This is a genomic window from Paenibacillus sp. NPDC101420, assembly GCF_050277435.1.
Classification (GTDB): Bacteria; Bacillota; Bacilli; order Paenibacillales; family Paenibacillaceae; genus Paenibacillus_AQ.
In genome coordinates, this window is sequence record NZ_JBNNSE010000001.1 from 230687 (window position 1) to 288357 (window position 57671).

The following is a 57671-nucleotide window of genomic DNA, read 5'->3' on the forward strand; positions in this document are numbered from 1 at the left end:
CCCTTCAATTATACCGATATTTTCTTACGCAATAGATACAAGCTGTACCAAAGCGAACCTCCAACAATGATCACTATTAATCCGAGACAAACGCCTATGATTTCACCTGGATAGAAGTAGCTATCGTAACTGTTATAACCCATAAGAAATGGTATTAAGGCTAGTCCAGCCAGAACCGCTAAATATAGTACGATAAAGCCAATCCCTTTCAGTCTGTAGCTCCGCTCGATTAGAATCACTGTGAACAAAACAATCAAGCCAATAATGCCCAGTCCATAGTATAGTACAAACTCAGAAAAGTAGGGCGGAACCAGAACTTTAAGCACAGTAGGATACTTCAAAAAATCAAATACCGAGATGTTCCGATATATTTCAGCAGGAAGAATCGACTGTGCTATCAAACGTTCCAGTGGAACAAGGATAATTTGCAGGGCGACAAATCCAAATGCGAATAACAAGATCGTAACCAGCTTGGCAAAATACAAATTCGCCCGATTGGATGGCAACGTGAGCAGGCGATATACTACCGTATTTTTACCTCTCCAGTCACGGTACCAGATGAAGCAGCTATATATTAGCAACACTGTGATGCTCAAAAATATGGGTCCGAAATATAGAAGTCCATTATAGCGAGCATACATCATACTGTTTAGCTGAATATATCCAGTCACATTGTGATATTGCTCAAGGGTCCATTGATTCACTCTCATTGCCTCATTCGCAGAATCCAGCCAATGATTAGCACCGAGGGTGACTGCTACAAGTTGCAAGGCGACTGTCAGCACCAGGAGTCCAAAATATATTTTGGCAAATCGGTTCATTTCAAAATTCAATAGCTTCACAAAGGCTCTCATTTCTTATACACCTCTCTCATTACGTCCGTAATGGACTTACCTTCCTGCTCACGTACTTCTTCACAGTAGAATTCACGTTCTACCTTCCCATGCTGTAGCAAGACCGCTTTATCAATTAAATGCTCAATATCGTTAATTTCATGAGTTGTAATAATCACACCACGATCCTCGATCAATTCACTCGTGAACACATCAGTAATTTGCTCGCGGCTGAACATATCAATCCCCGAGAACGGTTCGTCCATTAGGATGTAATCACAATCCAAGGCAAGTCCGAGCAACAAATTTAACTTTGCAGCCATCCCCTTCGACAATGAAGACACGCGATCTTTAGAGCTCAACTGGAAGAACTTAAGCAATTCCTCTGCACGTTCAGCGTTCCAATTCCGATAAAAGTCAGCCATAAAGCTGAAGCAATCAGCAATTCGCATATTGGAAGGCATCGTTAACGAATCTGGAATAAAAGTCATTTTCTCATACATCGCAGGTGTTAGTGATGCATTATCGATTAAGACTTCACCTTTGTATGGTGTCAGTCCCATGATGGACTTCAGCACCGTTGACTTTCCGGCACCATTGATTCCGATCAGGCAGGTGATCTCTCCTTTGGCAGCAGTAAAGCTAACGCCATTTAGTACCTTCTTGAATCCATAATTCTTCACCATCTGATTCACTTGGATCATCTTGTGTCACCACCCTCTGAAGATCGCTCTAATGTATATTTTGTCTTTATGATGTCTACCAGTTCTTCAACTGGAATTTGAATATTTCGAATGGAGCCGATGAATATATCCACTGCACTTTCGATTAATTCAGCACGAATCGAGCTTAGTATTTGCTGATCCTGTGTAATTCGACTTGGGGAATTTCCTTCTGTTACGATCAAACCCTGTTCCTCCATTTCCTTATATGCCTTCTGTGCCGTGTTCGCATTAATCTTCATTACTGATGCCAGCTCACGCCGTGAAGGAATCTTGTCTCCTGCTCCGATTTGCCCTGTAGCAATCTGTTCTTTAAAGTAACGGACAACTTGAATATATACCGGTTCTCGAATATTAAAGCTGACACCTGATTTTTGTTCTTCTGTCATACAACCAACTCCATATACTAAGTGTGTGTACTAAGTGGTTCATACATCTTATTTATGTACTATACGTGTAATACACTTTTGTGTCAATAGTTCGGATTTGAGCTTAGACTTGGCATACACATACAAGGGTTATGGGTTTATTTGCAGTAAATCTCATAAATATATTGACGTTATTAAGTAAAAAGCACGAGGATATACATAAAATAAAGGCGAATTCTTACTCGAAATGGAGTGAGAATTCGCCTTTATCTAATTGTTATTCAGCAACCTTTTTATCGAGCTCATGCTTCTAATTTTAAAAAACGATAGTTATTTCTTATGTAGTTAAATCCTGAATAGATAGTTATGACTAGTGAAATATAGATTAGGATTTGATCGATAGGTATATTCGTAAAAAGGGTGAATGGATGGTTTGTAAACATAACTGCAGTAATTGCTACAACTTGCGATACCATTTTAATTTTTCCGTATCGATCAGCTTGCAACACTATTTTCTGAGTGACAGCAACAAGTCTAATCCCTGTAATGATCACTTCCCTCGCTACAATAACTAAAGCAACCCATGCGTATAACATCTGCTGACTTACCAGTAGAATCAACGCAGCAGAAATGAGCAACTTATCCGCTAATGGATCAAGTAACTTTCCAAGGTTCGTAACCTGATTATACTTCCTAGCAATATAACCATCTAGTTTGTCAGTGGCTGAAGCGAGTAAAAAAACAATAGCTGCATAATAAATCCCCTCTGGCCAATCAGGATATTTTGAGAAAAGCACTATAAAGATGGGGATTAATAATATTCTGGCGATTGTTACTTTATTTGCAAGATTCATAATTCCCTCCTGAATTCATTTTCAAGAATATAACCTTCATTGGAATTTTTTATAATGATATCAAAGTTTCGATGAAAAGGATGCATAAATAACTCATATTGAATTCTACGGTCTTCATGAGATTTCCTTAAATATTTGATGTCTGTTCCTCTTTCAGAGACATCACGTATACTCCTTCTCATCAATTCAGTGTCTCCATCCGTATATAAGTACACCTTCAGATCAAACAAATTCGGGTCTGCAAAAGCAACGCTCATGCCCTCTACAATATTCACTCTGTTTTGTGAAGCTATCATTGTACTCTTTAAATAATTAGTGTCTATTGTATAAAAATCTAAACCATCTCGCATCATTCGGATGTCTCTCTCTAGAGTAGATATATTATGAGCAGAAGGATGACAAGCTGTCATTTTATTACGATGACGTTCATTGTTATATTCATAATCGATTACAGTGTACTTTCTAAGATGAGAGCCGATTATATAGGGATCAGTATTCATATAATTCACCTTCTCATGACCCAGAATCTTTAAAAGATTATGGGCAAATCTTGTCTTTCCAGATGCACCATGACCCGAAATCCCAATAGTAACTCTTTTTTCCTCACTGCTTATCAAATTGGCTATTTCATTTAATATTTTATCCATAGTTTCCTCCATCTTGTCGTTATATGTATGCCCCTCCATTCTAGAGACTTGTTATACCAAAAATAATCTTAAACGCGTTATAACTTTTCTTACTTTTTTTAAAACCTTGCTTTAAGTCTAGGATTACTACAGTTTTACCAATCCAAATCCTGATATATAGAGAATGGAACCTTACCGGTTTCACAATTCCTTTTTCTTCAAATTCACTTCCATCCTCTAACTCCGTTTCGGTTCTAATAAACCATGTATTACCTAGACCAAATTCAATATATTTCATATATCTAGCACACTTTCCTCCCAAGAGATTAGATGAGCCCATTCATATAATCATACTAATTAGGATTAATCTGGTAAAGAACAATTATTGTTAAACTACCTTAACTGATAAAAGAACAGGCTGCCGAATATTTGCGGCAGCCTGTTGTGATTGTGTTATGATTTTATTTCCCTTAGATAAAACTCATATAATTGATCAATCGATGAACTTGAAAAGATAGGCGTAGCTTGTTCAATTTTCTCACGTTTCCAATCAAACCAACGCATTTCCTTTAACTTTTCAATTTCACGATCTGTAAATCGTTTTCTAATCTCTTTAGCAGGATTGCCACCTACTATTGTATATGGTGGAACGTCTTTTACAACAACTGAGCCTGCCGCAACAATAGCACCTTCCCCTATTTTCACACCTGGCATAATCATTGCATTCATCCCAATCCAAGCATCACTTTCTATGATCGTATCACCTTTAGGTTCGTAAGAGGTTTCAATCTGGTCCACAAAAGGATACACGGTAATCCATTCAGGATGATGATTGTGATTTCCACCCATTAAAATAATTACACCACTTGCAATACAAACATAATTTCCTATAATCAATTTATCTAAATGCCACCCAAAATCTTCGATCGGGTTAAATAACTTTCTTGACGGTTCGTCTCCCCAAAGATATCTGACGCACCCGTCTTCAAAATGATGACTATCGTAATAACCAGAGTAGTACGAGTAATCCCCTACCTCAATCATTGGATTGGTGACAATATCCTTTAAATACTTCGTTTCTGACCAGTGGTTAAACAGCTGTTGTTTCATTATTTTCCCTCGCTTCTAAGTAATTTATAGCATTTATACTTAGAAGCTTGATACAGTAGCGACATTCTTAAACCGTTTCAAACGACGAACCATCGTCCTCATCCTTTTCCTAATTGATGGGGTCATTGTAACAAATGAATGATTTATTCGTCAAATCAACCTTACGGTTTCCTTCTACCATACTGATAATCTTGTTCTGAAGTCATTCTCACTCGTAATGTACTGAACATCTTCATATCCATTTGAAATCGCGTTATGGCACAGCGCTTCAAGCTTTCCTTGGTCTTTACAATAAACTGTAGCATATTCACTATCGACGACTAAAAGTACAAGCTGGCAATCACTATTTAAGAACTCCTCATAGGTCTGAACATCAATTACATCCTTCTCTCGTAGAAAAGCCTTGAAGTTCGCAAAGATGATATAGTATTCGTTATTCTCCAACAGTTCTTTCAGGACTAAACAAAAAACCTATGAATGAAATCCATAGGCTTTCTTGAAGAAAATCTCTGTCAATTATCATACTTTCGAGCGATTGATCATTGCTTAACTATGCACTCGCTCTTTTCCACCTAGACCCAATGTAGTTGCCGTTAATGTGTGCACTTCATGCAAAAGCTCTGGATTTTCCAGTAGTGACAGGCCATAAGAAGGAATCATTTCTTTAATTTTCGGTTCCCACTCTTTTATATGCTGAGGGAAACATTTATTAAGTACTTCAAGCATCACATGAACAGCCGTAGAAGCACCTGGGGAAGCCCCAAGCAATGCTGCAATCGAACCATCTGCGGCGCTAATTACCTCTGTACCGAATTGAAGGATTCCTTTGCCATCCTCTGTATCTTTGATTACCTGTACGCGTTGGCCTGCTACAACTAGATCCCAATCCTCTATTTTGGCATTCGGGATAAACTCTCGTAATTCCTCCATGCGTTTTTCTTTCGATAACAACACTTGCTCGATCAGGTATTTGGTCAAAGACATGTTCTTTGCACCTGCCGACAGCATCGTTAGGAGATTATCCGGTTTTACGGAAGTGATCAAATCAAACATTGAACCGGTTTTTAAAAATTTTGGTGAGAAGCCAGCAAACGGTCCAAATAACAACGATTTTTTGTTGTTAATAAATCTAGTATCCAGATGCGGAACAGACATTGGAGGCGCTCCAACCTTAGCTTTACCGTATACTTTTGCATGATGCTGGGCTATAACTTCTGGTTTATTACACACCATAAATATTCCACTTACCGGGAATCCTCCAATATGTTTCCCTTCAGGAATACCGGATTTTTGCAGGATATGCAAGCTTCCTCCCCCGCCACCAACAAAGACAAATTTTGCAGTATGGTGTTCAATAGTACCGCTGTCGTTCTTCACTCTCAAGTCCCACGACCCATCGCTAGTACGTTTGATTCCATCTACACTATGTTTATAATGGAGATCTACATTCTTACTCTTTAAGTGATCAAATAACATACGCGTTAAAGCGCCAAAGTTAACATCTGTGCCTGAGTCGATTTTTGTTGCTGCTATAGGTTCATTCGATGGACGATTTTGTATAATAAGCGGTATCCATTCCATTAATTTGCTAGAGTCATCGGAAAATTCCATTCCTTGGAACAAAGGATTTTTTGATAGCGCTTCAAATCTTCTCTTCAAAAAAGCTACATTCTTCTCCCCTAGTACCAAACTCATATGGGGCAAGGGCATGATAAAATCCTGAGGATTATGTATCAACTTACGATTTACCAAATAAGACCAAAATTGCATTGAAAGTTGAAACTGTTCATTAATTTGGATGGCTTTACTTATATCTACAGTTCCGTCGGATTTTTCGACAGTGTAGTTAAGCTCGCAGAGCGCCGCATGTCCAGTTCCTGCATTATTCCATTCATTAGAGCTTTCCTCACCTGCATTTTCGAGCTTTTCAAACACTTTAATCTTCCAATCCGGCACTAATTCTTTTAAAAGTGTTCCTAAAGTCGCACTCATGATTCCAGCACCAATTAAAATGACGTCTGTTTCAGTTGCACTTTTGCCCATTATTACCATCCTTATCCCCTGAATTTTGCAGAAAGGATGTGGGCGCTCCTTCTTAGGCGTCACACCTTTTCTGTCTCAATTATACCCTTATCCGAGTGTATTACAATTATTTATAAATTTAATATCTACTATTATATGAAAAAAATAAATTATTTAAAAGCTTGCAAAAAAGAGAGAAATAAGTCCTCCAGGTTAAGGAACTTATGCTACAGCCATAAACCCGCTTCTTGCAAGGATTAATAACAGTTAAGCATTATAAATAAAATAAATGAACATACCGCCCGCAGCAGCAAGATCAACAATTGCCCATAAGAAGCTTTTTCGAATTAGCATGAGTAAAGCAGCAATTACACTAACAAAACAAGCAATGAGCATAATAAAAAAGGTGGTGAATAATCCACCAGAAAGAAACATCAGTACGTATAATATGACAAAGATAAAAACAATGGTCTGCACAATGGAAATTAGCTTGGTGTTCGTTCTAATGTTCAGTAGTATTTTCTCCATATTGTATGCACCCTCCAGATATCTTGCTGTTAATAACCTATACTTACTTTAGATTATTCCACTAAGGAGAATTAATCAAATCCATCTTCCTCTGCAAGTCGTAGTCTTCTTAGTGTTTAACCAAATGCGGGAAGTCCCTAAACACGAAAAAGCTGCCGCATTCGTAGATAAATCTACATATGGAACAGCCTTCGCTATATTTATGACTTATTTGTTCCTCTGCGATGAGCTATAAATACGCTTCACCAGTTCCAGCGCCTTTATCCCCTCAGGACCATCCAGCCAAAACTTTGATCCACTGAAAATATGGTCATAGAAGTCCTCAATTAGTCTCTTATGCCCAGTCCCCCAATACGATTTGCCTTCCGCAGGACTGAAAATAGGCTCACAAACCAAGGTTTCCTTCCCATCTTTCCAAAGATATAAGTGCTCTCGACGGAGGTTAAGCGCCCCCTCTTCAAAAACTAGCTCCAACTCCACCGGAGAGTTCTCAAGATAGGTATTCGTGCCATAAAACAGCCCGCGAGCATTATTGACAAAATCGATACAAGCATGGGCAGTATCTTCTACTTCAATGACGCCATCAAGCACATCCGTGGTAATACTGCCTTTCACGGATTTAATCTCACCCCCATACCACTGTAGTAAATCCAAGGTATGAATGGTCTGATTAATTAGAACACCTCCGCCTTCCGTGGACCACCTTCCTCTCCAATTGCTATCTTTGTAGTAACTTTCGTTTCGATGCCAGGTTACGACACCTTTCATACAAAGCAGTTTCCCTAAATCACCAGAATCTATAGTCTTCTTAATATAAACGGAAGCATCATTATAACGATTCTGGAACACCACACCAAGCTGGCCGGAGCTCACTTGCGCTGCTTCCAGCATGCGCATGGCTGAAGGAAGGTCAACGGCGATTGGCTTTTCAGTTAACACATGCTTCCCCGCACGTAATAGCTCTTCAGCCATTTCTGCATGAAGATGATGAGGTGTACAGAGATGAACAACATCAATACGATTATCATTTAATATTTCTCTATAATCATCAGTGGCATCGCAGGCATATTCTATTCCCTCTCGTGTAGCTTTATCAGCATCAATATCTACAACTAGAAGTAGATTTACATCTTTTATTGCTGATATTGCTTTAGCATGGAGAGGAAATATCGCCCCGCAGCCAATAATCGCTACTCCAAGTTTGTTCATCTTTACCACCTCCATTCATTATTCCATTCGCTATTTTAGTTGATTAGGAGTTAGATTCATCGCTTGGGCTTGAGCCTTCAAACATAGTTCAGCAGCTTTGAAGACATGTGCTTGAGTCATGGACAGCTCCGTCCGGTTCAGACAATCGAGGATAAGTTCACCAAAGAACGGAAATCCAACCTTTCCAGCTACATGTTCGTAATGCTCCCCTTCCCCGTTCACCCAGTACACATGATCTGGTGTATTTGAACGCCCGATATCGCTGTATTTGCGCAGTTCAATGTACCCTTCAGTTCCCATGATCATTGTACGTCCATCTCCCCAGGTTCCGAGTCCGTCTGGCGTAAACCAATCTACACGGAAGTATTGGGTTGCCCCATTGTCCCCAACAAGCGTCGCATCACCGAAGTCCTCTAATTCAGGGTAAGACGAATGATTATAATTAGCTACCTTACTGTGAACAACTGAAGCATCCTGACAATCTGTATAATACAAAAATTGTTCAATTTGGTGGCTGCCAATATCGCATAGAATTCCGCCATATTTCTCCCGCTCAAAAAACCATTCTGGACGGCTAGATGCATTTAAACGATGCGGCCCTAATCCAATGACTTGAAGAACACGACCAATAGCCCCCTGACGGATCAACTGTCCCGCATAGATTGCGCTTTCAACATGAAGACGCTCACTATAGTAAACCATATACTTCTGATTGGTTGCTGCGACCATAGCTCTAGCATCATCCAGTTGTTCAAGTGTTGTAAAAGGGGTTTTATCCGTAAAATAATCCTTCCCGTGAGCCATAACCTTATTTCCTAAGGGGCCTCGTTCTGATGGAATAGCTGCCGCTGCAACTAAGCGAACTTCTGGATCTTCCAATATTTCATCCATAGACTCAGCAGCCCTAACTCCAGGATATTTGGCTATGAATGCTCTAACTTTCTCTTCATCCGGATCATATACCCATTTCAGTTCTGCACCAGCCTCAACTAGCCCATTACACATCCCGTAAATATGACCGTGATCGAGTGCAATAGCTGCGATGATGAATTCACCTGGCTTCACTACAGGTTTAGCTTCATATGTGGGTGCATAGGTCATCCCATCTATTCTATTCATCAGAATCCTCCTAATGGTTTCTTATCGATTCTATAATAAGCTAATGAGATAGCGCAGACTCATCTCTAAGCTCTCAAAAGGATCACGTCTACAAACATCCTGCTCCACTACGTACCATTCAACACCCGTCTCATGACAAGTAGCAATGATCTCCGCATAGTTCATGTTTCCTTCGCCTATTTCAGCAAAAACCTGTTTCCTATCAACTATCGCCATATCCTTTAAATGCACAACCTGCATTCTGCCTTCAACTTTACGTATCCATTCTTCCGGACTCGCGCCACCTGCCTGCACCCAATATAAATCAAGTATGAAACCAACTGATGGATCAGTCTCATTGAGCAGTACTTCCATTCCAGTAGTACCTTCAAAGCGTTCAAATTCAAAATCATGATTATGATAAACAAATTGCAGACCGTGTTGTTCTTTTAATATTATTGCAATTTCAGATATCAATTTCGCAAAGTTCCGGTAGCTTTCAAGTCCCGTACGAAATTCTTCTGGTAAACTTCCAAGTCCAATGTATTTGCAATTCCACAGCTTATGCTCTGCGGCAAGCGCATCCAGATCATTCACTAACCGATCCCAGGACACATGGGTCGCACATATAGCCAGCCCCGCTTCATCCGCATATTTTTTAACGAGAATCGGATTAATCGGTCCAATGGATGAAATCTGAATGCTCTCATAACCCATTGCCGATACCTTTTGAAAAGTTGATCTTAAATCCTCCGCAGTTTGAGTATAATCACGTAACGTGTACATTTGAGCCGCAATCATCGAACGTTTCATAGGATTCTACCTCTCTCTTTCGATTTAATGAGTTCCTTTAACATTCAATGTTTTAGATTCTGAGGTTTCCTTTTGGAAAGTCGAGTTTTTTACTTTTTCCATCAGCTTATCGTAGAATAAATCCGAATCTATCGGAAGCTCCACCCAATTGTCCGTCCAAGCCGATAAATACATGGCATTTGAAAGGGTTAGCCCCTTAATCCCTTCCTCCCCGGGAGCAAGTAATGCCTCATCATGCAAAATGGCATTCGTAAAGTTCCGTAGAATTCCTTTATGCTGCTCCCCTCCGCCATCTTGTACAGGTATCTCACATTTCCAACATTCCGGACTACCGAAACCTCCCGTAAACTCTGCGTTGAACTGCGGCTCTGGTGTACGTAAACGCCAAAAGGTTAGCTTCCCGTCTTCCACTACGATTTTTCCATTATCGCCATTGATTTCAAAACGATTAGTTCCCGGTGCCTCTCCAGTTGTAGTAATAAACAGACCTGTAGCGCCATTCTCGTATTCCACATAAGCGGTTACATCATCTTCAACCTCAATGTTGCGATATTTTCCAAAGTGGCAAAATGCTCTTATCCGCTTCGGCATCATGCCTGTCGTCCATTGCCATAAATCTAGCTGATGAGGATCTTGATTAAGCAATACCCCGCCACCTTCACCCGCCCATGTCGCCCGCCAGCCACCAGAATTATAGTAGTTCTGCGATCTATACCAGTCGGTGATAATCCAATTCGTCCGGCGGATCTCACCTAACTCACCAGACTGAATAAGATCTCTCAGCTTCTGATACAAAGGATTAGTACGCTGATTGTACATGATTCCAAATTTGCGGTCAGACTGTGCTGCAGCATCGTTCATCTGTTGAACAGCTTTCGTATAAACACCTGCAGGCTTCTCCACTAGTACATGATAACCATGCTGAAAAGCTTCGATTGCAAGTGTAGGATGATCATAATGCGGAGTACAGATTAATACCGCATCCATGATACGTGACTCGAATAATTCCTTCGGCGTAGAATACTTCCTAACATTCTCAGGTAACTGCTCTTCAGCCCATTTCAAACGTTCTTCTCTTATATCACATACGGCTGTAAGCTCAGCCCCCTTAATCTCACTCAGCAGACTTTGCGCATGTGCGGTTCCCATATTTCCAATACCAATAATCCCATAACGAACTGTATCCATCTCTGATCACTTCCTTATTAATGGTTATGGTTAGAGGATATACTTTATTTAAGGACATGAACATGATCGAAATTAAGAACTATTTGTATTTGAGTAAGATGTTTTAGTTAAATGAAACCGTTATAATGAGGATACAAAAGATTTAAAGGAGTTAAATGATGAACAATTCAGGGAACTTATCAGGACGTCTCCTGCAGAATCTCAAGGTTACTGTGACCCATGCCCAACTTAGTAATAGATATCCCGGATGGAACCGCACGCTGGAAACCCCCGCTTTTAATCGGCTTTATTTTATTGATGGGGGTGAGGGGAAAGTAATTATAAACGGGATTACCTACTACCCGAAGCCAGGTCAGATAATGATCATGCCTGCGGGGAGCACACAAACTACCGAAACTTCTATTGATGATCCCTATATCCGTTATTACTGCCACTTTGATGCTGACATTGGAGAATGGCCCTTATTCCATGCGGAGAAAAAATTATACATCTGTGATTCGCCTAATCCAGATTCAATAAGGGCAATTTTCGTGGAGATGATCGAACAATTTCAAAAAGACGATGTCTTATCTATCCTTCGCACACAGGCTTGTTTGCTTAATCTCATTGCCACTTGTCTTGAATCGAGCGACAGTAGTCATACAGATTTTATGACGCAATTCATACACACCGGAGACCATGGTAAGCTGGCTCATGTGCTCCATTACATCGATAATTGTCTAAATAAGCCCATAGAGATTGATGAACTAGCAGAGCTTGTCCACCTGCACCCGAACTATTTTATACCTTATTTCAAAAGATTCATGGGGGTGACTCCAATGGCCTATGTTCAATTGAAACGTATGGAGCACGCTAAAAGACAGCTTTCTTACACAGATTACAGCATTTCAGATATTGCGGAACAAGTCGGCATGGAATTGGCTCATTTCTCTAAATATTTCAAAAAGACGATGGGTCTATCCCCATCCACTTATCGAAATAGTACGAAGTAATTCACATAGAGATGTTCCTCTGAATGAGATGAACTATAATAAAAAACAGCATGAAACAACATTTTTTCAAGGTGGCGGATGATCATACATATTAGGACAGCTACATTTAGCGACACACAAGATATTGCAAAACTATCCAGTGAGCTCGGATATCCTTTAAATATCGAACAGCTAGCAGATAGACTTCAAGATATCAGAAATCGTAAAGATCATGCTATTTATGTAGCAGAGTCGGATAGCCAATTAATCGGATGGATTCACGCCAATGTGCGAATGTTAATTGAATCTCCGCCCTTTGTTGAAATTTGTGGTCTGGTGGTCGATGGGCAGTATCGCGGAGAAGGGATCGGCAGACAACTTGTTGAAACCTGTGAACGCTGGGCAGCACAAATTGGAGTGAACAAATTAAGAGTGCGCACCAACCAAACTAGAGAAGATGCGGTATGTTTCTATACACGTATTGGATTTTCGCAGAAGAAAGCTCAGTTCGTGCTTGATAAGGAACTTTAAATACATTCGAGACTTTTAGTGAGGGAATTCTATGATTGTGGATACATTACGGGTTTTCGTTACAGTTGCTGAGCAAAGTCATTTCTCTAAAGCAGGAGAATTACTGAATCTATCTCAACCCGGTGTCAGTCTACATATCCGGAATCTTGAGAATGAACTAGGCGCAAAACTTCTACACCGATCTCCGAAACAAGTAAAATTAACCGAAGCAGGTACAATACTTTATAATCACGCCAAACAAATATTGGCCCACTTCGAAGAAGCTCATCAGGAAATACAAATGCTACAGGATGAGGTTACTGGCAGTATACATATTGGTGCGAGCTTTACGATTGGAGAGTATATATTACCTTCAAGACTTGCGGAATTTGCAAATCAATACCCACAAGTCAAGCTTCAGGTGACGATCGGTAATACTGAAGAAATTATTGCTGGGGTAAGAGCCAATGAATTGGATATTGGGTTTATCGAAGGAGAAGCCCATGAGAATGATCTGATCGTTACACCTTACATGAAGGACGAGATGATTATGGTCTCCCCGGCCAACCACCCTTTGTCAAAAATAGTCTCTGTGGAGCAAGGGATGCTACAAAATCAGGTTTGGGTTCTGCGAGAGCTTGGCTCTGGAACGCGTGCTTTCAGTGATCATTTCATTCAAGAAGAAGAGATTTCTGTCAAAAGATCCTATGTCTTCAACAGTAGTCAAGGAGTTAAGGAAGCCGTTGCCGCAGGTCTGGGAATCGCGATGCTCTCCAGATGGATTGTGCGCAAAGAATTAGCAAGTGGTGAAATCTGTGAGCTTCCCATCCGACATCATCATCTTGAAAGACAATTCTCCATCATTCGCCATAAAGAAAGCTCCTCCTCCATGGCTACCCATGTCTTTATTCAAAAACTACTTGTCTCTAGAAAAGATAAGTAGTCAGGTAAATCCAATAACTATGCCGGTCAATCTCCTAAAGATTGTCCGGCATTTTGTTATTTATTCATCTCTATTATCATGTAATAAAATATAACATTAATATTATATTTCACTTTAATAATAATATAATAAAATTCATAGTATACACTAGAAATCAATAGATATCCTTTATTAATAGTGTATTTAAGCGTTTTATTAATATGTTAGCAAACTTGTCATTATAATATATTCATAGATATAATCCAATCATGAATCACGTTTGTGTAATATAAAATAACATAAACGTGAGAATACATAATCAAATGGGAGGTTACATCTATGAATGGATTACAATCAATGCTCGCCAAAACTACTGTTGCCGCAGGACTCTCTTTCACTCTACTCTTCTCTGCTACAACAATGCTTCCCGTTTCTACCACTTACGCCGCTGAGGTTACCCAAACGATTGAAGGAACGGTTAAGCTTCCAAAGGTCCAAGTCATAGCAACCGGTGGTACTATTGCCGGTAAATCTGTGGATGAGACCAGCTTCCAGAACTATAAAGCCGGGACTTTGTTAATGGAAGATATGGTTAAAGCACTGCCTAACCTTAAAAAGTTCGCCGATGTAACTAGCTATCAATTTGGGAATGCAGGCTCTGGCTCGTACACCATGCAACAACTATATGATCTCTCCTTAAAAGTAGATAAAGCACTAGAAACCCAAGATGGCATCGTTGTTACTACAGGTACCGATACGATGGAGGAAATTGCATATTTCCTTGATCTTACAGTGCGTAGCTCCAAACCTGTCGTAGTAACTGGCTCTATGCGTCCATGGACAGTTATCGGAAGTGACGCTCAGGCCAATCTATTTAACGCTATTAAACTAGCAGCTAGCGGAAAGACGAAGTATTACGGTACTGTGCTCATGCTAAATGACGAGATTCATACGGCTAGAGAGGTTACCAAGACGAATGCCTATCGTACAGACACTTTTGAATCTCCACAACTAGGAATCCTCGGATATATCGATGAGAATAATATCAGAATTTATCGAGCGAATTCCAGAGCACTATTGACCGCTGACAAATGGGCAACTCCGTTCGACCTAACGAAGATTAAGAGCAGTGATATGCCTAAGGTAGAAATTGCTTATGCTTATCAAGATGCCGGTTCTGGGGCAATTACAGGTTTTGTTCAAGATGGAGCAAAAGGTATTGTAACTTCAGGAACAGGGGCTGGCGGCGTATCTAAAGCTATGGGAGAAGCCCGTACGAAAGCTATTAAGGAAAACGGAGTTATCTTCGTGTCTACCACGCGTACGGGTTCCGGTTCCAACTATGCTTCAAGTGACGGCATAATTGCCGGAGATAATCTGAACGCAGCCCATGCCCGAATTCTATTAGAGCTGGCACTGTCATTCAGCAGTGATTTCAACACGATTAAAGGCTGGTTTGACACATATGGCTCAGGCCAAGTCACCATAGCTGACAAATAAGAACAAACTATTGTTCACACACAAAAAAACGATTCATGCCATAAATAGCATGAATCGTTTTTTTACTAAATTTTGCTTAACTCATGTTCAACCAAATGACCATCTTCCAGATGCAGCACTCGATCACACCATTCGAGCATCCGTTCATCATGAGTGACCATTACGGCAGCTTTACCCTCATTCTTTACTTCGTCAGCAATCATTTGCACAACTTCTCTACCTCGTTTGAAATCTAAGCTTGCTGTTGGTTCATCTGCAAACAAGATTGCAGGTTTATTCATCCAAGCTCTTGCGATAGCTACACGTTGCTTCTCCCCACCTGATAGTTGCTCAGGGTAATGGTTTCGACGTTTCCAGATATCCAGACGCTTCATCAAATCAGCTGCCCGTTCCTTAGCTTCTTTAGAACTCATCTTCCCCTGTTTAGCTACAAAGAGAAGCTGCTCTTCTACCTTCAAGTAGGGCAATAGCTGTGCGCTTTGGAACATAAAGCCTATCTTCTCTAATCGTAGCTCAGTCAGCTCACTTTTACTTTTATCTGTAAGAGATTCTCCGTCTATAAAAATTTCACCACTGGTTGGCGTAAGAAGCGCACCCGCTGCTGATAGGAATGTACTCTTCCCTGTTCCAGAAGGTCCAAGGACAGCAACGAATTCCCCTTCATTGACTATAAGATTCAAATTGTTCAGAACAGATACCGTTGTATCGCCGTCTCCGTAGGTCTTCGTTACTTGCTTCATCAATAATTTCGCACTCATGCTCCAGCCCTCCCAATTGCTTCTAATGCATCTACTTTTGCCACTTTAGCGACAGAAATAAGTGATCCTAAAAGAGACATCCCCACGAACAAGCCGCTGGTTAATAGAATCGTAGAAGGTTCCAGTTGGAACGGCATAGTGTCTGGTAGTACCTGATTCATTCCAAAGGTTAGCAGCAAGCTAATGCTTAGACTTGCAATAGCCAATATCATGACCTGCCCTACAACGCTCCAAGCCAAGTAAGACATTTTTGTACCCATGGCTTTCAGAATTCCAAACTGGCTTGTTTTCTGAATTGTAATGACATAGAAGAATACAGCCAGAACAAAACCAGCGATTACGAACAGGAAGGCAATCATCATAAGCAGTGAACCTTGTTCTGATGAATAACCTGGAATATTAGAGATCGCTTCTTTTTGCGTAATAACTTCCACATTTTTCGTACTAGCAGAGATCTTATCCACTTGCCCTGCGTTTGCATTAAGCGCAATTACATTAAAAGGCGCTCCAGATGTAGCCTCACTACCTTGATTAACACCTTGTCTCATTTCCTGCCAATCTTTATTGTTAATATAGACTACTGGGGTATGGCTGTATGAGCTATTCTCAACATATCCTGTAACTTTAAATTCCTTCCCAGTTGCCTGATCTTGGATCGTGCTACCAATCTTAATGCCCGACTGTTCCAAGTCACGATCAACGATGACACTTCCCTGCGTATCATTCGTAATCTTATCACCTTCAATCACTTTTGGAGCCAGTAAACCGTTCATATCAACTGCGAAAAAAGTTACGTCTGCTTTAGTATCCGCATCGTTTGTAGTCACTGTACTCATCTGTAGAGCGAGTGAAGAGGCATTATTATCTCCTACTACTGCTCGAACACTATCGAGCTCCGTATCCGTTAACTGAGAACGTCTAAACGTCTGATCCGCATCCTTCTGCACCACGTAATAGTTTGCCGGCATATTCTCTATTGCTGAGATATTAGCATACGCTAATCCTCTGGCCAGCCCCGTTACGAAAAGTACAAGAAAGGAAACCAATAACATGATTACCATTATTAACAGGTATCTGGCTTTAGAATGTCGCATTTCTCTTAAGGCTAGAAACATATTACCACTCCTTCTAATCTGTATAGTCACAGTTTAGAAGATGAAAATGAACGGAGTATGAATAACGAGTTACAAAAGCGGAAGAGTTACAGTAAAGGTCGTGCCTTTGCCAACTGTACTGGATACTTCTATGGTTCCGTTATGTGTCTCTACAATTTTTTGCGTAATCGCCAGCCCAAGACCGCTACTATGCGTTTCTCGTGTACGTGCCCGGTCGACTTTATAAAAACGGTCAAAGATGAGTGGTAATTCCTCAGCAGGAATACCATCCCCAGTATCCGAAAAGGTTACTACACAGTTCCCTTCGTCAAGCTTTGCGGAAATCATAATAGATCCCTCAGCGGGTGTATATTTGATAGCATTAGTAATGAGGTTCATCCACACCTGATACAATAGATTGGAATCGCCATGTACGCTAATATCCGCAAGACTTAAACGAACCGCTAATTGCTTCTCTGTTAATCTCCACTCCATGATTTGTACAACCTGTCGAAGCTGTGCACGCAAATCTATAGGTTTCTTCTGCAAGGAATTCGGATCATAATCGAGGGAAGATAACGTTAGCAGCTGTTTACTAAGCATCGATAGACGATGGCTTTCTTGATCAATAATATTGAGGTACTCTATCCGTTCATCCTCTGGTAATGTAGGATCTTTAAGGGTTTGGGCAAATCCTTGAATAGAAGTTAATGGCGATTCGATTTCATGAGACACATTCGCAACAAACTCTTGACGCGCACGATTGGTCCGTTCCAGCTCACGACTCATAATCATAAAGTGTGAGGCTAACTGGCCAATCTCATCCCGGCGCCAAGTATTTAATTTAATATCATATCTACCTTTTGAAATCCGTTTAGTTGCCGTTGTCAAACGTGTAATGGGTCTGACTACATGCAGTACGCTGATCATGACGAATCCTAGACTGAATAACACGGTAAAACCGATGATGACAGCAAAAAACACGCGCAGTTCACCGAACTGAACCTCTGCATCCGGCCGCATGAATAACGCAAAAGTCTCATTATTGACTTCAATAGGTACGCCTATCGTATTGCGTAATTGATTGTCAAAAAAACCTGTAATAAATGCGCTGTCAGGAAACTCAGCAACACCGTGATACACTTGTCCATTCAGGACCTTCTCTAATTGTTGCGGATCTAAGTCCTCTTTCCGAAATGGCTTGCCGTAAAATCGGGATTGGCCCTCTACATTGGTTAAATAGATCTTATATCCCAGTACAGCTACACTTCGCAGGTAATCCTCCATAGATTCCGGGTGAGATTCTGCAAACTGCTGGATATCAATGGCCATCCCCGTAAGCTTCGCATCGTTCTGCGATTTAATCTGAGCTTGATAATAAATATTAGATACCAAGAAGCCGAGAAGGCTGCTCACCACAATGGCCGAGCAAAAGAGAATGCACATTCTCACATACAAAGACTTCACGAGCTCACCATCTCCAATTTATATCCAATTCCCCGTACCGTCCGAATCACAAAATCATTCTGATAATCCAAAAACCGTTGACGCAATCGCTTGATATGTACATCCACCGTGCGTTCATCACCTTCATAATCCATTCCCCATACTAGTTCAATCAACTCACTGCGTGAATACAGTCTTCCTGGATATTGTGCCAGTTGCGCGAGCAGTTCAAATTCCTTTACCGGCAACAGTAGTACTTCATCACCATCAGTGATCTCATAATTTTTACGATCAATAACTAGTGAATTTAAACGAATCCGATCATCCGAAGCGATGGAATAACGCCGAAATAAAGCTTTGATCCGAAACAACAATTCTTCCGGCTCAAAAGGTTTCGTTACATAATCATCTGTCCCCCGCAAATAGCCTTGTTCTTTATCACTTAGCTGTTGCCGGGCTGTTAACAAAATGATCGGTATATCATACGTTTCTCTTATATGCTGGCATAGCTCTAACCCATCCACATGTGGCATCATCACATCCACAACGGCTAAGTCCGCAATGCTTTCTTTCAGTTTATGTATCGCGTCCCGGCCATCGCTTGCCTCCATTACTTGGTAACCTTCTCTGGTCAATACATGCTTTAATAATGTACGAATATTACTATCGTCATCTGCTACTAAAATCTTTTTCATCGTTTACACTCCCTGAATAACGGATGAACCCATAGTATCAACTTTAAAGGGTTAGAACAACTAAAGAACCGAAAGAGACCATTTTGGGCATTCGTACATATACTACTCTAATAATAACGAACGAATCAGGAGGTAATAAGAACTATGAATTGGACTCCTTTATCTCAGAATAGATCTGATTTCAAACCTATCTGGGCAACCTCTCTTCCTCAAGCATTAAATTTAATCAAAGAAGCTGTGCAAGGTGAACGAAATGATGAGCTTTTCTATGATGAACTTATCAAACTGGCCCCAAATTCCGAGCAAGCCTCCATCATCACCTCAATACGAGATGACGAACGGGGTCACAACTCCATGTTCCGCGGGATGTTCAAAGAAATTACGGGTCAAGATATCACTGGAATTAGTAGTGAACAATATCAACGGATCAGTTCCTATGAAGAAGGTTTAGAAAAAGCACTCCAAGGTGAACTGGCTGCAGTCGAAAAGTATCGCAAAATATGGTTTGGTCTGCCTGTTGGAGTATACCGCGATACTGTTTATGGGATTATATTAGATGAATTAAAACATGCCAGTAAATATAATTATTTACTTACTTTAGATCGAACCACTATATAGTTGAATTAGTCAGAGTCATTATTTAAACCTGAAGGAAAGTGATTATGCTTTCCTTCAAAGAGGTAACAGGCCGTCCCATTAGTCTCTCCATATCTTTTGAAGTAGAAGCTGTATCTATCTTCCCGAGGAATGAATAAATCCAGTGCTGAATGCTTGAATCCTGCCGATGAACGATTCTTTTTCCTGTCAGCTCGGATAATACCTCCGTTAGTTCGCTGAAGTCCCAAGAGCGCGGTGCGGTTAATTCATAAATCTGATTAATATGACCAGTAGTTGTAAGCACGACCGCCGTAGCTAAAGCGAGATCCTTTCGTGTCACCGAATTAAATAGCCAGTTTCCCGGATAGGTGATTAACTCACCGCTTTGGATCGCCTCTTTCAGACCTAGTACATCCACAAAATCCATATATAAAGCGTTGCGTAGAAACGTATAGTCAATACCTGATTTAAGAATCATCTGCTCTGTAAGTAAGTGAACATGATTAGCTGGAATTTGTCCTTTAGGTGGAAATGCGAAGCTTGTATACAGCAAATGCTTCACCCCTGCCTTTGATGCTGCATGAATAACCTCAGAATGTTGAGTTAATCTGACGTTATCATCGGGATGTGAACTAGAGATGAATAATAGCTCTGCTACACCTGTAAAAGCTTGAATTAGAGTATCAGGCTGATCATAATCGCCAAAGCGAATCTCAACCCCTTTTTCCAAAAGATCATTTGCTTTCTCCGGATCACGAACACATGTGATAATCTTACCTGCCGGCACAAACTGAAGAAGATTGTCTATAATCAAACTTCCTAATTGACCAGTAGCCCCAGTAACCATAATTGACATTACACCCCAACCTTTCTGTTCCATGTTTTCAAGACCACAACATTATTTATATTTAGCCATTGCTAAGCTTTTCTAATAAAACGATGAGTTGCCGAAGCTCTCGTTCATCTAGACCCTGCATACGTTCAGCGACCGCTTGACGATTTCCGGGAAGATGCTCCAAAAGTAATCGTTGTCCTTCAACCGTAATTGTAATAACGCTTTTTCTACCATCCTGAGTATGGTTCGAGCGGGTAATCCAACCATCTTTCTCTAGGGGTATCAGCAACAGACTAATATTAGCTTTGGTAACCCCAATATTGTGAGCCAATGTAGAAGGTAAAATCGTTCCGCCCTGTTTAGATATTTCTACTAGGATACGAATTCTTGCGCCATTTAATCCTTTCGACTGCCAATATTTATCAGAGACAGAAACTAAGCTTGCAGTAGTGTCAACTAAAGTGAAAAATGCCTGAGTATGTAGGGGCTGATTCAATACCAACGGTTGTAAATGATCCATCTTAGATTTTTCAACTCCAATTTAGTTAAGTGCTTAACTATTTTAAACCATACTACAAGCTCTACTAATTGTCAAAAAAAGAAGCTGCCTCAGCTCGCAGAAAAATTCTACGAATTCGGGCAGCCTCATATCATTAAAGATTTCTTTTAGATTAACACCGTCTTTGTAGACACGGCTTCTTCACTGTATTGTTTAGTCCCTTCTAACACCACTTCAAGCTTAATGATCTCCGAACGGCTGGCTAAACGGATTGGAGGTCCCCAGGTCCCATATCCAGAGGAAACAACGACATGCAATTTATCCTTGCGGAGGTAGCCCCAGTCCAGTTCGAACAACCGCTTGGTGATCCAGTGATTAGGAGCAATCTGTCCACGGTGCGTATGACCTGAGAGTAGAATATCTACGCCTTCTTGGGCAGCGACATCAAATCCGGTAGGCTGATGATCCATCATGATCACAGGACGCGTCAGATCGAGGCCATTCAATAAGGAGTTTACGCTTAATCTACCTCCGGCTTCCATCGTCTCGGCAGTCTTATCTTTTCGACCTACAATATAAGTTCCCGCAACTTCTTCAACCTCATCCTGTAGGACTTTAATGCCTATGCTACTCATTAAATCTGTATATTCCTTAATCGAACCACCGTAATATTCGTGATTGCCCAGTACCGCGTAGACCCCATGGCGTGCTTTTAGCTGCTTTAGCTGTTCACTCATACCATTGCGAATAAAAGGCTCAATACTATCGTCAAGTACATCCCCAGCCAGCAAAATCACATCAGGCTTCATAGCATTCATTTGAGCAACCATTTTTTTGAGATGCCGATTGCCGACGATATTTCCTAAATGCAGATCGGATGCAACCGCGATGGTAAGTGGCGTACTAGTTCCGATAGATTTATCAATGGGAATAGGATGGGTACGAACTACTGTACTCCAAGCGTTGATCGAACCCCAGACTAGAAAAACAACCAGTAATATTAGCAATGTACCACCCGCTTCTGAGACGTAGTGCGTTCGATCGACACCCATCCAGCCCAGCAGCACATATAACAGATCAGCTAATGGCAACATGATAATAGCGAATTCCATGCAAGCTAGATAATACGACCCAATCACCTTAAAGAATCTGGCTAACGGCTTCACTATTGTAGGCCACGGTATCATTCCAACGACATACGCAAAGGCAACAAGCAGGAATAATGTCCAGAACAGAACAGAGGAAGCACCTGAGAACCATTCATGGACAAGCAGCCAACCGTGATACCCAATGTAAAAATTAACAAGGCCCAGAATAAGCAGCATTGCAAACCCTGAAGCTAACATTCGTAATGTTTTCATCGTTCCACTCCCCTTTACCATACTAACTCTATACGTCTTATCTCAAATCATAACACAAACCGTTAACCCAGTATAAATTACGATGCTGTCTTCGGAAAATGGATCAAATAACGTACTATAATTCTTTATCACATTCCCCGTCAAAAAAAAGAAAATGCCCGTCGGCATCTTCGTTGGAGGTCTTCAATTATACTGCTCTATCCCGCGTGGCCATACATTCGCCAATTAGCTTATCGCATTTATTAATGTGATTCAGAAGCCAATCGGTTAACGTACGGTTAAGCTTAATCGTCGAGAGAACGGAGACTCCCTTGGTTTTAATCGTTTCTTCTAATTCAAGAACGGCTTTCACAAAATTAGCGTGCGTCTTACGATGTTCCGCCAATTCAGGAAAATCGATCTCTTCCATCAATTGCTCTTCATTGCTAAAATGCTCGATGGTATATTCCTTCAAGAATTTGAGCGTTTCTTCGATCTTCTCTTTCCCCTGCTGCTTACTGCAAGCATCAAAAAATTCATTCAATTTCGCCAGCAACTGTCTGTGCTGACAGTCTATTTTCTCAACACCGATATCATAAGAATCCTTCCATTCAATCACGAAATCACCATTCCATTTCCTGAAATTAACATATCGATAAATACAACTAATTCTCCACCTTTCCGCACAAAAGATCTATTAACAACATCACAGGAAAAATCCCATATCCATCCAAGGGAAAGTCACAATTCATTGTCCGTTTCTACTTCATTACAGGTTCTATGTGGACAAGCACATTTGAAACTTGGTGCCGATCTTTCAATTGTTCTTCGATTTCTTCCGTAATATCATGGCTCTGCACCACACTAAGCTCGGAATCTACTAATACAGTTGTATCTACTAGTACGTTATTTCCGTGGATGCGAGCTTTAATATCTTTAATGGATTGCACACCGTCAATTTCAGCAACGGTTTCTTTCATGAGTTCAAGCTCTTCCGCATCAAAACCATCCGTTAAATCATGTGTAGCTTTACTAAAGATATCCCATGCCGTCTTGCAGATAATCAGGCCGACAATAATCGCTGTAAGCGGATCAAGCCATGGAATTCCAAATCCAGAAGCCACAATTCCGACAAAAGCACCTATGCTAACTAAAGCATCTGATCGATTATCTAGTGCTACTGCTCGCATAGCGTTACTATTAATAGAGCGGGCCAGTCTAATGTTATACATATATACGCCCATCATTATCACAGCACAAAAAACTGCCGTCCAGGCTGCTATAAGATCTGGACTTTCCAGTTCGGGTTGAATAAATTTGTTCACGCCCTGGTACAGCACTTGAAGCCCTACAACGATCATAATAAATGAAGCAATTAAGGATGCCACGGTCTCTGCTCTGAAATGCCCGTAGCTATGATTGGAATCCGGCGGTCTCCTGGAGATCTTAAGACCGATTAGTATGGCGATAGAAGCGATAATATCAGTACTGTTGTTCAGGCCATCTGCAAGCAGCGCTTGAGATCCCGCGACCGTACCAATAAACAGTTTGATGGCGGACAGGAATATGTAGGCAACTATGCTTAGCCATGCTCCTTTTTCACCTTGTTTGATGTCGTTGTAATTTTCCAAAAAAAAGAACCCCCAAAGAATAGTATTGTTCTATACTACACTCCGAGATTCGGGTGGGTCTAGAGAAACAGTGTTGCTAAGAGGCGTAATAGTTCCCTCCGTCAAATAGAGTTGCTAGGTCATAACTGTTTTGCGGAGCGTAACATAGTTTGCCTTAGTTCAACTTTAAGTATTATATTTCTCGCTTAAACGCTTCCCGTCCTTAAAAAAAGCCGTAGGTGTTTATGCTTGTTCTACAGAAGTAGTAACTTTTTGCCATTTATAATGTCTAATTATAGTAATAACTATTTTTGAGGAGCGTGAAACGATGATTCAGTCTTTGCACAAGACAATGATTAAAGTTTTAGCTGTTACATGCATTGCATCCCCAATAGCTTACAACGGATCGTTATCCGACATTTCCGCGGAACAAGCAGTTATAAGTACAAGCAATCCCTATTACAATGAAGTCAAAGCACCTATTCTTGTACCTGTATGGTCATCACCGCTTGCCATCTTAAAAGAAGATAGAATCACTGGGCAGAACGTTACAGCGCTTGCCGAGAATGGGAAAGTCTTTGCCTTGCAGCGGAATGAAAAACTAGTCGCATTGAATGCTACAACAGGTAAAAAAATGTGGGAATTCGGAAGTGCATTAGCCCCGTTGTTCACGTACGGTAATGGATTTATCTATGGTTTGACTAAGAGTGGCTCTCTGTATGCCGGTAATGAAGCAGGTAAAAAAGCGTGGTCAGCTTCATTATCACTACCTAAAGCCACCAGTATACAACGGTTAGGCTCCACCATCTATGTAACACAAGATAGTCAACTGGCCGCTGTCGATGCGGTCAGCGGGAAGATCAAATGGAAGGCTACGGAGGAGAGCAATAACTTTACAGGCTTATCGGAACTTATGGAAACGAATGGGGTTGTTATTCGAAGTTATCTCTCACAGGGAGCATTAACAACTGGCGCACTTGCTGCTTATGACAGTCTGACAGGAAAAAAACTATGGGACCATACCCGTCAATGGTGGCCACTAGCAGTAAAGGACGGCCTCCTCTACTCCATTACCAATACGTTAATGATGGATGATGACGCTGTGAATCGTAATGTTAAAATTTCTGTATTCAACGTTAAAACGGGTGAACTTAAAGGAGAACGTTTATATAAATGGACAGATACCGAGAATAAAGATGGAGCATTCACATTTGGTGGTGTAAATGGGACCGCATTCTTGGACGGAAATGACTTCTATATTTTTCAGGGCAAAAAGCTTGTGAAATATGATTTCTGGAATTACTCAGCGGAAGGTAAGCCAGTTCAATCCTGGACTTCTATGGCAAAAGAGAAAGATTATCCTCTAAATCAAGTCCATCAGCAAAGAATGTTATATTCCAATTATGATACAGGTACGTTATCCGCACTCAAACTTGGAAATGGTCAGGCGGTAGTCCTCAATAATGGTGAGAATCCTGTAGTTCAGACGGATCTTTTTGGAAATGTGGTTTATAGCGGACAATCAGATGGCCTATTTCACGCTTATGACATGTTGACGTTGAAGCCTATTTTTACCGTGAAGACAGGATCTCGTAACTTTGCCCCTTCTCTTAAAACTGGAGGCATGCTGATCATCCGAACGGATAATAAGCTGCTGGCTATTAAACTGCCTTCATCAATTAAATAAAAAAAGCCTGATTTCTCAGGCTTCTGATCTTAAGTAACTTTACTTACTCAGCAGGAGCTGTAAAAGTACGTGCAGCAAATTCAGCATCCAGCATGTAGAAGGCGTTGCTATCTTTATCAATTCGTTTCAGTTTACTAATGATGTTGCTAAAGAGCGCTTCCTCTTCTACTTGCTCGTCAATAAACCATTTCAAGAAATAGATCGTTGCATGTTCACGCTCATCCAGCGCCAAGTCAGCTAAATGATAGAAGCGTTTCGTGTTTTGTTGCTCATGCGCGAATGCATGTTCAAAAGCATCCAGCATCGAAGAGTATTCGTTCTTTGGCTCTGGTAGAGCTTCAAGTGTCGCCCGATTATCGCGATCATTAAGGAACTTATAGATTTTCATGGCATGGAATCGTTCTTCTTCTGCTTGAATTAAGAAAAAGTTTGCGAATCCATCGAGACTTTCACCGGAACAATAGGCTGCCATAGCTAGATAAACATGAGCGGAATAAAACTCGAAATTCATCTGTTCATTAAGTGCGTTTACTAATCCATCTTTCATTTGACCGTCACCTCATAATTCAATTTTAATATGTAAAGATTTAAGTTCATCTTATCACCGTGTATCTAAGTCAGCAAGGATTCATCCTTCTGACATCTAAATAAGCAACGAAGGGACGACTATTCTAATGACCAGATTTACACGCAACATCCTTAAACCTACATCCTCTGCTAGCTTTTTAATGGCTTCTGCTATGGTATCTATGCTTCTGTTAACTAGCTGTTCCAATAGCAGTAACAGCTCCCAAGCTGCCGCTACAAATCCGCCGACTGCCGAATCCACATCTTCACCTGTTACGAGTTCCACAGCAGCTCCCTCCTCAGAGAGTGATCCAATTGCTGTTCAGGTTTCAAGTATGAGCCTTGAAGAGAAAATTGGACAAATGCTCCTTGTTGGCATCGACGGTACCGTTCTGGATGATCAAGCAAAAAGGATGATTGCCGAAGACAAAGTCGGTGGAATCATCCTTTATAAGAACAATATTCAAGATCTGAAGAGTATGGTCAGCCTTGTTAATTCCATGAAAGAGAGCAACAGCGGCAACCCTGCCCCTTTATTTATGAGTATCGATCAGGAGGGCGGAAAAGTCAGCCGGATGCCTAAGGAGTATGCTTCCTTCCCTTCTAATGGAAAGGTCGGTACCCGTAAGGATGCCAACGCTACCGAAATGATGGGCAAGCTGCTCGCTAGAGAAGTATTGTCAGCAGGATTTAATATGAACTTCGCTCCCGTCCTTGATATCAATAGCAATCCAGATAATCCTGTAATTGGAGATCGTTCCTTCGGTAGCTCCGCTGAACTAGTCAGTACGCTAGGGATTGCCGAAATGAAAGGTATAGAGAGCGAAGGTGTTGTTCCTGTTGTCAAACATTTCCCTGGTCACGGAGATACTTCCGTCGACTCTCACCTTGAGCTGCCGATTGTGAATAAGAGCACTGAAGAACTGGCTAAATTAGAATGGCTCCCTTTTCAAGCTGCAATAAAAGAAGGAACCGATGCCGTAATGGTCGCTCATATTTTGTTCCCGAAACTTGATCCTGATAAACCCGCATCTTTATCAAGTAAAATCATTGGTGAGCTACTTCGCGGTGACATGAAATATCAAGGACTCGTAATCACAGACGACCTAACTATGGGTGCTATCATGAAGAATTACGACCTTACCAATGCAGCGGTAGATACTATAAATGCAGGCAGTGATATCTTACTTATCGCTCACGGTTATGATAATGAGAAACGGGTATTAGAATCGCTTCTGGACCATGTAAAAAAAGGTAAGATACAGGAATCACGGATTGATGAGAGCGTCTATCGGATTTTAGCATTGAAAGCTAAATATAATCTATCCGACGAGCCAATTCCGGTTCCTGACCTTACCGAGCTAAATAAAGATATTAAATCTTGGCGACTCACGATTGAGAAATAAGCTTAGGTCTATTTCAATCTATTGAAGCACAACAACATCTCCAACCTTTAACCCTGAGACGGCCTCTGTTTTGTCTGCCGTCTCCATGCCCACTTTGATATCTCTTCGTTCATATTCCCCATTGCCTTTATCCACCATCACGTAGGAGAGATCTCCTTCATGCATTACTGCGATGCTGGATACAACGATGGCATTTTCCTTGCGAACCGTCTCGATTTCTCCGTTCAAGCTTAGTCCACCAATTAAGCGCTCGTTAGGTTGCAGTGAGATTACCACTTCAAATTGTGGAACCGAAGTAGCAGTAGTATTTTGACCCGAAGCAGTCTTAGCAAATTTAGATACCTTAGTCACTTCTCCAGACAGCTTTAAATCTTTTAAAGCTGTCATTTTAACATCTACCTTCATTCCCGTCTTAATACGGAAGACATCTTGTTCACCTACAAGAGCAATGAATTCAAGCTTGTTCATATCTACAATTTTGCCGATGTATTGATTATCTGTTACCGTTTGCGGAATTTCACTCGCACTGTCAAATAGAAAAACACCTGTTGCAGGAGCATGGTAGAGGGCTGTATTTAGCTTAGCCTTCTTTTCTTTTAATTCACGAGCCTGTATTTCAGCATTTACTTGGTTAAGCTCATCCCCTATTCTTGCTGATTCTTGGGCTGTAAGTGCTTTTATACGTTCGGCTTCTGTTGCACCAAGGGCTGCATTCTCCTGGTCCTGCTGACTAACAAATTCATTTAATTCCGCTTCTAGCTGTGCCTTTCGAATGGTTGCCTCTTGTGTAGCAATTTCATTCTTTAAGGCTTCCTGATCGAGGGTAAACAGCAAATCCCCCTTCTTAACTTGCCCACCATTCTCAACCTTCCACTTGGTTACCTTTGAAGCATATGGTGCATATACAAGCGTTTCCTGCTCATAATGTGAATTCCCTTTGACCTGAACAGAGTTGGTGATGGTTTCCTGTGTCACTTCAAAAGTTATCGCCTGTGGTGGTTCAACAGGTTCTAGCTGTGCCTCAGGTTTATACATCTTGTTGTATACAAAATAACCCGCTGCAATAATAATCAATACCAATACAATCCACTTGATTCTCCTCTTCATCACTTCTGCTTCCTTTCAACTTAAAAATAGCTAATCCCGTTTTATCGCCGTGAGCGCATTCGTTCTGGACGCGCTTATCGCTGGATAAATTCCCGATAGTACGCCTGTCATTACCGCAAATGCGATCCCTATTGGAAGGGTCATCAGAGGAATAGTGATTACTAAGGGCTCACCCATCCCCATTCCTCCTGTGGAACCAATCAGCTTATTTATGCCAAACACAATCAAGTATGAAAAGCCTATACCGAGCAACCCACCAAGCATCCCGAGCAATGCCGCCTCTATAATGAACATATTTCGGATTTGCCCCATATTGGCGCCTAGCACCTTCATAATACCGATCTGGCGACGACGCTGATGGGTGGACATGGTCATCGCAACGATGATCGAGATCGAAGCGATAATTAGAATAAATATACCAATACCAAGCGCTGCTTTCTTGAACATACTGAATGTAGAAGCCATCGCCTCTTTTTGATACAAATTCGTACTAGTATTTAGTGTAAGTTTCTGGATAAGCTTCTCCACTTGTACGATGTTGTCCGTACTGTCAACTTTTACAATGGCTGAGTTGTAAACATCCTTTTGCCCAGCAGTTCCATTCATTAGTTTCAGTTGTTCCACCAGACGCTCACCAGTCTCTAGCGAAACATAAATCTTCTTGTCGTACATCGCCATATCAGGGTTCCCAGTACTATCCAATATCCCAACAATTTGAATGGGTGAGCTGATTAGAGACTGTCCAGTTTGAGAAGCAGGGTCATATGATTGTAATTGAACCTGTTGTTTGAACATATCCGACGGAAGCATGCTTAAACTGTTGTACTGTTCCATTATTTTATTATTGTAAGGATCAGTACTCAGTTGTTCAAAAAGACGTTGCCGAGTCTCGACATCAATCAATCCTACAGTTGCTCCATAGTTTAGTACTGCCATACCAACCGAATCAGAAGGACCACCCTGCTTAAATTTATGGTCATATTTCGTTAATAGTCGAAGATCCGTTCCGATTAACTGTACGTCCGTAATTTTATTATCGATAGTAGTCATTTGTATGTAGCCAAGCTCTTGAAAAGGTGCTGCTGCGGTAACATGCCGCAGGCCTTGAACAATTTTCAGCTTCTGGCCCGTTAGCCTGCCGGGGTCGAGCTTTGCATCAGAGGCAGAGGCTTCTTTTCCTTCTCCGCCCCCTTGTGAAGGGATGCCGCTGTTCGGAGTCACCGTAATTTCATCCATTTTGAAATTCCGGTTAATTTCCCGCTCCGTATAGCTTTGCGCGGAATCTCCTATACTTAAAGCAACAATAATAGCAGCACAGCCAATCGATATACCTGCCATACAAAGACCTGTGACAACTTTCCGTCGTTTGACTTGCTCCCAAGCCAAACGTGAAATATCACTAATCCTCAATGAGTTTACCCCCTTCGAGTTCTGTATCCGAAGAAGTTTGTTTCTCAGTAATCATATATCCGTCCTGAAGCGTGAAAATCCGTTGCATTTGTTCTGCTACTTTGAGCTCATGTGTTACAACGATGAAGGTGGTCTTCATCTTCTTGTTCAGGTTAAGCAGGATATTGATAATTTCCTCTTCTGTCTTCGAGTCCAGATTTCCGGTCGGTTCATCTGCGAAAATAACGGACGGTTCTGTGATCAAGGAACGTGCAATACTGACCCGCTGCTGCTGTCCGCCAGACAACTGTGAAGGGAACAGGTCGGCTTTATCCGGAATGCCGACCCCTTCCAGCAAGGCCAGAGCTTTTTGCTTACGTATTGATGGTGAAACGGATTGGAACACAAGCGGCAACTCAACATTTTCACGGACAGTCAAGCTAGTAATCAGTTCATAAGCTTGAAAGATAAACCCGATATGCTTCCTACGAAATTCAGATAGCTTGTTTTCGCTCATCTTCACAATATCTTGGTCAGCAATGTAAATGTGGCCTTCCGTAGGCTTCATCAGACCTGCCATCAGGTTGAGCATGGTTGACTTACCGGAACCCGAGCTCCCCAGTAATGCAACCATCTCCCCCTTTTTCACAGAAAAATCTATTTGATGAAGGACTGCCGTCGTTTCATTACCATTCTTAAAAGAATGCGTTACATTTTCCACTCGCAACATTGGAGCTGCTCCTTCTCGTACATTAATAGATATGAATTCCTACTTCTCAGTTACTGTTCTATCAATCTTTATGCTATATGCCTGGCTGGCCAGCTCGATCCGTTCTCCTTGGAACTCATCATACAGTGTGATTCTGTAGGCGCCACCTGACAAGTTTTTATACATATTATTGGTAAATGTTGCAGTATAGGAGTTGTAATTCCCTTCAAGAAGTTCAGTACCGATGTTCAAGCTTCGTTCCTGTGATAGACCATATGGATCTGTCATTTTGAGCACCAGCTTATGAGTGAAGGTTCCCATGTCATAGGTACTGTCACGAAGTAAGTTGTAATTCATTACGATATCTATAGTGGTACTACCTTGCATCGATCGCCCTTCCGAACTCAGAACAGACATCGTGTACGGATATAGCGCAACCTTCGTCAAGTTATTCTCCGGTGGAGTAGAAACTGGATTTAGACTCAATGAAGCAATGTTAATGAATCCTGTTGGTTCCTGACCAGGCTCAGACAGCTTATTCCCAGTAATTCCTGGACCTAGATACATACTTACGTCTGATGGAATAACGGATTTAGGCAATTTTGCCCAGTACGTTATTAATTGCTTACCACCAGGTGTAGCTGAAGTATCTGGCTGATTCACTGTAGCTTCGAATAGCTGGCCATCTCCTGTTTTAAAGTAACCCTGAAGGCGAGCCATTTTGCTTTGTCTTTTTTCCTCACTGCTAAGCAGTAGCTCTGTGTATACGATATTAGAATTGAGACCTTCATAAATAATTGTTTTGTTCTCTTGGACACTAGCGTTCTTGCCTTTACCGGTGATTGCATAACTTCCCCCACGTTCAATAGTCGCTACAGCATTCATCGTACTGTTCGTGCTAAGCGACAGGAACGAGCTCTTCTCTTCTTTTACCGTTGTAAAGAGGTTCACTTTTAATTTATCGAACTCTTGTGTGTAAGGGATTTTGGAAAATACATAGATTTCCGCATTTTTTCCTGGTGCAATCGTCGAGGTTTCCTTGTCCATAAACAGTTCTGTAGAGGAAGACACATCATCATTGTCTACTTGCACAGATCCTTTTAATTCTGGAAGTGTTAATGCCACCGATTGCGAATTCTTAATATTTATTCTAGCAACAACGATGTCATCATCTTTCCAAGGAAAGCGCTGTAAAGACAGCAAGTTATAAGTGAAAGAACCATATTCATTGGATGCACTATACTCCACACCTTTTTGAATCTCAGGACGTAATGTATAGGAAATTGTGTAGTAAGCAACAGGTACTGTCAGCTTGGCTGTATTGCCCGTACTTACATTATTCCCTTCAGATCCTGTTCCCTCGCCTGTACTGCTCGTATCTGGATTAGCTGGAGCTGAAACAGCCTCTATCATTTGCAATTGCAGCGAACTCTGCTCAACCTCAAGCGGAATTTGTGCGGTAAGTGGAATGATTTTTTCTTCCAAAGGTTTTATGGTTAAGCCGCTCAATCCCTTCGCATTGATCGGAAAGGTTGTCCCTGTTGAAGATTTGACGGCAAGCTCATACGTTGGCAACGTAACGGCCGTCTTCCCAACATTTTTCACTCGAAGCTGGAAGGTCCAAATCCCTTTATTATTCTCAGCGTATACGTTTGCGTTGTTTAACTGAGTTTCTATCGGATTATTATTAATGGTGATTTTCTTGGTCACACCTTTACCTACCACCAAATTAGGTGTTGTAGCTGCCGGTAGCTTGTACGAGGATTTAGCGATCTCAAGCTTCAGTGCTTCATCTTTTTGCGTAAATTGCAGCTTCATATTATCCGTCTTCATATAAGGAGGAATCTCGGTAAGATAATAGATAGTCTTCTTCTCCTGCGGCTGAATCTTGTAACTAATCTGAGAACGATCAAGTGCTAATTCATACGAACTGCCACCTGCAGAAAGTAAATAAGCCGCATAACCAGGATCACTGAGTACCTTACTGCCCTTATTGGTCAGGCTTATACCCACCTTGGCATAAACTTTCCCATTATATTTATAGAGCTCTAAGGACTCACTTTTGGCGATGACAGGAATGTCATTCATTGTGGTGCTAACATTTTTTCCATTTACAGCAGTTGGGGAATAATTAGCTGGTACAGTAAAACTTCCTGCATGCTTTAAATAACCTTTGGTTTTGGAATCCCATACATACATGGGAATCTTAATCCCTTTTAACGAATTGGTCTTGCCTATGTTGACGTAATATGTAACCCGCAAGCTTTCTTTAGCACCAATCTTCTTCTTAGTCGCGTCAGCGCTCAGTGGGTTACCCGGAATAACAGAACCCCCTGGCGTCGTCACTCTCGAAAAATAATACATTAGGTTTGCGTTTTTACTGCTCCCATTTGAATAATTCAGGGTATAAGTTAAAATATTTCCACCAGGTTGTGACCAAATATTGACATCTTCTAATGTAGCTTTGATATTTGCTCCTAATGAAATGGAACCCAGATTACTAGGGGGTGTTACTGTCGCCGCAGCTACAGCTGGATTGGTACGAACAGCATTAGCGGATGCCGCTGAAGCGGTATGACCAGTCAATTGACTGATGACAAAGGTACTTAATAGTAAAACAACATATGTACTGCTATGCTTTCTCATTTACTTCCCTCCACGAGTATTTTGCTAGAATTATTATAGTGGTAAGTACAAAACCAATTGTATCCATGTTGTAACACTTTTGAAGCGTTTGTAACCTATTTGTTCCTATTTGCATGAATTTGAAGAATATTCTATTCTATAATTTCAATTCATCTTTCAATGCAGCCACATCATTAGCAGAAGGATTTTCTTCTCCATATCTAACTTTTTCATATAATTCAATCAATGAATTCGACGTATTAACCGTATGTTCTTCGCCCTTATGTTTAACCTTGTTAAGAGCAGTCCATTTAATAATATCGTCTTCTGTTTCCTTCGGCGTAAGATAACTCTTAACTTCATAACCATGATCGTGCTTCAAATGAAGCCAACGCCGATATAACCAGCGAACACGCTCCGTTTCACTATTCATCTGCTCCCAGCGGTCTTTTCGATGTCTTGGCGTTAGGCGAGTACTCCAGAAATCCTTTAGACCTTGAAGCGTTTGCTCCCATGTAAATACACTTTTTTCCTCATCAAGATAAGTTGTATTGTCCTTTGGCGTATGTTCCCTGCGCAGCATGGATAGTAAGGCATCCATAGCTCTCTTCAATTTTCCTCCGGCATTTCTATACAACCACCGAAGTGCATAATAAGCTGCAACGCCCACTAACACAGCTCCAGCAACGTATAAGGCGACATCTAATATAGCAGCTAGTAGACCAGGCTTTTCATCTCCAACAAAAGGTAGTTCCGGACTCGCTTGAGGCTGTTCTACTGGCGGAGGTAGCGGCTCACTTGACCCAGAGAATAAATTACTAATCCATCCGAAGAACGAACGTATCATATTCCATAGCAGTGTCCCTATAGCTTTTCCGACTCCTGCCGCTAACACGGCCGCAACAATTGCTATACCAATGACATAAATACGATTATTCCTTTGTAAACCTTTTGGCAAAGCTTTGCCCTCTTGTGAAAGCGTACTATATTGTAAATAGCTACTATTAGAGATAAATAGTGTGAGCAATAGACACAAACTACCGCACCAGGTCAGTAGTGTAACACTTGCCTCCAAATCGGGAATTCTACCAAAGACAATGGTCGCAACAAAATAGATTACAATCCCTATCCAATACTTCCTACCGGACTGATCTCGAGCGTCAGCAGTCATTCCAAGAAAAGCGCATATAAAACCTGCGACACCTAAAGGCAGACTCTCGATCGACAGACTTCCTGATGACAATGCCCCAACCACCGTCCCAAGTATTAGAGCAGCCAGCAGCTGCTTCCATCTAACACTACACTGTTTTCGCAGCAGAATACCTACTAATGATATTAGTGGTATGACGGTCAGCCACATAGGTTCAACTTGCTTGGGTAGTACATAAACCTGAAATAAAATCCATACAGGTAAAACTAATAATAATTCTAGGATAGAGAAGATCCAGAGTTTGACCGTATTCCATACGTAACCAGATAACGGAAGTTTCATACGTTCTCTCCCCCCTGTTCCGGAATATCCAGCCATTCCACACCATTACCTTGCAAGTTTAGGAGATCCGCAGCCTCTTGTAATTCTGTTCCTCTATGACAGCTAATGATCAGAAAGTCTGTATCACTTATTCCGCTCTCGGCCTGCAGGTCTAGCAATCTACTCATAGGAAGCGTTCTGTCTAGCTCCAGCTTAGCTAACAGCTCTAGCAAATCTTCCAGCTCAGCCATAGGTTCTGCTTCAACAGGGTCTCTATCGCCCCCGTTGTCCAATCTACCGTTACAGATGAATCCCGTCTCAATTCCATGGCGCATGGCGTATTCGGCGATAGTGGCTGCATACCTTATCCCTTGCTCGATACGTTCCACATCCGTTACCGCTCTCCACATGGAATCACTGTCCTCTATATTCAAGCAAATGACGAGTCTGGAATCCGCAGTGTAGTCTTTCTTATGTACCTGCATAGTTCCTGTGCGCGCTGTAGCCTTCCAGTTTATAAGTCCCATAGAATCTCCTGAGCTATACTCGCGGATACCGGCAGTCAGGAAAGGATCTTCTACGATCCATCTTTTCACTGGAAGTTCACCCAGCCAGCTATGTATCGGTAGCGGAAGATCATCTAGGTTCAACAGATTAGGGTAAACCAATAGCTCTAATTGGAGGGGATAGGTCTTATTTTTCCGAATCAAACCAAAGGGATCACCAGTGGTCATTGTGACCGACTCCAAACGGTATATCCCACGCCGCTCGCAAGTGACTTGATGACGCCTTTTAATATGACGATAAGATTTAAGAAAGAACAAGCTGATATGATTCTGATAGATTTCACCCGTGCTGATGCCGAGATTATCCTGACTTCCAAATTCCAACCCCCTGGCAATACTAGATTCCAGCCGAAGCCATGGTAATGGCAGAAGTTTCGCATTAACGATCTCCTCGATCATCTCAAGGTTATCCCCTTCATAAGCGACCTTAGTCGAAAAGTACCGGGTATAGCTAAGCGCTTTCAGACCATTCCGTTCATAGATAACGGCAAGAAGGAACAGGAGAGCTACTGTAATGAAAATGAACCAAGGCAAAGCCATAGCTCACTCCACCTTTCCGCCTCTTAAGGACGTTACGAGTTCAGTCGGAACCTCTACCTCACGAAGCACTTGTAACACAATATCTGCAGCCTGCCCCTCTTTTGAACCCAAGCCACGATGAAGAAGTAGACGATGGGCAAGCACCGGAACGGCTACGGCTTTAATGTCATCTGGTGTTACGTAAGATCTACCTTGAATAAGAGCATATCCTTGAGAGGATTTAAGCAAAGCCCCACTTGCACGAGGACTCGCGCCTAGTTTTACTGCCGTGGATTTCCGTGTAGCTTCCGTAATTCGAACGATATAAGCTAGCAAATCATCACTAACACTTACAGAAGCAGTTAAACGCTGCGCTGCTTGTATATCATGAGCGGAAGCCACTGCAACAGTCTCTTCGAGTGGATTATTTTCGCGGAAGCGCTGTAAAATATGAATTCCTTCGTCAAAGGATGGGTAACCCGTAGTAATCCGCATTAAAAATCTATCTAACTGAGCTTCCGGCAGAGGAAAAGTACCCTGGTTGTCAATTGGATTCTGAGTAGCAATAACCAGAAATGGAGCTTCTAGACTATGAGTCACACCGTCGATCGTGATTTGTCGCTCTTCCATACATTCCAGTAGACTGGATTGTGTTCTGGGTGTTGCACGGTTAATTTCATCTGCCAACAAAATGTTCGCAAATACTGGACCTGGTCTAAATTGAAATTCTCCTGTCTTTTGATTGTAAAAATTAATCCCGCTTAAATCTGACGGCAGCAAATCCGGTGTAAATTGAATGCGCTTAAATGAACAATCCAGAGACTTAGCAAGGACTTTGGCTAACAAGGTTTTACCTGTACCCGGAACATCTTCCAGTAGAACATGGCCATTCGCAAGCAATGCGGTCAGTAGCAGGTCAACTCCATCCTCTTTTCCTACAATAACTTTAGCTAGATTGTTTCTAATAGATTTGATGAGTTCAGTCACTTCTTGAAGATTCATGTAAATACACCATCCAATCCGAGGAAATTAATGTAATAAGTTCTTTAATCATAACAGAAAGTGTATCCAATATATAATTCATAAGAAAAAGCCCTGCCTATTAAAAAGGCAGAACCTAAATTTCCCCTCCTGTTTTCATTTACTTCGCAGTTTTATACCGATATCGAAAGAAAGCCGTGATGGCATAATAGATCGGTATGCTTTCAACGATTAGCCAAATGACAACAATAGCATAACTATTATAGTGTTTATAATAACTGCCTATGTGTCGTGAATATAAAAAAGCTATCGTTATTGAAGCTATTGTTAAAAAGGGAATGTACATTTTTCTAGCTTTTGTATTAAACAAGCCGGATACACATCTAGAGGCTACATAGATAAGAAAAGAGCTGTGAATGAACATAGAAGACGACCATATTCCAATTAAGAGCGGATCCGAATTACCTAGCAGATTATCTTGTTTGGCGCTGCGCACCAATTCAAGGAAAGGATATTGCAGTTCCTGACCCAAATGTGGACCAAAACTCATCATCGTCAGTGACCAACCAATTAAGACAGTTACTAAGACAAATATCCCCGTAAGAACTAATCTTTTCAGCATCTTCGCTTCAAGCTTCAGATCGGGCACAACAAACAAGAGGACAATCCATTCCCCAAACCATGACATGACTACAATAGAGTCCTTCAGGGCAATCCCGGGATCATGATAATGAATGAAGGCTGGCAGCATATTGAAGTCCGCATTTGGGAGAAATAAATTAAATAAAATGATCATCGTGATGAAAAAAATAAGAAAAAGTCCATCCGCCATATACGCAATCGTTGTAAAGCCTAAACTTGCAGTATACATAATCACTAGCCCAATCACACATTGAATAAACAGAGGTGGAGTTCCCCTCAAATAATTAGAACCAAAGAATAGCACAAAGTTCTCAATATCAAAGGATGCATAATAAACACACCAGCATAAAAGCATAAGAAGCATGAACTTGTGTGGCCATTTACCTATGATATCTTTTCCAAAGCTAACCCACGCTTGATTTGGCCGCAGCATACCGACGTGAAAAGTAAACCACAATAATATTAACCCTAATAAAGATCCCACTATTAAACCAATCCAGCCTTGATAGGATGAAGTAGCAATTAGAGTCGGAATCAAAAAAATAGTGGTTTGGGAGCTGAAGAAAATAATAAAAAAACGGAACAGCTGCCATTTCGATGTTTGCATAACTTCTCCCTCTAAACGTCTTATTTTGCTGTTCCAAAATCCACAATGCTAAAATCTGTCTTCACTTTAATATCAGCCTCTTGAGCATAATAATTATCCCACCGCTCTCTAAGCTGCTTCCATTGCTTTGGATCGTTCCATTCCAGTAACAATCCGAGTTGCAGAACATCGGCACCTGCTTTTTGGGTATTACGAATAGCTTCGTTAAGATTATCAGAGACTTTCTCTTTAAGCTTCGCAATGATAATTTGGCCGAGTTCCTCTGCATCCCTATTCTTAGGATCCCTTAAATAAATTACACTAGCTTTCCCCTTTAAATTCACTGTGAACACAGGACCCTTATCCGTTTTATTTAACTTCTTTGATGATTTTGTGCTTACAAATACAACACTTGCGGCGCTTTTTCCCTCATCCCAATCGACGGAGTAAACTGCCAGCTTAAGACTGCCTGCCGCCCAAGCTAATGCCCTTCCCTCTTTAAGCTTAAGAACTCCTTTCATCTTATCTTTTTGAAACAGCATTGCCCCTTGGATTCCTGCCCAGAATTCCGGTTTTCCATCTTTAGATGTTTCTTCTTTTTTACCAAATGAAAGATTGTTTATAGCAAATCCAACACCGGATGCCTCTGCATACAGGCAATCCTTAATCGTAGTAGAAAACAAATATCTCTCTGATCCAAAGTTCCTTAGTACATCCGAGGGTATTTGCTCGTAAATAGGTGTTAAAGTATTCATCTCTTTTGCACTTCCCGGACTAGCCATAACAAAAGCACCCAGAGGAAGACTTGGTTCTCTTTCAATCCATAATAGTAGTTCGCTGATTCCTTGTTCAGCAAAGGTCTTCCCTAAGACAATTACTTTTAATTGAGCAAGACTAAGCTGACGTGTTAAGTCTTTTTGAATTAACAGCATGGCATCTGCAATCGTTTCTGCGGTCTTAGAGACGGTAGAATAAGTATTACCGTCTCCTCCACCGCCATTTGAAGGTTGTCCAGCTGCGTTAAGACGATTGGGCAAGGGTGAGTTAATCGTAATTTCAACAGTATTTGGTTCTTTGCCTTCATCGATAAACATTCCATATACAAATGTTAGTTCATCCAACTCAACCTTCGACGACCAACAACCTGTTATATTTAGGAGCAGGATTACAATAACTCCTATCTTCAGGATTCTCATTTCTCTTTCTGTCTCCTTTTATTCCTATCAGTATAGAGATTGCTGCGTTTCGTCATAAAGTTCGAGGGAAAACGAGTTAATGTATCCTTCCAGTCCCGTAACACAAGTGGGGCAACGGGTTGCAAATATGGAGCACCTAACGGTCTTAAATTAGCTAAATGACCGTAAATCAAAAAAGCTGTAATATATACCCCGAGCAGCCCCATTGTTCCACCCATAACGAGTAACGGGAAACGAAGTAGTCGGAAAGTCAGACCTAGCTCATAATGAGGAATGATGTAGGTGGCAATTCCAGTAATAGAAACAACAATAACCATTGGAGCAGATACAATTCCTGCTTGGACCGCAGCCTGACCAATAACGATACCCCCAATAATTGAAACCGTCTGTCCTACTGGTTTCGGAATTCTAGTCCCGGCTTCTCTAAGCGCTTCAAAGGTAAGCTCCATAATTAAAGCCTCGGTAAGCGCTGAGAAAGGAATGTTCTCTCTCGCAGAAGCAATTGTAATTAACAGGTTTGGTGGAATGATTTGAGGATGAAAGGTTGTAATCGCTACATAAAGTGATGGAAGAATCATGGATATGATTGAGAACAGAAATCTAACAACACGAATCCAGCTTGCTGCATAAAAGCTTTGGTAATAATCCTCAGAGGATTGCAGCATGGTGAAAAAAGATGTCGGAGCGAGCATTGCAGTAGGTGTGCCATCTTGTAAGATTCCGATTCGGCCTTCCATTAAAGAAGCAGCCACCGAATCAGGACGTTCTGTATATTGAAATAACGGAAATGGCGTGAGATTACCATCCCTTAAATATTCTGATATATAACTAATCCCTAGTATCCCGTCGATATCTATTTCATTTAGTTTCTGTTTTATCTCTTCAAGAACTTCTTTTTTGTAAAGTCCTTCAATGTAGACCACATACACATCAGTTTTTGTATATTTACCAATCGAATAATGAATGGTTTTTAGATCCGGATGTTTAATTTTATGTCGAATCAAAGAGAGATTCGTTTCAATATCTTCAATGAAAGCCTCTTGGGGACCAATCACAACAAGTTCGTTTTGTGATTCGGTCACTGATCTTTTTTGATATTGGGTAATTTCAAAATAATAAACATAAGGAAGATCCTCTATACAAAGCACTACTTTTCCAGCAACGATCATATCTACGATCTTCTGTAAGTCAAATGCCTTGAGATATTGGATAGGAAAAACAATTCCTTGATCTAACCGTTCTAAAAAATTCGCCCATTCGAGCTTTGCTTCTGCTTCTGTTTTTAGCGGTAAAGCAATACTTTCATGAAGTGTCTTAGAATCGATGATGGAAGGGATATAGATCAAAAGACATGTGTGCCCATGAACAGAAATGGACTGATACACCGCATCACTGCATCCCTCCAGTTGATCTTTAATAGTTTCTAGAATTCCTGACATAGGCTGTATACCTCCTTGGTTGTGACTTGCGAATCTGGCTTAGTTTGCCAATTGTTTACGAGGTTTATACTTCCTACTCCATTTAGCTGTATATGAAAAAAAGAACCGATGCGAAAAACCGGTTCTTTCTTCTTTTAGGGATGAGGTTTGTTAGCCCATCAACTTTGGATTAAAGGCTTTAGTACTTTCAAAGATGCTTGCAATTGCTCTGAGCATTGTTCGTACATTTTTTTAGCTTTTTCATTTTCTGTCGACAAACTGAACATTTCCAGATCCGCTTCACATTTTTTTAGCAAAGCATATAATTGTGGTTTATCTTGTGGCTGTGGAACTTTAAAGTTGTCGGCATACAAATCGACTGTCAGCTCTCCATAAGAATCAACTTGAGCGAGAAATACATTCTCGACGGTTAGTCCCATTTTCTCTAGCGCTCCATCAAGCCAGCTGCGAGTCAGATTTAAGGTATCTAACGGTTTATCTAATACTTTTCCATCCATAATGACGGCTTGTGACTCTTTCTGTGGGGCAACCTTCACACCCAGGTCTTTTGCCGATAGAGGGAGATACTCCTTCTTAAGCAGAACATTAATCGCTCCATCAGACTCCATAATCGCAAATTCCACTTCAGATATATTGAATACATCCTTTTTACGTAGCTCTTCCAATAATTCATCTGTTGTTAAACGTTCCTTTTTCATATGATCTTCAAGTATTTTCCCGTCTTTTATAAGAACGGTGGACTTAAAGTCAATGAAGTCTCTTGCTTTTTTACTCTTCATCTGAAGCCATTCAATTCCTAAAGAACAAGCGACCCATACAATCAGTGCAATGAGTCCTAAATGCCAATACTTATCCGTATCCAAAGAAATATAGGCGGCTAAGCTGCCGACGGTTATCCCCGTAATATACTCGAAGAACGAAAGCTGCGATACTTGTCTCTTCCCCAGTAATTTAGTTAAAAAGAAAAGCACAACCACAGCAAAGAGTGTTCGTACTACAACCTCCAACCACTCCGGCATCACAATTTTCCTCCTTTTTTAAATCAACACTTGTTTATTAACACTCATTATTTGTCAAAAAAGGTCCATTCAATCCTGAATTAGACTACTTATTTATGGAAATCGGTTAACATGTAAAGCTTCTATTTTTTTCCTGCATAACTAAAGTAACGGTTGAGGACAATAGAAAACGTCATGCTAGAAACTTAAAACAGAGGAGAGAAACCTAATGACAGTAGCCTCACAAGTTAAAACATGTTTATCTTCTTTAAAAGGCGCTCAAGCGAGCTTGGAGCAATTTGCACTTGAAACACAAAACGAAAGTGCAAAAACTTTATTCACAAATGCAGCTGAGCAAACGCAACAAATCGTTACACAGGTTGAAAATCGGGTAACCGAATTAGAGTCAGAAGAACCTCAATACAAAGGTTTCTAACGATCACTTGAACAATCAAAGGGGTCATTAAGCTAGCGATAACTAGCTTAATGACCCCTTCTCTACATCATCACTGCAATACCGCTTACTTTCTTTTTTTGGCAGGAATCAGGATCTGAACTGATGTTCCAATTCCCACACGACTAAAAATACTTACGCCATACTCAGGTCCATATTGCAGCTTAATCCGTTGATCCACATTACGGACGCCATAACCTGTATTTGTGTGTCCCTTCGAATCGAAAATTTGATCAATACGCTCTTGTCTGATGCCAATACCATCGTCAATAATACGGAAGAGAATATTATCGCCTTCCTTACGTCCTACAATCCGTAAATGAATGTGATCGCCGCACCAAGCATGCTTCAGGACGTTCTCGATAAAGGGTTGTAGAATCAGTTTAATGGTCTCATAAGGCCAGATCTCAGTATCAAAATCAAACAGAACCTCTAAGCGGTCACCGTATTTAATTTTCTGGATTTCTAAATAGGCGTTTGCTTGCTCAATTTCAGTTGGAACCGGGATCATCGTACGGCCCTCATTAAGCGTTAAGCGGTAAAACTTCGCTAATTCCATCACCATCTTCTGCAGCTTCTCATTTTGACCAAATTTGGCTAATTGAATAATAGACGACAAAGTATTGTACAGAAAATGTGGGTTGATTTGCGATTGTAGGATTTCAAGCTCCGCTTCCTTCTTCTGGAGCTGCGTCAGATATACCTCTTTAATCAACATATCAATATTCTCACCCATATCATTCAGTGCGGTTGCTATCTGAGAGAATTCATCCTTCCCTCGATATTTAATACGCTTGTGAAGATCACCTTCCCGATAGGCATTAAGCACATATACGAACTTATTAATACGAATCGAAAAATAACGGGATATAAATATACCTACAAAGCTAAAAACCACACAGCATATGAGACACATTAAAATAATAAACAAACGTACCTTCATTGCATCCTTTTCAAGGATTGTAATCGGAACAAGCGCGATTAATTGCCATGCTTGGTTAGCAACCATAATCGTTTCTTTAATCGTCAGGTAATCCTTATTTAGCTCGGCTTCATTAGTATAGTTCTCCGGTAGTTCACCCGATTGATACATCGTTCTTCCAAACTCATTCTTTATAATTAAATTACTTCCTTTTCCTATCTTCGTATAATTGACACTGTCAAATAGATCTGGAATCCTTACATTAATCCGCAGGAATCCTATCTCTTTAGGCTTAAGAGGCTCGTATGTATCAATTAGTCTACGGAGCAACGAGATGCGATTATTCTCTACATCACTCTCGATCTGCCACCATTTCATAGTTTCAGCGTATTTTTCAGTTGGAAAATCATAATACCAGGACTTACCTTCAATCCGTTTCATGTGGTAGAGATGATAAAAGCTACTATTATCCAAATAGCCCTCAAGTGAATTCGAATAGATCTCAGGGATCGATTCATTCTTTAAGAATAGCGACATCCCTATCTTCACACCAGTAGATTGAATAGCTACGTCAAGCTTTGGCAGCACCTTCTTAGACATCCGATCGTAATTTTCCCAGCCTTCCTCATAACTCCGAAGATTCCGATAAAAATCAAAATCACTGTATAATTGCGTTGATATTCGAGTAACTTCGTCCATTTTATAATCAATATTGTCACGAATCTGCAATAACGTTCCTTTAATATTCGTATTGATATGTTCGCGTAATGAATCATTATACATGGAATGAGAGACGAACCCTATCAAGGATATAGGAATAATAATAAAAAACATATACGTCAGCATTAACTTATACCCAATCGGCACATACTTATGTCTTCTTCGTAATTTCATAGAACATCATCCCCCATCACTTGTCGCGCTTACGATACTCCATAGGTGTCATACCATAAGCCTCTTTGAACTGTCTGCTGAAATAAGGGAGATACCGATAGCCTACCTTGCTAGCGATTTCATAGATTTTGCAGGTCGGATCTTTTAAAAGCTTGCCTGCTTGATCCATTCGAAGCTGTGTAAGCACTTCACTGAACGTTTTCCCTGTTTCCTCTTTGAATAGATAGCCCAAATAGTTAGGGGAGAAAGAGAACTGCTGCGCAATATCTTTAAGCGTAAAGTTATCGCTCATTCTATCCTGCATCGTTTGAATGATTTCTCTAATCAATTTATGGTTCACTGAATCTGATTTACTACGCAGGTACTCGGAGATCTCAAACGTTTTGAGTACGAGCCACGAGCGAATATCACTGATCGTATCGAATTGGTGTAAAACATCTAAACTATGTATTTCCATACCTAAAATTTCAAATAAATCCTCACTAACATCCTTTAACTGCTGATCCAGCTTCCAAATGATATACATTGCCAGATTATGAATAGTGAATTTGGATCTCAAACTACTTACAGAGCGGAATAACTTGTCAATCTCATCATAAATAAGAACTAGCTCATACTCTTTCACCGCTTTAAACAGCGTATCCATACGGGTATCTAACATACGAGCATCGATCATCCCTGGTTCACTGCTAACGGTCTCATACATTATTAGATTGCCTTTGCCAATAAACATTTTTCCGTCCACAGCTTCCATAGCTTGTCGATAGGAGATATGAATCTGTTCCATAGAAAATGTTGGTTTGCCTACACCTACAGTCATTGTGACTGGAAACTTTGCACGAATCGAGGCGTAAATATCCTCAGTGAACTTTTCCATTTCCTGCTCGTTAATCAATAATGCAATCCGATAGGACGATACCTTGTAGCAATGTGGCATTCCGTGCTTCTGACCTATTCTATTCACTTCATAAAGGAAGTCCTTAGCCATTTGATGTTTAGATAGATTATCCTGTCCTTGAAGCCAGTTGAAGTAGTCAAGCTCCAAGACAGCTACACGAACAGGCCAATTCAGCTTATCCAGACCGTATGACTTCACAAGCGACAACATTCCGGCCTGGCTACCCTCTTCCCCTTCCCATTCCCCTTCGAATAAGCGTATCAACAAATCATTTTTGGCCATTGGAATCATATGCTGATAGGCTTCTTCAACATCACGTCGTTTACGTTCATCGTCTAAATCCTGCCTTACTTTCTGAAGTGCAGCAATGAGTTCGCTATCATCCATTGGCTTAAGGACGTAGCTATACGCCTTTAGTGACAGTGCTTGCTTAACATAGCTAAAATCTTGGTAACCGCTTACAAATATCACGCGTATATCCTTTTTTTTCTCTATAGCAATTCGAGCCAGCTCAAGGCCCGACATATTCGGCATATTCACATCGCTTACGATAATATCAATAACATGCTGATCTAAAATATCGCACGCGGTAAACGCGTTATTTGCTGCCTCTACAACTTCCATACCAAGCTCATTCCAAGGAATAAATTGTCTCATACCTTCTAGATCCAGCATCTCATCGTCTACTAATAATACGTTGTACATCAACAAGTCCCCCTTTGAAATGCATAAATCTGTCCCTGTAAATTCTACCATTACTCTTTCCCAGTATACCATTCATAAATTTGTCTACCAGCCTATAAACAATGAGTCATCGGAATACAACGTAAAAACGAAGGCTTGCCTAGTAGCAAACCTTCGTATTACTAATTATTATTTTCCTAAAGCTTTCTTGTTTTCTGTCCATACTTTTGTAACATAATCAAGGAATTTCTCATAACCAACCTTCATGGAATCATCATGTGCTTTGTCAAGAATGGCTAATGCTTCTGCATCGGTCTTCGCATACATTGATTTCGCTCTAGCAGTTAGCCAGATATCTCTAACGCTTTGTCTGATAATACCTTCTTCACTGTCTGGAGCCGGATCCCAGTTTAGGAACTCCGTAAAGTCGCCTTGTGAAGCCCACGTTACTTCCATCTGCCAACGGTTACTAAAGTCGATCTTATCAGCTGGAAGGGTTTGCAGCATCATTTTCTTCGTATTATCCAAGAAAACCGTGTTTCCTACCCAAACCAAGTCACCAGCCTTACCGCTGATTTCAGACAATGCTTCTGGCTCATTTAGATATTTATCTTTATTAAATTTAGGAGTAAGTCCATCTGCTTCAAAGCCATCCCAGTAAGCGTCTGGTCCTGGAGGGCCCCAGTTCAGAACCATAGAACCTTCTGCACCTGTCATCCAATCAAGCATTGCGAATACAGCTTCTGGATTTTTAGCGTTTTTAGTGATTGTAGCCACGTTCCAGCCTAACTGATTGTACGTTCCCGGAGTGATTTTACTTTGATCCAAGCCCGGTTTGTAGATTGGTTTAATAAACATATAACCATCTTCAGGATTTTTCTTCTTCATCTCTTCATCAGCAGTAGCGAGCAACTTCATCGGATCGAATGTCGCAATCACAGCGAACTTGCCATTCATCGCTTTCTCTCTAATTTGGTCTTCTGTTTGGGTATTCGCATCCTGTGTCATAAGCTTCTCACGCATTAATTTAGCACCAAAGACAACGGACTCACGGAACCCTTCATCTTTGTAAATGGAAGCCATTTTGTCGCCATCAGGTACAGCATATATTCTAGTATACGAAAGGTTATTCTCTTTAAAAGAGGAGAACAACTGGTCAATACCGTTACCATCTTTCGCTAAGCCAGTCTCAAACGGAATAACATCTGGGAACTTCGCTTTAACAGCATTTAAGTAAGCATACAAATCATCCGTAGTCTCTAGCTTAGGAGAACCGAGTTCTTTGTAAATTTTCTTATTGATCGCATAACCGGCATTACCGTTTGGCTGTGTTGTATAATAATTCGGCAGCTGATAGATTTTACCATCAGGAGAACGAAGCAATTCCAAATGTCCAGCTGTTAAGTACTTTTTAAAGTTTGGATATTTATCAATGTATTCATCCAAAGGAACTAGCATATCCGCTTGACGAAGACGCTCTACGTCAGCACCTTTCTCAGTCCATACAATATCCGGTAGCTCATTACCAACGATCATCGTTTGCAGCTTCTGAGCATTATTACCACCAGAGCTAATTCCAGTGACATTGATTTTCAAATTATCTAAAATCCATTTAGAAGCAGCATCTTTGCCCCATTTCGGCATTTGATACCAGCCGTAGTTTCCGTAGAATGATACTTCAAGCGGTTCTTTCCCTAACTCATACAAATCAGCCGCTGGAGCTTCAGTTGCTGTGTTAACCGCTGTTCCTCCTTCTTTCACTGGTTCAGCAGTTGCAGCTGGAGCGCTTGAATTGTTGCCACCACAACCCGCCACCACAGTCGACAATAGCAAGGTAGACAACGTTCCGAGAAGCATCTTTCTCTTAGTCTTCAATGTATTTTCCCCTTTCAATTTGTAATCTATGTTCAAAGCAATACGCTCTAAACCCCATCTCATTCTATCATCCTACTCTTTCAATGATCCGACCAAGACACCTTTAACGAAGAATCTTTGTAGGAATGGGTATACACATACAATCGGAATGGTTGCAACCATGATCGTAGCCATCGTTAATGACTTCGACGTTATTTTCTTGGCTGAGTTAATATGAGCAATGGAACTTGCATCTACATTAGACAGCTGTTCTGAAGCAATATTAGAGAACAATATCTGTCTCAAGATGGTCTGAATCGGCATTAACTCCTCTTTCGTAATGTAAATACTCGCTACGAACCACTCATTCCAGTGATTGACTGCTGTGAACAATGATAATGTTGCGATGACTGGCCCTGACAAGGGAAGTACGATTCGGAGAAAAGTTCCCCAGTATCCGCAGCCATCAATCTTTGCTGACTCCTCTAAACCTTGCGGAAGACCTTGGAAGAAGGTCCGGAATATGATCATATTCCATACGCTGACAAGTGCAGGAATAATAAACACCCAAAATGAGTTGAAGAGGCCTAAACTTCTGATAAGCATGTATGACGGAATGAGTCCCCCGCCGAAATACATTGTAATGATACACATAATCATGTAGTATTTGCGACCCATTAGTTCGCGCTTCGACATCCCATAAGCAAATATCGAAGTGGCCAATATCGCTGTTACTGTACCAATTACCGTCCGCAATGTTGCAATGACGAATCCACCCATTAAACGAGAATCTTCAAATACGATCTTATAATTCTCAAGCGTGAACTCACGGACCCAGAAAGTAATTCCGCCTTTGGAAGTATCCATCCCCTCATTAAAAGAAATCACAAGTGAATTCCAAAATGGATAAAACGCGGAGAATGCCAGTAAGGTCAAGAATACATATATGAATCCAATAAACAATCGGTCTCCTATGTTAGTACGTTTCATAATTCAGTCCCCCTATATTGAGTAATTCATTACCACAAGCTGTTTCCCGCTCTTCTGGCAATGAAATTTGCAAAGGTAAGTAATGTCACACTGATAACGGCCTTGAACAATCCGATAGCAGTCGCATAGGAGTACCTGAAGTTATCTATACCGACACGTACAACATATACATCAACTGAATCTGATACCTCTCGTAGAGCCGGATTGGAAGCAAGGATCAAAATATCTTCAAATCCTGCATTCACCAGATTACCGATTGCCAGAATCATAAAGATGATCACAACTGGCATAATGGAAGGCAACGTAATCAAATATATCTGTTTAAAGCGACTCGCACCATCCATCGAAGCAGCTTCGTATAAGTGCGGATCAATACCAGCAATGGCAGCTAAGTAAACGATCGAGGCAAATCCAATTTCCTTCCACACATTGGTTGTAACTAAAATGCCCCAGAAATATTCGGTCATAGACAGGAAGTTAATCGGTTCATCGATAAATCTCAATTTCTCAAGCAGCATATTTATACTGCCATTATCTACGGATAGCATCGAGGTAACCATCGAGCCGATAACCACCCACGATAAGAAGTGAGGCAAGTATGTAACGGTCTGAATAACCCGTTTAAAGAACATCTTACGAACTTCGTTCAGCATTAACGCCAAAATAATCGGTGCAGGAAATCCAAAACAGAACTTCAGTAAGCTGATTATGATTGTATTTTTCATAACCACTTCAAATTCAGGAGCATTAAAGAAGTAAATAAAGTGCTTTAATCCAACCCAATCACTGCTAATAAAGCTATTACCTAACTTGTAATCTTGAAAAGCGATTAGAATACCGTACATGGGGATATAGGCAAAAATAAAAACTAAAACAAGTGCTGGCAATACCATAAGCTGCAGATCTATTTGCTTAAAAAAGCGTCTTATCCCGCTGGTCCGATGCTTGCCGAGATTCGGTCTTGATGTCTTGTCTGGTGCGACGCTTGCGTTCGCCATATGTAAGTCCTCCTAAACCTAGATTCTTATAAATAAAGCATCTTTCATGGCTTTCTCTCTTTTTGCAGCCTTGGTTCTCCTCTACTCTCCCTCCGTTGATTTGCTATCTTATGAATTAATCTTAATATCTAAGCGCTTTCAAAGGTATATGACAAAACAACTATTATTGATACTTTGACACTTTCTTGAAATAGCTCGTCCAATTTAATAAAAGCATAATTTAAAAAAGCCCTATGCAGAGATATCTGCATAGGGCTTTTTCATCAATTCGTTAGAGCATTCAATATGTTATCACTTATCTTGTCTGTAATTACTCTTTGGATCTTTCCATCATCTAGATAAACAATAGAAGGAACTGAATCTATTCCCAGCTTGGCAGCAAGTCCGGGTGACTTATATACATCTACCTTTGTGACCCTGATCTCAGTATGGGATTGTTCAAACGCCTCAAAGAGTGGTAATAGCTCCCTGCAAGAAGGATCAGTTGCATTCCATAAATAAACAACGGATGGTTTTCCTTGATTTAGAATTTGATGCTCATAGGTCTCACATTCAGAGATATACTTCTCTGCACCATACCCTGCAATGGCACCATCGCCAACAGCTGTAGCCACTTGCTTAAGGAACTTATCACATACATCGCCTGCTGCGAACACACCAGGTATATTTGTTTCCATTTTTTCATTGACTAGGACATATCCATTTCGATTCAACTCAACTACACCTGATAAAATTTCTGTGTTCGGGGTATATCCAATAAATAAGAAACATGAATCAACCTTTACGTTTTGCAGCTCATTAGATTTTAAATTTTTCAGGACGACGGATTTCAAACGTTCCTCACCTTCGAAAGAACTTACCACCGTATTCCACATGAATTCCATCTTAGGGTTTTCCAGTGCTTGCGTTTTAGCAATTTCATTACAATCCATTTTCCCATGATCATGCATAACAGAAACGATTACTTTATCTGCAAACTTGGTCAGAAACATTCCTTCTTCAATAGCTGCATCACCACTGCCAACAACCATAACCGTCTTTCCCGTATTTGCTGCAGCGTCACAGGTTGCACAGAAGGAAATTCCTTTATCATATAAGAACATATCTTCATTTGCTGCCCCGGTAATTCTTGGTTTTCCCCCACTGGCTATAATAATGACCTTGCACTTATAACGAACCCGAAAGGTCTCCACTACCTTAATATCTTCCGCTACCGAAACAGATTTTACATCTGTCATTTTAAAATCCACACCAAATTTCTTAGCTTGTTTATGAAATAGTCCCATAAGGTCTGTACCGGTCGATCCTTCAGGAAAACCAGGATAATTTTCTATTTCATTAGTATAAGTGGCAAGACCACCTACCAGTGATTTTTCCAAGAGGAGAGTCTTTAATTTTGCACGTCCACAATAGATTCCCGCTGTTAAACCAGCAGCCCCGCCACCGATAATGACGACATCATACTGTTCTGTCTTCTTTTCCATTCCGTTTGTCCCTCCTGTGAGTCTGTGCCTTAATAAAATAGGCTGACTCTCGTCAGCGCAACAAGCTCAGCCTATTTCACTTTTACATAAAGAATTTGGCTAATAATTTACTGCCTATAAATGCGCCAACCAGCAGGAACAATCCAAATATCCATCCTGAAAGCGATAAAGAAGCTATAGCCGTAAACAATGCACCAATATTACATCCATTAGCCAGTCTAGCTCCGTACCCCATGAGTAATCCACCAAGTACCGCTGCTACAACCTGCTTTTTGGACTTAATTTTCTTCAGCTTGAATTCGGAAGCAAACAAAGTCGCTGCTAAAGCACCTAAGATAATCCCTACATTTCGAATCGAACCACCATCATTCAAAAATCCGGAAGATAATGTTTTTTGTGCTTTTTCCGAACTAAAATATGCCCATTGATCTACATTTCCGCCTGCTAATCGATACAACCAAGCTCCCCAATCTGCAAAAGCGCTGGTTACTCCCCATCCTTTAGAGAAAACAGCCAGATGTGCTGTAGCGAATACAGCGAGAAGTACAGCTCCAGTTACATAAGTAAACGGTTCTTTGAGCAAGCGCTTGTAAAAGCGGTTAGACGATATCTTCAACCAGAATTCATTCACCGTTTCATTCACCGCCCTTTCCTACTTAGCGATCCTATTTTACCTTCTCAATAACAACTTCCCACTCACCATCATCGACCTCTTCGATTTCCACATTATGTCCCTGTTTTCTCGCCCATTCTGGTACGTTTTTCATTGCGCAGCTATGATCAATAGCAACAACTAGAACGTCTCCAACATTTAGTTCAGTCATCTTCTTTTCTGTTCTCATTAACGGAACCGGACAAGCTTCTCCCATGCAATCAAGTGTAAATTCAGCCATTTTAAAAACCACCTTTATATTTTTTTGGAATAACAATAGTGAAAATATTCACGTAATAATCTAAACTAATCTGCGCTTCCCATCTTTTTCTCTTGCCATTTAACAGCTGCAATGTATAACAGAAGAATAATCAGGAACTGAACAACCAGTGCTCCAAGCCAACCGAATACATCTGGTAAAAATACAGTTGGTGCATCCTTTATAACGTTAGCTCTCCACCAACCCATATCATGTGATCCCCAAAGTGAACCAATGACAAAAAACACAAGTGAAAGCATCTGCATCGTGAATCCTTCACCTACACGCATCAATGTACCCGAAGCGCATCCACCCGCGATAACCATGCCAATTCCGAATAATACAGCACCAATGATCAAAGCTAAGCTGATCTGACCCACATTGTCCATCCCAGGAATCGGTTTACCTTCCAGGAACGCTGGATACTTAATCGCTGTAAATCCGATGGTTGCAAGGGAAAAAGCAATCAGAACCGCTCTTGTAACTGATGTGCTGCCTGTAATACAAGGATCTCTAAGTGATGCAGTAAAGCAGAAACGTGATCTTTGTAAAATAACGCCAAACGAAATACCGAAAAGCAGGTAGACAACCATTTTATCGTGGGAATGGTCTAGGAAAAAACCAAACCCAATAATGAGAGCTGTGACCAGCAACGCGATGGGCAACTGACTCTTTTTAGGTTTTCTAGTAGCTCTGGTTCGGGTTGATCTCGTTTCGGGACTTACGGTTTGCCCCATAGTCTAACACCTCCATCGTTTTTATGTAATTGACTATGTGAAAATAGTAACATACTTATTTGAGCTGTGGTTATCTGCTTTCTTTATGCTGTATAAGTGTTACTAATGGCACAGATGGAGCGTAATCAAGTATGCTATAGTGTGCACTAACAGCGGGCAACAGGAGGAATAAGTATGAATATGGAAACGCTTAAATTGTTTTTAGATATCGCTTCGTTAAAAAGTATATCTAAAGCCGCTCAGAAATCTCATATCACCCAATCCGCACTTAGTCAGCAGTTGAAATCATGGGAGAATACCCTGGGTTCTGAACTTTTTGTGAGAAGTAATAAAGGCGCTAGCCTAACCGAAGCAGGGATTATTGCGGAGAAGTACGTGGAGCAAATCTGTAAATTGTATGATGATATGATCACAGAAATCAATCATTTACAGCCAACACAACACGAGCTGTCCATTTATGCGATTCCGGAGGTATGTAATTATGCTCTCCCTTGTACCTTGTATGAGGTGAAAAAACATTTTCCCAATTGCCATATCACTTTAAATGAAGGGGCATCCTCCTTAGTAGAAGAACGATTACTTCTTGAAGAAGGTGATATCGGGTTTATTTCCGGTCCCTCTCCAAAATCCGAATTAAGCTCACATATGGTATTTTCAGATCAAGTTATGTTGGTGGCAAGCAATACGACCGTTTGCCCTGATAAAATCACATTGACTGAGCTCCCCAATTATCCTTTAATCTGGTCCTCACAGCTTCATTGTGTGCAAAGAGCTTTGAATGCCGTGTCAGTGGGCGAGCTTAAATTAAATATACTCTTTAATCTAGACTCTCTTGAGGCGGTAAAGCTTGCTGCCATTAGAGGACATGGTCTCGCCTTTCTCCCTTATATGTCCATAAAAAAAGAGTTGTATAGTAAACAACTCAAGATCATTCCTATTGATCAGTTCCAGGTCAATAACGATGTCTACATGATAAAGAAACAAAATCAGCGCTGTGACAACGATACGAAACAATTAGTTCGATATATTGAAAAGACTTTAATAGATACTTTGTGTTGAGCCTAAACCTCAATCGTAATTTCCCATACTCCATTAATCACTTCTTGAATGGAACATTTTAGATTTGAACCACGACAGTAATCCGTGATAGAAACTTTTGCGCAGCTATGATCAGTAACTAGCATTACCTTTTCACCCTTCTGAATGGCTTTTTGATGTTTTTTTAACATCATTACTGGTACTGGGCAGATTTCACCCAAACAATCAATTTCAATCATGAAGCTGCCTCCATTCCTTAGATCATTAAAGTTCTAATAATGACCCAGCATTATTTTCTTCACAAAAGGGGTTAAAGCAAGGTTGTTTAGTTGTTTGATTTCTATCCACTGTGCCCCATCAGAGTCTTGTCCGTCTCCATCGGTCTTAAGCTCAAAGTTCACATCTAACAATGAAACATCTTGCTTTCTTAATTAGTAATACTTTATCGTTCTTCACTAAGACTTCATACACTCCAAGATGAGTATATTTTATCATCTCCATAAATCTACAGCCCCCACAAATACCGCAGTTCCAGAAATAAACACATCCATTCTATCAGAATCTAATCGATACACTTCTACATTTACTTTCCCATCTCTACCGATTTCTTGTCCTTGTTCTACATCAAATTGGATCGAGTCCAAATGCGGATCAATATATTTTAAATAATAAACCCCCATGACTCCCGATGCTGTACCTGTTACTGGATCTTCAACGGTTCCCGAAAAAGGCGATGAGAAATGTCTGGCATGCATTAAAGCGTGCGGATCAAGCGTTTGGAGTGAAAATGGGTGTACAGATGCTTTTGGAACCTGCGTTAAAATCTCCGGAAACAACGAGTTTGTCGGTTTCATTTTATTAAAGCTATCTATTCTCTTAATCGGGACTAATAGAGTCCATGCGCCAGTACAGCCATAAACAATAGGCAGATCCTCTTCTATCTCGTCAAGGGTTAAACCTATGGCGTGTGCAAGCTTCGCTCTATCGCCGTTAAATTCAATAAACTTCGGTTGATCTTGCTTCATTTTTATTAGTAAGTGATTATTGTTGTCCATACTGAATTGGATGGGTAGCACACCCACGTTTGTTTCGATCTTTATCGAGCTAGCCTCTCCAAGAATACCCTTTGTTTTTAAAGCAAATAAAGATGCCATTGTAGCATGTCCACAAAGATTGATCTCATGGCCTGGCGTAAAATACTTAAGCCTTAAATCAGCTACATCTGATGGGACTACAAAAACTGTTTCGTTAAATCCGACCTTATGAGCTATTGATTGCATATCACTTTCGCTTAAATGATCAGCTTCTAACACTACTCCCGCAGGATTCCCTTTGTTCGGATAAGAAGAAAAAGCATCATAATGAAGCACTTTGATGTTGTTCACTGATAAGTCTCCTTTAAATTTATTTCAGTAACGCCTGATAACTTCACGAAGTGAGAAACTCAGCTGTAAAGATTTCTATTTCTCTTAAAACTTCTTGGCGCTTTGATATCGAATTACATATATAAAAACGTTCTTTATTGTGCTCATGAAACTGTTTAATTACATTAGGCTGCTGATTGAAGAATTCTTTATAAAGAGCTTCACAATCAATTTCAGGATGAGTATCATGAAGTTCCTTGAGTTCAAATACAAGGACATCTTTTTTGCGCTGGATTATTTCACAGACCACATCTTTTGCGTATATACCGTGAGTTAATAAGATTCTTAATGCCGAAAGATCATTGGCTTTTTCCTGTGAAATCTTAATTAATTCTGCTTGTATCTGTAGGATTTGTACCGTATTCCAATGATCAATTAAATCATTAAAAATCCTGTACACCCATTCTTCATCATCACTGTGTTGATTTAGTACATCTTTTACATATGGAATCATCGGATCCCCTATTTCAAGTAAAAAAACAGCTATTTCCCCCGCACCTGGCCAATTTATATCTTGTATCCATTCAAGTAAACCCGACAATATGCTTTTCACACGTGGATATCCTAAACGTATGACTGTTTCAGCCGCTCCATCCCAATAGTCTTTTGATATAGGTTGTACTAATAAATGCAAATCTTCATCCTTTATGTATTGTAGCTTATTAATTGCATCTTTCTTTTCTTCTTCGGATAGATTCCATGATAACTTTTCGATTAAACTCGATATGTTTTCTATTACATCCACCTTCTCATCATCATTTCGTCATCATTGCAAGCTTCATGGATAACCTAATCGGTAGTGCAGCATTTCCCATCTGGTTCAAATCCCCCACCATAAATAAATCTTTAACCGGGTAATAAAAAGCAAAAGACCCTGTTGATCCAGAATGCCCCATTAACTCACCCTTGCCCATAAAAAGCGTAATCAACCCATCCAAAGGAATTCTCATATAGCCACTGCCACTGCCACTGCCACTGCCATAATAGATAGGTCCCATTGATGCTTGAAGTTTATTAGATACCAGTAGTTTTTCAAATATCTTTTTATTGAATAGCTTGCCTCCAAAGAAAGCCTTCATAAATATCATTAATTCACGAGCAGTACTGATACAGCCCTCACTCGCACGGCTACTTCTAATTACTTTGGGTCGATAAATAGATTTATCCTTATAATAGATATTCGGTATAAAATCATTTCCATGTTCAGGGAGATATGTACTCTCGAGTGCTAGTGGTTCAAATATGTATTTCTTATATGCTTCCGCTAATGTTGTATTTGTTGTCTTCTCAATAAGTTAACCAAGCATATTAAAGTTAATATCGGCATAGTATGCTTTTCTCTTTGTTCGAGGTGCAAAATGTGGCTTCAGCTTCTTTACCAGCGCCATAAAGATCTTTTCAATGGTTTGAATTCTTTTGGCTGTCATGGATTAGCCATTCCTCCTGTACACTATCTCAGTAGAATACAGTTATAGTTGTCTTTTCAAATGAACAGTTTAAAGGATATTACAGCAATGAACATGGATTTGAGATCAGAGTGAATGATTTACACATGAGTCAAACGTCATTTTCGAACAAGATTTCATTTAGAGGGATGGTTAATCCTACAAGTTCATTTTGGCTATCTAAATATCTGAAGGTTGCTTCAACGTCTTCTTTATTCATGGCCTTCATGATGATCAAATGCTTCATATATAATCCTGGGGGCTCCATACAATTATTACTAAAATATTGGACTAAATTTTCCGGCGTCGTAAGAGTACACCATCGTTCAGAACCATCATTAAAAGTTAGCGTCACTTCTACAAAAAGTTCGCTTTCAATATCTTGATCAAAGTTCCATTTCTGCAGGAGTAAGATATTTTCTTTTGTTGAACAAAAATAGTCTTTTGAAATCCAAACTTTTCTTCCGTGATCTCCAACAACCCTGAATTTATTTTCATCTGTATTTTCGACTACATATTCTTTTCCACGTGTTAAAGCATGTGCATAGGCACCGACATCTCTACACCTGATGTTTTTTCTATCCATAAATTCACATCCACTATTTAGTTGAAGACACCAGCTATCCTTTACGATTTACATAAATACTTAGCGCATTGAAAATCATTAATAAAAGCTCACAAGCTACTTTCCAAATGACAAGAAGAACAATAAAACACATAACTCCAGCAAAAAATCCAAGTATATAATTATTGGTTACAACTTGGTTATACCCCTGATCAAATACTATCGTCTTCATAACAGCATTGGATATGGCTATATACTTTCCAAACTGGAATGCAAAATATATGGTTCCGATGATTCCCGTATAAAATAGTATCGTAATCAAAGTAACAGATTTCAT

Annotated in this window: 61 protein-coding genes (1 of these 61 cut by a window edge); 9 read left to right on the top strand and 52 right to left on the bottom strand. The window is 40.6% G+C overall.

From position 1 onward, the window contains the following. Positions 1-8: 8 nt before the first annotated feature. The 14 genes from ACQKMP_RS00930 to ACQKMP_RS00995 form a co-directional block, all read right to left on the bottom strand. Positions 9-854 carry a hypothetical protein gene (locus ACQKMP_RS00930; protein ID WP_427468657.1) on the bottom strand — a complete coding sequence of 282 codons (846 nt, stop codon included), beginning with the start codon at positions 852-854 and terminating at the stop codon, positions 9-11. Further along, positions 851-1537: an ABC transporter ATP-binding protein gene (locus tag ACQKMP_RS00935; protein WP_042187925.1), complete on the bottom strand. Its 687-nt coding sequence runs from the start codon at positions 1535-1537 to the stop codon at positions 851-853. Before ACQKMP_RS00935 ends, ACQKMP_RS00930 begins: the two co-directional genes overlap by 4 nt. Continuing rightward, the gene (locus ACQKMP_RS00940) at positions 1534-1944 is read right to left on the bottom strand and encodes a GntR family transcriptional regulator (RefSeq protein ID WP_427468658.1); all 411 of its coding nucleotides are present in this window, start codon (positions 1942-1944) and stop codon (positions 1534-1536) included. Before ACQKMP_RS00940 ends, ACQKMP_RS00935 begins: the two co-directional genes overlap by 4 nt. Positions 1945-2225: 281 nt before the next feature. Next, complete coding sequence (pgsA, locus tag ACQKMP_RS00945; protein ID WP_341060683.1) at positions 2226-2777, bottom strand: CDP-diacylglycerol--glycerol-3-phosphate 3-phosphatidyltransferase; 552 nt, start codon at positions 2775-2777, stop codon at positions 2226-2228. Continuing rightward, positions 2774-3424: a uridine kinase family protein gene (locus tag ACQKMP_RS00950; protein ID WP_427468659.1), complete on the bottom strand. Its 651-nt coding sequence runs from the start codon at positions 3422-3424 to the stop codon at positions 2774-2776. Before ACQKMP_RS00950 ends, pgsA begins: the two co-directional genes overlap by 4 nt. A gap of 40 nt (positions 3425-3464) precedes the next feature. Further along, the gene (locus ACQKMP_RS00955) at positions 3465-3701 is read right to left on the bottom strand and encodes a DUF3977 family protein (protein ID WP_076285828.1); all 237 of its coding nucleotides are present in this window, start codon (positions 3699-3701) and stop codon (positions 3465-3467) included. Positions 3702-3856: 155 nt separating this feature from the next. Then, positions 3857-4513 (bottom strand): CatB-related O-acetyltransferase, encoded by a 657-nt coding sequence (locus ACQKMP_RS00960; protein ID WP_149644407.1) that lies wholly within the window; start codon positions 4511-4513, stop codon positions 3857-3859. A gap of 174 nt (positions 4514-4687) precedes the next feature. Further along, positions 4688-4969 (bottom strand): DUF2691 family protein, encoded by a 282-nt coding sequence (locus tag ACQKMP_RS00965; protein ID WP_427469195.1) that lies wholly within the window; start codon positions 4967-4969, stop codon positions 4688-4690. A 90-nt stretch (positions 4970-5059) separates the two neighbouring features. Beyond that, positions 5060-6556: a malate:quinone oxidoreductase gene (locus ACQKMP_RS00970; protein WP_427468660.1), complete on the bottom strand. Its 1497-nt coding sequence runs from the start codon at positions 6554-6556 to the stop codon at positions 5060-5062. A 246-nt stretch (positions 6557-6802) separates the two neighbouring features. Continuing rightward, positions 6803-7063 (bottom strand): hypothetical protein, encoded by a 261-nt coding sequence (locus ACQKMP_RS00975; RefSeq protein WP_076285831.1) that lies wholly within the window; start codon positions 7061-7063, stop codon positions 6803-6805. Positions 7064-7270: 207 nt separating this feature from the next. Beyond that, positions 7271-8272 (bottom strand): Gfo/Idh/MocA family oxidoreductase, encoded by a 1002-nt coding sequence (locus ACQKMP_RS00980; RefSeq protein ID WP_339247891.1) that lies wholly within the window; start codon positions 8270-8272, stop codon positions 7271-7273. Between the two features lie 30 nt (positions 8273-8302). Then, entirely contained in the window at positions 8303-9391 is a 1089-nt protein-coding gene (locus tag ACQKMP_RS00985) for a Gfo/Idh/MocA family protein (protein ID WP_379421703.1), read from the bottom strand. Between the two features lie 30 nt (positions 9392-9421). Then, entirely contained in the window at positions 9422-10183 is a 762-nt protein-coding gene (locus ACQKMP_RS00990; protein WP_427468661.1) for a sugar phosphate isomerase/epimerase family protein, read from the bottom strand. A 24-nt stretch (positions 10184-10207) separates the two neighbouring features. After that, on the bottom strand, positions 10208-11371 hold the full coding sequence (locus ACQKMP_RS00995; protein WP_427468662.1) for a Gfo/Idh/MocA family protein: 1164 nt from the start codon (positions 11369-11371) through the stop codon (positions 10208-10210). A gap of 158 nt (positions 11372-11529) precedes the next feature. Between ACQKMP_RS00995 and ACQKMP_RS01000 the strand changes: the two genes are divergently transcribed. From ACQKMP_RS01000 to ACQKMP_RS01015, 4 genes are all read left to right on the top strand, one after another. Then, complete coding sequence (locus tag ACQKMP_RS01000; protein WP_427468663.1) at positions 11530-12363, top strand: helix-turn-helix domain-containing protein; 834 nt, start codon at positions 11530-11532, stop codon at positions 12361-12363. Positions 12364-12441: 78 nt separating this feature from the next. After that, positions 12442-12873, top strand: a complete 432-nt coding sequence (locus tag ACQKMP_RS01005) for a GNAT family N-acetyltransferase (RefSeq protein ID WP_042187898.1) — start codon at positions 12442-12444, stop codon at positions 12871-12873. A gap of 31 nt (positions 12874-12904) precedes the next feature. Then, positions 12905-13795, top strand: coding sequence for a LysR substrate-binding domain-containing protein (locus ACQKMP_RS01010; RefSeq protein WP_427468664.1), 891 nt, complete (start codon positions 12905-12907; stop codon positions 13793-13795). 318 nt (positions 13796-14113) lie between these two features. Further along, positions 14114-15274: an asparaginase gene (locus tag ACQKMP_RS01015; RefSeq protein ID WP_076286350.1), complete on the top strand. Its 1161-nt coding sequence runs from the start codon at positions 14114-14116 to the stop codon at positions 15272-15274. Between the two features lie 65 nt (positions 15275-15339). Here the strand turns inward: ACQKMP_RS01015 and ACQKMP_RS01020 are convergent, their stop codons facing one another. The 4 genes from ACQKMP_RS01020 to ACQKMP_RS01035 all read right to left on the bottom strand — a co-directional run bounded on the left by ACQKMP_RS01020 (position 15340) and on the right by ACQKMP_RS01035 (position 19267). Further along, positions 15340-16032 carry an ABC transporter ATP-binding protein gene (locus ACQKMP_RS01020; protein ID WP_042187892.1) on the bottom strand — a complete coding sequence of 231 codons (693 nt, stop codon included), beginning with the start codon at positions 16030-16032 and terminating at the stop codon, positions 15340-15342. Then, entirely contained in the window at positions 16029-17147 is a 1119-nt protein-coding gene (locus ACQKMP_RS01025) for an ABC transporter permease (RefSeq protein WP_427468665.1), read from the bottom strand. The genes ACQKMP_RS01020 and ACQKMP_RS01025 overlap by 4 nt, the downstream gene beginning before the upstream one ends. Before the next feature lie 69 nt (positions 17148-17216). Beyond that, a complete protein-coding gene (locus ACQKMP_RS01030; protein ID WP_339247871.1) occupies positions 17217-18593 on the bottom strand; it encodes a HAMP domain-containing sensor histidine kinase in 1377 nt (458 codons plus the stop codon). Then, entirely contained in the window at positions 18590-19267 is a 678-nt protein-coding gene (locus tag ACQKMP_RS01035) for a response regulator transcription factor (RefSeq protein WP_042187886.1), read from the bottom strand. The genes ACQKMP_RS01030 and ACQKMP_RS01035 overlap by 4 nt, the downstream gene beginning before the upstream one ends. 144 nt (positions 19268-19411) lie before the next feature. On the opposite strand from ACQKMP_RS01035, the gene ACQKMP_RS01040 reads away from it, so the two are divergent. Then, positions 19412-19885 carry a ferritin family protein gene (locus ACQKMP_RS01040; protein WP_076286353.1) on the top strand — a complete coding sequence of 158 codons (474 nt, stop codon included), beginning with the start codon at positions 19412-19414 and terminating at the stop codon, positions 19883-19885. Between the two features lie 22 nt (positions 19886-19907). Here ACQKMP_RS01040 and ACQKMP_RS01045 read toward each other — a convergent pair whose 3' ends face one another. From ACQKMP_RS01045 to ACQKMP_RS01065, 5 genes are all read right to left on the bottom strand, one after another. Then, positions 19908-20720, bottom strand: a complete 813-nt coding sequence (locus tag ACQKMP_RS01045) for an SDR family oxidoreductase (protein WP_427468666.1) — start codon at positions 20718-20720, stop codon at positions 19908-19910. A gap of 52 nt (positions 20721-20772) precedes the next feature. Then, positions 20773-21219 carry a MarR family winged helix-turn-helix transcriptional regulator gene (locus ACQKMP_RS01050; protein ID WP_339803542.1) on the bottom strand — a complete coding sequence of 149 codons (447 nt, stop codon included), beginning with the start codon at positions 21217-21219 and terminating at the stop codon, positions 20773-20775. A gap of 146 nt (positions 21220-21365) precedes the next feature. Beyond that, positions 21366-22559 carry a metallophosphoesterase gene (locus ACQKMP_RS01055; protein ID WP_339247864.1) on the bottom strand — a complete coding sequence of 398 codons (1194 nt, stop codon included), beginning with the start codon at positions 22557-22559 and terminating at the stop codon, positions 21366-21368. 187 nt (positions 22560-22746) lie between these two features. After that, positions 22747-23157, bottom strand: a complete 411-nt coding sequence (locus ACQKMP_RS01060) for a bacteriohemerythrin (protein WP_081382799.1) — start codon at positions 23155-23157, stop codon at positions 22747-22749. Between the two features lie 142 nt (positions 23158-23299). Further along, positions 23300-24169 (bottom strand): cation diffusion facilitator family transporter, encoded by an 870-nt coding sequence (locus ACQKMP_RS01065; RefSeq protein WP_042187882.1) that lies wholly within the window; start codon positions 24167-24169, stop codon positions 23300-23302. 307 nt (positions 24170-24476) lie between these two features. Here ACQKMP_RS01065 and ACQKMP_RS01070 point away from each other — a divergent pair, with 307 nt between their 5' ends. Beyond that, entirely contained in the window at positions 24477-25835 is a 1359-nt protein-coding gene (locus ACQKMP_RS01070; protein ID WP_427468667.1) for a PQQ-binding-like beta-propeller repeat protein, read from the top strand. Positions 25836-25878: 43 nt separating this feature from the next. On the opposite strand, the gene ACQKMP_RS01075 is transcribed toward ACQKMP_RS01070, so the two are convergent. Beyond that, positions 25879-26382: a ferritin gene (locus tag ACQKMP_RS01075; RefSeq protein WP_042127399.1), complete on the bottom strand. Its 504-nt coding sequence runs from the start codon at positions 26380-26382 to the stop codon at positions 25879-25881. 96 nt (positions 26383-26478) lie between these two features. Then, positions 26479-26688 carry a hypothetical protein gene (locus ACQKMP_RS01080; protein ID WP_231573442.1) on the bottom strand — a complete coding sequence of 70 codons (210 nt, stop codon included), beginning with the start codon at positions 26686-26688 and terminating at the stop codon, positions 26479-26481. Positions 26689-26737: 49 nt separating this feature from the next. Here ACQKMP_RS01080 and nagZ point away from each other — a divergent pair, with 49 nt between their 5' ends. Then, positions 26738-27808: a beta-N-acetylhexosaminidase gene (gene nagZ / locus ACQKMP_RS01085; protein ID WP_379421711.1), complete on the top strand. Its 1071-nt coding sequence runs from the start codon at positions 26738-26740 to the stop codon at positions 27806-27808. Positions 27809-27826: 18 nt separating this feature from the next. Here nagZ and ACQKMP_RS01090 read toward each other — a convergent pair whose 3' ends face one another. The 11 genes from ACQKMP_RS01090 to ACQKMP_RS01140 all read right to left on the bottom strand — a co-directional run bounded on the left by ACQKMP_RS01090 (position 27827) and on the right by ACQKMP_RS01140 (position 42057). Further along, a complete protein-coding gene (locus ACQKMP_RS01090; RefSeq protein WP_427468668.1) occupies positions 27827-28915 on the bottom strand; it encodes an efflux RND transporter periplasmic adaptor subunit in 1089 nt (362 codons plus the stop codon). Positions 28916-28945: 30 nt separating this feature from the next. Next, the gene (locus tag ACQKMP_RS01095; protein ID WP_427468669.1) at positions 28946-30325 is read right to left on the bottom strand and encodes an ABC transporter permease; all 1380 of its coding nucleotides are present in this window, start codon (positions 30323-30325) and stop codon (positions 28946-28948) included. Continuing rightward, positions 30315-31034: an ABC transporter ATP-binding protein gene (locus tag ACQKMP_RS01100; RefSeq protein ID WP_042187870.1), complete on the bottom strand. Its 720-nt coding sequence runs from the start codon at positions 31032-31034 to the stop codon at positions 30315-30317. The genes ACQKMP_RS01095 and ACQKMP_RS01100 overlap by 11 nt, the downstream gene beginning before the upstream one ends. A gap of 39 nt (positions 31035-31073) precedes the next feature. Next, on the bottom strand, positions 31074-33659 hold the full coding sequence (locus ACQKMP_RS01105) for a hypothetical protein (RefSeq protein ID WP_427468670.1): 2586 nt from the start codon (positions 33657-33659) through the stop codon (positions 31074-31076). 136 nt (positions 33660-33795) lie between these two features. Beyond that, positions 33796-35130 (bottom strand): hypothetical protein, encoded by a 1335-nt coding sequence (locus tag ACQKMP_RS01110; protein WP_427468671.1) that lies wholly within the window; start codon positions 35128-35130, stop codon positions 33796-33798. Further along, positions 35127-36215, bottom strand: coding sequence for a DUF58 domain-containing protein (locus ACQKMP_RS01115; protein WP_427468672.1), 1089 nt, complete (start codon positions 36213-36215; stop codon positions 35127-35129). The genes ACQKMP_RS01110 and ACQKMP_RS01115 overlap by 4 nt, the downstream gene beginning before the upstream one ends. Positions 36216-36218: 3 nt before the next feature. Then, entirely contained in the window at positions 36219-37196 is a 978-nt protein-coding gene (locus ACQKMP_RS01120) for an AAA family ATPase (protein ID WP_427468673.1), read from the bottom strand. 139 nt (positions 37197-37335) lie between these two features. Further along, positions 37336-38424 carry a GerAB/ArcD/ProY family transporter gene (locus tag ACQKMP_RS01125; RefSeq protein ID WP_339247842.1) on the bottom strand — a complete coding sequence of 363 codons (1089 nt, stop codon included), beginning with the start codon at positions 38422-38424 and terminating at the stop codon, positions 37336-37338. 20 nt (positions 38425-38444) lie between these two features. Beyond that, entirely contained in the window at positions 38445-39599 is a 1155-nt protein-coding gene (locus ACQKMP_RS01130) for a Ger(x)C family spore germination protein (RefSeq protein ID WP_042187860.1), read from the bottom strand. Further along, on the bottom strand, positions 39596-41038 hold the full coding sequence (locus tag ACQKMP_RS01135; protein WP_427468674.1) for a spore germination protein: 1443 nt from the start codon (positions 41036-41038) through the stop codon (positions 39596-39598). Before ACQKMP_RS01135 ends, ACQKMP_RS01130 begins: the two co-directional genes overlap by 4 nt. Before the next feature lie 158 nt (positions 41039-41196). Beyond that, entirely contained in the window at positions 41197-42057 is an 861-nt protein-coding gene (locus ACQKMP_RS01140) for a DUF421 domain-containing protein (RefSeq protein ID WP_042187856.1), read from the bottom strand. Positions 42058-42265: 208 nt separating this feature from the next. Here ACQKMP_RS01140 and ACQKMP_RS01145 point away from each other — a divergent pair, with 208 nt between their 5' ends. Continuing rightward, complete coding sequence (locus ACQKMP_RS01145) at positions 42266-42472, top strand: DUF1657 domain-containing protein (RefSeq protein WP_036678243.1); 207 nt, start codon at positions 42266-42268, stop codon at positions 42470-42472. Positions 42473-42557: 85 nt separating this feature from the next. Here ACQKMP_RS01145 and ACQKMP_RS01150 read toward each other — a convergent pair whose 3' ends face one another. The 9 genes from ACQKMP_RS01150 to ACQKMP_RS01190 form a co-directional block, all read right to left on the bottom strand. Further along, positions 42558-44306 carry a sensor histidine kinase gene (locus tag ACQKMP_RS01150; protein ID WP_339803505.1) on the bottom strand — a complete coding sequence of 583 codons (1749 nt, stop codon included), beginning with the start codon at positions 44304-44306 and terminating at the stop codon, positions 42558-42560. A 16-nt stretch (positions 44307-44322) separates the two neighbouring features. Then, positions 44323-45909, bottom strand: a complete 1587-nt coding sequence (locus tag ACQKMP_RS01155; protein WP_042187852.1) for a response regulator transcription factor — start codon at positions 45907-45909, stop codon at positions 44323-44325. 168 nt (positions 45910-46077) lie between these two features. Continuing rightward, complete coding sequence (locus tag ACQKMP_RS01160) at positions 46078-47763, bottom strand: extracellular solute-binding protein (RefSeq protein WP_052404491.1); 1686 nt, start codon at positions 47761-47763, stop codon at positions 46078-46080. A 72-nt stretch (positions 47764-47835) separates the two neighbouring features. Further along, positions 47836-48732, bottom strand: a complete 897-nt coding sequence (locus tag ACQKMP_RS01165; RefSeq protein WP_042127373.1) for a carbohydrate ABC transporter permease — start codon at positions 48730-48732, stop codon at positions 47836-47838. A 29-nt stretch (positions 48733-48761) separates the two neighbouring features. Then, a complete protein-coding gene (locus ACQKMP_RS01170) occupies positions 48762-49730 on the bottom strand; it encodes an ABC transporter permease (protein ID WP_042127372.1) in 969 nt (322 codons plus the stop codon). 263 nt (positions 49731-49993) lie between these two features. Continuing rightward, positions 49994-51214: an FAD-dependent oxidoreductase gene (locus ACQKMP_RS01175; protein ID WP_427468676.1), complete on the bottom strand. Its 1221-nt coding sequence runs from the start codon at positions 51212-51214 to the stop codon at positions 49994-49996. A gap of 82 nt (positions 51215-51296) precedes the next feature. Then, complete coding sequence (locus tag ACQKMP_RS01180; RefSeq protein ID WP_313642117.1) at positions 51297-51857, bottom strand: YeeE/YedE thiosulfate transporter family protein; 561 nt, start codon at positions 51855-51857, stop codon at positions 51297-51299. A gap of 22 nt (positions 51858-51879) precedes the next feature. Continuing rightward, positions 51880-52107, bottom strand: coding sequence for a sulfurtransferase TusA family protein (locus ACQKMP_RS01185; RefSeq protein WP_036678256.1), 228 nt, complete (start codon positions 52105-52107; stop codon positions 51880-51882). A 65-nt stretch (positions 52108-52172) separates the two neighbouring features. Then, on the bottom strand, positions 52173-52862 hold the full coding sequence (locus ACQKMP_RS01190; RefSeq protein ID WP_427468677.1) for a YeeE/YedE thiosulfate transporter family protein: 690 nt from the start codon (positions 52860-52862) through the stop codon (positions 52173-52175). A 174-nt stretch (positions 52863-53036) separates the two neighbouring features. Between ACQKMP_RS01190 and ACQKMP_RS01195 the strand changes: the two genes are divergently transcribed. Beyond that, entirely contained in the window at positions 53037-53921 is an 885-nt protein-coding gene (locus ACQKMP_RS01195; protein WP_427468678.1) for a LysR family transcriptional regulator, read from the top strand. 2 nt (positions 53922-53923) lie between these two features. Here the strand turns inward: ACQKMP_RS01195 and ACQKMP_RS01200 are convergent, their stop codons facing one another. The 7 genes from ACQKMP_RS01200 to ACQKMP_RS01230 form a co-directional block, all read right to left on the bottom strand. Beyond that, positions 53924-54139, bottom strand: a complete 216-nt coding sequence (locus ACQKMP_RS01200) for a sulfurtransferase TusA family protein (protein WP_042187842.1) — start codon at positions 54137-54139, stop codon at positions 53924-53926. 252 nt (positions 54140-54391) lie between these two features. Continuing rightward, positions 54392-55285, bottom strand: a complete 894-nt coding sequence (locus tag ACQKMP_RS01205) for a PhzF family phenazine biosynthesis isomerase (RefSeq protein ID WP_427468679.1) — start codon at positions 55283-55285, stop codon at positions 54392-54394. A gap of 43 nt (positions 55286-55328) precedes the next feature. Next, on the bottom strand, positions 55329-56069 hold the full coding sequence (locus ACQKMP_RS01210; RefSeq protein ID WP_379421723.1) for a DUF5071 domain-containing protein: 741 nt from the start codon (positions 56067-56069) through the stop codon (positions 55329-55331). Between the two features lie 10 nt (positions 56070-56079). Then, the gene (locus ACQKMP_RS01215; RefSeq protein WP_427469196.1) at positions 56080-56616 is read right to left on the bottom strand and encodes a serine hydrolase domain-containing protein; all 537 of its coding nucleotides are present in this window, start codon (positions 56614-56616) and stop codon (positions 56080-56082) included. Between the two features lie 3 nt (positions 56617-56619). Beyond that, a complete protein-coding gene (locus tag ACQKMP_RS01220; protein ID WP_427468680.1) occupies positions 56620-56751 on the bottom strand; it encodes a hypothetical protein in 132 nt (43 codons plus the stop codon). Positions 56752-56881: 130 nt separating this feature from the next. After that, on the bottom strand, positions 56882-57355 hold the full coding sequence (locus ACQKMP_RS01225; protein ID WP_427468681.1) for a hypothetical protein: 474 nt from the start codon (positions 57353-57355) through the stop codon (positions 56882-56884). Between the two features lie 34 nt (positions 57356-57389). Next, positions 57390-57671, bottom strand: the 3' portion of a protein-coding gene (locus tag ACQKMP_RS01230) for a hypothetical protein (protein ID WP_427468682.1). Its footprint extends 102 nt past the window's final position; 282 of the gene's 384 nt are visible here — the last part of the coding sequence; its start codon lies beyond the right edge, outside the window; its stop codon occupies positions 57390-57392.

Bases quoted from the DNA above. Each gene is read 5' to 3' on its own strand.
- ACQKMP_RS01150 (WP_339803505.1), bottom strand. From the start codon at position 44,306: ATGAAATTACGAAGAAGACATAAGTATGTGCCGATTGGGTATAAGTTA.
- ACQKMP_RS00960 (WP_149644407.1), bottom strand. From the start codon at position 4,513: ATGAAACAACAGCTGTTTAACCACTGGTCAGAAACGAAGTATTTAAAG.
- ACQKMP_RS01135 (WP_427468674.1), bottom strand. From the start codon at position 41,038: ATGTCAGGAATTCTAGAAACTATTAAAGATCAACTGGAGGGATGCAGT.
- ACQKMP_RS00985 (WP_379421703.1), bottom strand. From the start codon at position 9,391: ATGAATAGAATAGATGGGATGACCTATGCACCCACATATGAAGCTAAA.
- ACQKMP_RS00930 (WP_427468657.1), bottom strand. From the start codon at position 854: ATGAGAGCCTTTGTGAAGCTATTGAATTTTGAAATGAACCGATTTGCC.
- ACQKMP_RS01200 (WP_042187842.1), bottom strand. From the start codon at position 54,139: ATGATTGAAATTGATTGTTTGGGTGAAATCTGCCCAGTACCAGTAATG.
- ACQKMP_RS01145 (WP_036678243.1), top strand. From the start codon at position 42,266: ATGACAGTAGCCTCACAAGTTAAAACATGTTTATCTTCTTTAAAAGGC.
- ACQKMP_RS01020 (WP_042187892.1), bottom strand. From the start codon at position 16,032: ATGAGTGCGAAATTATTGATGAAGCAAGTAACGAAGACCTACGGAGAC.
- ACQKMP_RS01035 (WP_042187886.1), bottom strand. From the start codon at position 19,267: ATGAAAAAGATTTTAGTAGCAGATGACGATAGTAATATTCGTACATTA.
- ACQKMP_RS01010 (WP_427468664.1), top strand. From the start codon at position 12,905: ATGATTGTGGATACATTACGGGTTTTCGTTACAGTTGCTGAGCAAAGT.
- ACQKMP_RS00980 (WP_339247891.1), bottom strand. From the start codon at position 8,272: ATGAACAAACTTGGAGTAGCGATTATTGGCTGCGGGGCGATATTTCCT.
- ACQKMP_RS00940 (WP_427468658.1), bottom strand. From the start codon at position 1,944: ATGACAGAAGAACAAAAATCAGGTGTCAGCTTTAATATTCGAGAACCG.
- ACQKMP_RS00935 (WP_042187925.1), bottom strand. From the start codon at position 1,537: ATGATCCAAGTGAATCAGATGGTGAAGAATTATGGATTCAAGAAGGTA.
- ACQKMP_RS01190 (WP_427468677.1), bottom strand. From the start codon at position 52,862: ATGGGGCAAACCGTAAGTCCCGAAACGAGATCAACCCGAACCAGAGCT.
- ACQKMP_RS00970 (WP_427468660.1), bottom strand. From the start codon at position 6,556: ATGGGCAAAAGTGCAACTGAAACAGACGTCATTTTAATTGGTGCTGGA.
- ACQKMP_RS01050 (WP_339803542.1), bottom strand. From the start codon at position 21,219: ATGGATCATTTACAACCGTTGGTATTGAATCAGCCCCTACATACTCAG.
- ACQKMP_RS01175 (WP_427468676.1), bottom strand. From the start codon at position 51,214: ATGGAAAAGAAGACAGAACAGTATGATGTCGTCATTATCGGTGGCGGG.
- ACQKMP_RS01105 (WP_427468670.1), bottom strand. From the start codon at position 33,659: ATGAGAAAGCATAGCAGTACATATGTTGTTTTACTATTAAGTACCTTT.
- ACQKMP_RS00975 (WP_076285831.1), bottom strand. From the start codon at position 7,063: ATGGAGAAAATACTACTGAACATTAGAACGAACACCAAGCTAATTTCC.
- ACQKMP_RS01090 (WP_427468668.1), bottom strand. From the start codon at position 28,915: ATGAAGAGGAGAATCAAGTGGATTGTATTGGTATTGATTATTATTGCA.
- ACQKMP_RS01165 (WP_042127373.1), bottom strand. From the start codon at position 48,732: ATGAAACGTACTAACATAGGAGACCGATTGTTTATTGGATTCATATAT.
- ACQKMP_RS00955 (WP_076285828.1), bottom strand. From the start codon at position 3,701: ATGAAATATATTGAATTTGGTCTAGGTAATACATGGTTTATTAGAACC.
- ACQKMP_RS01040 (WP_076286353.1), top strand. From the start codon at position 19,412: ATGAATTGGACTCCTTTATCTCAGAATAGATCTGATTTCAAACCTATC.
- ACQKMP_RS01225 (WP_427468681.1), bottom strand. From the start codon at position 57,355: ATGGATAGAAAAAACATCAGGTGTAGAGATGTCGGTGCCTATGCACAT.
- nagZ (WP_379421711.1), top strand. From the start codon at position 26,738: ATGAGCCTTGAAGAGAAAATTGGACAAATGCTCCTTGTTGGCATCGAC.
- ACQKMP_RS01045 (WP_427468666.1), bottom strand. From the start codon at position 20,720: ATGTCAATTATGGTTACTGGGGCTACTGGTCAATTAGGAAGTTTGATT.
- ACQKMP_RS01015 (WP_076286350.1), top strand. From the start codon at position 14,114: ATGAATGGATTACAATCAATGCTCGCCAAAACTACTGTTGCCGCAGGA.
- ACQKMP_RS01075 (WP_042127399.1), bottom strand. From the start codon at position 26,382: ATGAAAGATGGATTAGTAAACGCACTTAATGAACAGATGAATTTCGAG.
- ACQKMP_RS01120 (WP_427468673.1), bottom strand. From the start codon at position 37,196: ATGAATCTTCAAGAAGTGACTGAACTCATCAAATCTATTAGAAACAAT.
- ACQKMP_RS01005 (WP_042187898.1), top strand. From the start codon at position 12,442: ATGATCATACATATTAGGACAGCTACATTTAGCGACACACAAGATATT.
- ACQKMP_RS01055 (WP_339247864.1), bottom strand. From the start codon at position 22,559: ATGAAAACATTACGAATGTTAGCTTCAGGGTTTGCAATGCTGCTTATT.
- ACQKMP_RS01025 (WP_427468665.1), bottom strand. From the start codon at position 17,147: ATGTTTCTAGCCTTAAGAGAAATGCGACATTCTAAAGCCAGATACCTG.
- ACQKMP_RS01195 (WP_427468678.1), top strand. From the start codon at position 53,037: ATGAATATGGAAACGCTTAAATTGTTTTTAGATATCGCTTCGTTAAAA.
- pgsA (WP_341060683.1), bottom strand. From the start codon at position 2,777: ATGAATCTTGCAAATAAAGTAACAATCGCCAGAATATTATTAATCCCC.
- ACQKMP_RS01100 (WP_042187870.1), bottom strand. From the start codon at position 31,034: ATGTTGCGAGTGGAAAATGTAACGCATTCTTTTAAGAATGGTAATGAA.
- ACQKMP_RS01140 (WP_042187856.1), bottom strand. From the start codon at position 42,057: ATGCCGGAGTGGTTGGAGGTTGTAGTACGAACACTCTTTGCTGTGGTT.
- ACQKMP_RS01130 (WP_042187860.1), bottom strand. From the start codon at position 39,599: ATGAGAATCCTGAAGATAGGAGTTATTGTAATCCTGCTCCTAAATATA.
- ACQKMP_RS00990 (WP_427468661.1), bottom strand. From the start codon at position 10,183: ATGAAACGTTCGATGATTGCGGCTCAAATGTACACGTTACGTGATTAT.
- ACQKMP_RS01220 (WP_427468680.1), bottom strand. From the start codon at position 56,751: ATGACAGCCAAAAGAATTCAAACCATTGAAAAGATCTTTATGGCGCTG.
- ACQKMP_RS00950 (WP_427468659.1), bottom strand. From the start codon at position 3,424: ATGGATAAAATATTAAATGAAATAGCCAATTTGATAAGCAGTGAGGAA.
- ACQKMP_RS01155 (WP_042187852.1), bottom strand. From the start codon at position 45,909: ATGTACAACGTATTATTAGTAGACGATGAGATGCTGGATCTAGAAGGT.
- ACQKMP_RS01115 (WP_427468672.1), bottom strand. From the start codon at position 36,215: ATGGCTTTGCCTTGGTTCATTTTCATTACAGTAGCTCTCCTGTTCCTT.
- ACQKMP_RS01125 (WP_339247842.1), bottom strand. From the start codon at position 38,424: ATGCAAACATCGAAATGGCAGCTGTTCCGTTTTTTTATTATTTTCTTC.
- ACQKMP_RS01070 (WP_427468667.1), top strand. From the start codon at position 24,477: ATGATTCAGTCTTTGCACAAGACAATGATTAAAGTTTTAGCTGTTACA.
- ACQKMP_RS00995 (WP_427468662.1), bottom strand. From the start codon at position 11,371: ATGGATACAGTTCGTTATGGGATTATTGGTATTGGAAATATGGGAACC.
- ACQKMP_RS01110 (WP_427468671.1), bottom strand. From the start codon at position 35,130: ATGAAACTTCCGTTATCTGGTTACGTATGGAATACGGTCAAACTCTGG.
- ACQKMP_RS01185 (WP_036678256.1), bottom strand. From the start codon at position 52,107: ATGGCTGAATTTACACTTGATTGCATGGGAGAAGCTTGTCCGGTTCCG.
- ACQKMP_RS01170 (WP_042127372.1), bottom strand. From the start codon at position 49,730: ATGGCGAACGCAAGCGTCGCACCAGACAAGACATCAAGACCGAATCTC.
- ACQKMP_RS01000 (WP_427468663.1), top strand. From the start codon at position 11,530: ATGAACAATTCAGGGAACTTATCAGGACGTCTCCTGCAGAATCTCAAG.